The 56,420-nt window shown below is 68.7% G+C and carries 51 protein-coding genes (2 of these 51 running past the window's edge); 33 read left to right on the top strand and 18 right to left on the bottom strand.

Features of this window, described 5'->3' with window-relative positions; all coding sequences use genetic code 11:
- Positions 1 to 379 carry the start of a LytTR family DNA-binding domain-containing protein gene (locus SH203_RS10790; protein ID WP_087120935.1) on the bottom strand. Its footprint begins 386 nt before the window's first position, so 379 of the gene's 765 nt are visible here — the first part of the coding sequence; it begins with the start codon at positions 377 to 379; its stop codon lies beyond the left edge, outside the window.
- A gap of 154 nt (positions 380 to 533) precedes the next feature.
- Between SH203_RS10790 and SH203_RS10785 the strand changes: the two genes are divergently transcribed.
- Complete coding sequence (locus tag SH203_RS10785; protein ID WP_087120934.1) at positions 534 to 1,064, top strand: DUF2306 domain-containing protein; 531 nt, start codon at positions 534 to 536, stop codon at positions 1,062 to 1,064.
- Position 1,065: 1 nt separating this feature from the next.
- Here SH203_RS10785 and SH203_RS10780 read toward each other — a convergent pair whose 3' ends face one another.
- Positions 1,066 to 1,818: a TetR/AcrR family transcriptional regulator gene (locus tag SH203_RS10780; RefSeq protein WP_087120933.1), complete on the bottom strand. Its 753-nt coding sequence runs from the start codon at positions 1,816 to 1,818 to the stop codon at positions 1,066 to 1,068.
- A gap of 190 nt (positions 1,819 to 2,008) precedes the next feature.
- Here SH203_RS10780 and SH203_RS10775 point away from each other — a divergent pair, with 190 nt between their 5' ends.
- The 11 genes from SH203_RS10775 to SH203_RS10725 all read left to right on the top strand — a co-directional run bounded on the left by SH203_RS10775 (position 2,009) and on the right by SH203_RS10725 (position 15,933).
- A complete protein-coding gene (locus SH203_RS10775; RefSeq protein ID WP_087120932.1) occupies positions 2,009 to 4,237 on the top strand; it encodes a TonB-dependent receptor in 2,229 nt (742 codons plus the stop codon).
- Between the two features lie 119 nt (positions 4,238 to 4,356).
- Positions 4,357 to 5,883: an MFS transporter gene (locus tag SH203_RS10770; protein ID WP_087120931.1), complete on the top strand. Its 1,527-nt coding sequence runs from the start codon at positions 4,357 to 4,359 to the stop codon at positions 5,881 to 5,883.
- A gap of 87 nt (positions 5,884 to 5,970) precedes the next feature.
- Entirely contained in the window at positions 5,971 to 7,161 is a 1,191-nt protein-coding gene (sucC, locus tag SH203_RS10765) for an ADP-forming succinate--CoA ligase subunit beta (protein WP_087120930.1), read from the top strand.
- A gap of 117 nt (positions 7,162 to 7,278) precedes the next feature.
- Positions 7,279 to 8,163, top strand: a complete 885-nt coding sequence (locus SH203_RS10760; protein WP_087120929.1) for a hypothetical protein — start codon at positions 7,279 to 7,281, stop codon at positions 8,161 to 8,163.
- 70 nt (positions 8,164 to 8,233) lie between these two features.
- On the top strand, positions 8,234 to 8,488 hold the full coding sequence (locus SH203_RS10755) for a hypothetical protein (RefSeq protein ID WP_087120928.1): 255 nt from the start codon (positions 8,234 to 8,236) through the stop codon (positions 8,486 to 8,488).
- Positions 8,478 to 8,906, top strand: coding sequence for a PIN domain-containing protein (locus SH203_RS10750; RefSeq protein ID WP_087120927.1), 429 nt, complete (start codon positions 8,478 to 8,480; stop codon positions 8,904 to 8,906). The genes SH203_RS10755 and SH203_RS10750 overlap by 11 nt, the downstream gene beginning before the upstream one ends.
- A gap of 18 nt (positions 8,907 to 8,924) precedes the next feature.
- Positions 8,925 to 9,827, top strand: coding sequence for a succinate--CoA ligase subunit alpha (gene sucD, locus SH203_RS10745; protein ID WP_087120926.1), 903 nt, complete (start codon positions 8,925 to 8,927; stop codon positions 9,825 to 9,827).
- Positions 9,828 to 10,192: 365 nt separating this feature from the next.
- Positions 10,193 to 13,207 (top strand): 2-oxoglutarate dehydrogenase E1 component, encoded by a 3,015-nt coding sequence (locus tag SH203_RS10740; RefSeq protein WP_087120925.1) that lies wholly within the window; start codon positions 10,193 to 10,195, stop codon positions 13,205 to 13,207.
- Between the two features lie 42 nt (positions 13,208 to 13,249).
- Positions 13,250 to 14,758: a 2-oxoglutarate dehydrogenase complex dihydrolipoyllysine-residue succinyltransferase gene (odhB, locus tag SH203_RS10735; RefSeq protein WP_087120924.1), complete on the top strand. Its 1,509-nt coding sequence runs from the start codon at positions 13,250 to 13,252 to the stop codon at positions 14,756 to 14,758.
- Between the two features lie 58 nt (positions 14,759 to 14,816).
- Complete coding sequence (locus SH203_RS10730) at positions 14,817 to 15,440, top strand: glutathione S-transferase family protein (protein ID WP_087120923.1); 624 nt, start codon at positions 14,817 to 14,819, stop codon at positions 15,438 to 15,440.
- Positions 15,441 to 15,594: 154 nt separating this feature from the next.
- Positions 15,595 to 15,933 carry a hypothetical protein gene (locus SH203_RS10725; RefSeq protein WP_200808900.1) on the top strand — a complete coding sequence of 113 codons (339 nt, stop codon included), beginning with the start codon at positions 15,595 to 15,597 and terminating at the stop codon, positions 15,931 to 15,933.
- Positions 15,934 to 15,937: 4 nt separating this feature from the next.
- Here the strand turns inward: SH203_RS10725 and prfA are convergent, their stop codons facing one another.
- Positions 15,938 to 17,005, bottom strand: coding sequence for a peptide chain release factor 1 (gene prfA, locus SH203_RS10720; RefSeq protein WP_087120921.1), 1,068 nt, complete (start codon positions 17,003 to 17,005; stop codon positions 15,938 to 15,940).
- 211 nt (positions 17,006 to 17,216) lie between these two features.
- Here prfA and SH203_RS10715 point away from each other — a divergent pair, with 211 nt between their 5' ends.
- From SH203_RS10715 to SH203_RS10705, 3 genes are read left to right on the top strand one after another with little or no spacing between them, the layout of a single operon-like run.
- Positions 17,217 to 17,849, top strand: a complete 633-nt coding sequence (locus SH203_RS10715) for a response regulator (protein ID WP_087120920.1) — start codon at positions 17,217 to 17,219, stop codon at positions 17,847 to 17,849.
- A 48-nt stretch (positions 17,850 to 17,897) separates the two neighbouring features.
- A complete protein-coding gene (locus SH203_RS10710; protein WP_087120919.1) occupies positions 17,898 to 18,338 on the top strand; it encodes an Rrf2 family transcriptional regulator in 441 nt (146 codons plus the stop codon).
- A 32-nt stretch (positions 18,339 to 18,370) separates the two neighbouring features.
- On the top strand, positions 18,371 to 19,147 hold the full coding sequence (locus tag SH203_RS10705; protein WP_087120918.1) for a sulfite exporter TauE/SafE family protein: 777 nt from the start codon (positions 18,371 to 18,373) through the stop codon (positions 19,145 to 19,147).
- 58 nt (positions 19,148 to 19,205) lie between these two features.
- Here SH203_RS10705 and SH203_RS10700 read toward each other — a convergent pair whose 3' ends face one another.
- The 6 genes from SH203_RS10700 to SH203_RS10675 all read right to left on the bottom strand — a co-directional run bounded on the left by SH203_RS10700 (position 19,206) and on the right by SH203_RS10675 (position 26,349).
- Positions 19,206 to 19,736, bottom strand: coding sequence for a hypothetical protein (locus SH203_RS10700; protein ID WP_143275719.1), 531 nt, complete (start codon positions 19,734 to 19,736; stop codon positions 19,206 to 19,208).
- Positions 19,733 to 20,206: a PEGA domain-containing protein gene (locus tag SH203_RS10695; protein ID WP_087120916.1), complete on the bottom strand. Its 474-nt coding sequence runs from the start codon at positions 20,204 to 20,206 to the stop codon at positions 19,733 to 19,735. Before SH203_RS10695 ends, SH203_RS10700 begins: the two co-directional genes overlap by 4 nt.
- Before the next feature lie 129 nt (positions 20,207 to 20,335).
- Positions 20,336 to 21,484 carry a flavodoxin-dependent (E)-4-hydroxy-3-methylbut-2-enyl-diphosphate synthase gene (gene ispG, locus SH203_RS10690; RefSeq protein WP_087120915.1) on the bottom strand — a complete coding sequence of 383 codons (1,149 nt, stop codon included), beginning with the start codon at positions 21,482 to 21,484 and terminating at the stop codon, positions 20,336 to 20,338.
- Positions 21,485 to 21,532: 48 nt separating this feature from the next.
- Positions 21,533 to 22,648, bottom strand: a complete 1,116-nt coding sequence (locus SH203_RS10685) for a RodZ family helix-turn-helix domain-containing protein (RefSeq protein WP_087120914.1) — start codon at positions 22,646 to 22,648, stop codon at positions 21,533 to 21,535.
- Between the two features lie 100 nt (positions 22,649 to 22,748).
- Complete coding sequence (gene ptsP / locus SH203_RS10680; RefSeq protein WP_375600725.1) at positions 22,749 to 25,007, bottom strand: phosphoenolpyruvate--protein phosphotransferase; 2,259 nt, start codon at positions 25,005 to 25,007, stop codon at positions 22,749 to 22,751.
- A gap of 67 nt (positions 25,008 to 25,074) precedes the next feature.
- Positions 25,075 to 26,349, bottom strand: a complete 1,275-nt coding sequence (locus SH203_RS10675) for an aspartate kinase (protein WP_087120912.1) — start codon at positions 26,347 to 26,349, stop codon at positions 25,075 to 25,077.
- 56 nt (positions 26,350 to 26,405) lie between these two features.
- Here SH203_RS10675 and ubiG point away from each other — a divergent pair, with 56 nt between their 5' ends.
- Both ubiG and SH203_RS10665 read left to right on the top strand, forming a co-directional pair.
- Positions 26,406 to 27,224, top strand: a complete 819-nt coding sequence (ubiG, locus tag SH203_RS10670) for a bifunctional 2-polyprenyl-6-hydroxyphenol methylase/3-demethylubiquinol 3-O-methyltransferase UbiG (RefSeq protein ID WP_087120911.1) — start codon at positions 26,406 to 26,408, stop codon at positions 27,222 to 27,224.
- Positions 27,221 to 27,763, top strand: coding sequence for an AAA family ATPase (locus tag SH203_RS10665; protein WP_087120910.1), 543 nt, complete (start codon positions 27,221 to 27,223; stop codon positions 27,761 to 27,763). The genes ubiG and SH203_RS10665 overlap by 4 nt, the downstream gene beginning before the upstream one ends.
- Here SH203_RS10665 and SH203_RS10660 read toward each other — a convergent pair.
- Positions 27,760 to 29,811 (bottom strand): OPT family oligopeptide transporter, encoded by a 2,052-nt coding sequence (locus SH203_RS10660; RefSeq protein ID WP_087120909.1) that lies wholly within the window; start codon positions 29,809 to 29,811, stop codon positions 27,760 to 27,762. The genes SH203_RS10665 and SH203_RS10660 overlap by 4 nt on opposite strands.
- 89 nt (positions 29,812 to 29,900) lie before the next feature.
- Complete coding sequence (locus tag SH203_RS10655) at positions 29,901 to 30,695, bottom strand: phosphatase PAP2 family protein (protein ID WP_087120908.1); 795 nt, start codon at positions 30,693 to 30,695, stop codon at positions 29,901 to 29,903.
- 154 nt (positions 30,696 to 30,849) lie between these two features.
- Here SH203_RS10655 and mutM point away from each other — a divergent pair, with 154 nt between their 5' ends.
- Genes mutM through SH203_RS10635 form a run of 4 tightly spaced genes read left to right on the top strand, consistent with a single transcriptional unit; the run spans position 30,850 to position 33,959 of the window.
- A complete protein-coding gene (mutM, locus tag SH203_RS10650; protein ID WP_087120907.1) occupies positions 30,850 to 31,713 on the top strand; it encodes a bifunctional DNA-formamidopyrimidine glycosylase/DNA-(apurinic or apyrimidinic site) lyase in 864 nt (287 codons plus the stop codon).
- A gap of 5 nt (positions 31,714 to 31,718) precedes the next feature.
- Positions 31,719 to 32,162, top strand: coding sequence for a hypothetical protein (locus SH203_RS10645; RefSeq protein WP_087120906.1), 444 nt, complete (start codon positions 31,719 to 31,721; stop codon positions 32,160 to 32,162).
- Positions 32,163 to 32,222: 60 nt separating this feature from the next.
- The gene (locus SH203_RS10640; RefSeq protein ID WP_087120905.1) at positions 32,223 to 33,011 is read left to right on the top strand and encodes an enoyl-CoA hydratase-related protein; all 789 of its coding nucleotides are present in this window, start codon (positions 32,223 to 32,225) and stop codon (positions 33,009 to 33,011) included.
- Positions 33,012 to 33,053: 42 nt separating this feature from the next.
- A complete protein-coding gene (locus SH203_RS10635; protein WP_087120904.1) occupies positions 33,054 to 33,959 on the top strand; it encodes an alpha/beta fold hydrolase in 906 nt (301 codons plus the stop codon).
- Between the two features lie 3 nt (positions 33,960 to 33,962).
- Here the strand turns inward: SH203_RS10635 and SH203_RS10630 are convergent, their stop codons facing one another.
- The 3 genes from SH203_RS10630 to SH203_RS10620 form a co-directional block, all read right to left on the bottom strand.
- A complete protein-coding gene (locus tag SH203_RS10630) occupies positions 33,963 to 36,122 on the bottom strand; it encodes a protein-disulfide reductase DsbD (RefSeq protein WP_234989467.1) in 2,160 nt (719 codons plus the stop codon).
- Positions 36,123 to 36,205: 83 nt separating this feature from the next.
- Complete coding sequence (locus tag SH203_RS10625) at positions 36,206 to 36,667, bottom strand: OmpA family protein (RefSeq protein WP_087120903.1); 462 nt, start codon at positions 36,665 to 36,667, stop codon at positions 36,206 to 36,208.
- Between the two features lie 124 nt (positions 36,668 to 36,791).
- Positions 36,792 to 37,142 (bottom strand): YMGG-like glycine zipper-containing protein, encoded by a 351-nt coding sequence (locus SH203_RS10620; protein ID WP_087120902.1) that lies wholly within the window; start codon positions 37,140 to 37,142, stop codon positions 36,792 to 36,794.
- 131 nt (positions 37,143 to 37,273) lie between these two features.
- Between SH203_RS10620 and SH203_RS10615 the strand changes: the two genes are divergently transcribed.
- Positions 37,274 to 38,221, top strand: coding sequence for a diacylglycerol kinase family protein (locus SH203_RS10615; protein ID WP_087121012.1), 948 nt, complete (start codon positions 37,274 to 37,276; stop codon positions 38,219 to 38,221).
- On the top strand, positions 38,221 to 39,072 hold the full coding sequence (locus SH203_RS10610) for a metallophosphoesterase (RefSeq protein ID WP_087120901.1): 852 nt from the start codon (positions 38,221 to 38,223) through the stop codon (positions 39,070 to 39,072). Before SH203_RS10615 ends, SH203_RS10610 begins: the two co-directional genes overlap by 1 nt.
- A gap of 163 nt (positions 39,073 to 39,235) precedes the next feature.
- On the opposite strand, the gene SH203_RS10605 is transcribed toward SH203_RS10610, so the two are convergent.
- The gene (locus tag SH203_RS10605) at positions 39,236 to 40,681 is read right to left on the bottom strand and encodes an AMP nucleosidase (protein ID WP_087120900.1); all 1,446 of its coding nucleotides are present in this window, start codon (positions 40,679 to 40,681) and stop codon (positions 39,236 to 39,238) included.
- 128 nt (positions 40,682 to 40,809) lie between these two features.
- On the opposite strand from SH203_RS10605, the gene SH203_RS10600 reads away from it, so the two are divergent.
- The 4 genes from SH203_RS10600 to recQ all read left to right on the top strand — a co-directional run bounded on the left by SH203_RS10600 (position 40,810) and on the right by recQ (position 47,626).
- The gene (locus tag SH203_RS10600; RefSeq protein ID WP_087120899.1) at positions 40,810 to 42,060 is read left to right on the top strand and encodes a multidrug effflux MFS transporter; all 1,251 of its coding nucleotides are present in this window, start codon (positions 40,810 to 40,812) and stop codon (positions 42,058 to 42,060) included.
- A 62-nt stretch (positions 42,061 to 42,122) separates the two neighbouring features.
- A complete protein-coding gene (locus SH203_RS10595) occupies positions 42,123 to 44,075 on the top strand; it encodes a M1 family metallopeptidase (protein WP_087120898.1) in 1,953 nt (650 codons plus the stop codon).
- A gap of 608 nt (positions 44,076 to 44,683) precedes the next feature.
- The gene (locus tag SH203_RS10590; protein ID WP_087121011.1) at positions 44,684 to 45,661 is read left to right on the top strand and encodes a complex I NDUFA9 subunit family protein; all 978 of its coding nucleotides are present in this window, start codon (positions 44,684 to 44,686) and stop codon (positions 45,659 to 45,661) included.
- An 87-nt stretch (positions 45,662 to 45,748) separates the two neighbouring features.
- Positions 45,749 to 47,626: a DNA helicase RecQ gene (recQ, locus tag SH203_RS10585; protein ID WP_087120897.1), complete on the top strand. Its 1,878-nt coding sequence runs from the start codon at positions 45,749 to 45,751 to the stop codon at positions 47,624 to 47,626.
- Positions 47,627 to 47,632: 6 nt separating this feature from the next.
- On the opposite strand, the gene SH203_RS10580 is transcribed toward recQ, so the two are convergent.
- Positions 47,633 to 48,109 (bottom strand): hypothetical protein, encoded by a 477-nt coding sequence (locus SH203_RS10580; RefSeq protein WP_087120896.1) that lies wholly within the window; start codon positions 48,107 to 48,109, stop codon positions 47,633 to 47,635.
- 102 nt (positions 48,110 to 48,211) lie between these two features.
- Here SH203_RS10580 and pgi point away from each other — a divergent pair, with 102 nt between their 5' ends.
- Complete coding sequence (gene pgi, locus SH203_RS10575; protein ID WP_087121010.1) at positions 48,212 to 49,819, top strand: glucose-6-phosphate isomerase; 1,608 nt, start codon at positions 48,212 to 48,214, stop codon at positions 49,817 to 49,819.
- A 55-nt stretch (positions 49,820 to 49,874) separates the two neighbouring features.
- Here the strand turns inward: pgi and SH203_RS10570 are convergent, their stop codons facing one another.
- Positions 49,875 to 50,312, bottom strand: a complete 438-nt coding sequence (locus SH203_RS10570) for a hypothetical protein (RefSeq protein ID WP_087120895.1) — start codon at positions 50,310 to 50,312, stop codon at positions 49,875 to 49,877.
- 298 nt (positions 50,313 to 50,610) lie between these two features.
- Here SH203_RS10570 and groES point away from each other — a divergent pair, with 298 nt between their 5' ends.
- Positions 50,611 to 50,898 carry a co-chaperone GroES gene (gene groES / locus SH203_RS10565; RefSeq protein WP_087120894.1) on the top strand — a complete coding sequence of 96 codons (288 nt, stop codon included), beginning with the start codon at positions 50,611 to 50,613 and terminating at the stop codon, positions 50,896 to 50,898.
- Between the two features lie 137 nt (positions 50,899 to 51,035).
- Positions 51,036 to 52,682 (top strand): chaperonin GroEL, encoded by a 1,647-nt coding sequence (groL, locus tag SH203_RS10560; RefSeq protein WP_087120893.1) that lies wholly within the window; start codon positions 51,036 to 51,038, stop codon positions 52,680 to 52,682.
- A 136-nt stretch (positions 52,683 to 52,818) separates the two neighbouring features.
- Here groL and SH203_RS10555 read toward each other — a convergent pair whose 3' ends face one another.
- Complete coding sequence (locus tag SH203_RS10555) at positions 52,819 to 53,556, bottom strand: glycosyltransferase family 2 protein (RefSeq protein ID WP_087120892.1); 738 nt, start codon at positions 53,554 to 53,556, stop codon at positions 52,819 to 52,821.
- A 115-nt stretch (positions 53,557 to 53,671) separates the two neighbouring features.
- Here SH203_RS10555 and SH203_RS10550 point away from each other — a divergent pair, with 115 nt between their 5' ends.
- The 3 genes in view from SH203_RS10550 to SH203_RS10540 are tightly spaced (at most 39 nt apart) and all read left to right on the top strand, a layout consistent with a single transcriptional unit that may run on beyond the window.
- The gene (locus SH203_RS10550) at positions 53,672 to 54,121 is read left to right on the top strand and encodes a DUF2867 domain-containing protein (protein ID WP_087120891.1); all 450 of its coding nucleotides are present in this window, start codon (positions 53,672 to 53,674) and stop codon (positions 54,119 to 54,121) included.
- Between the two features lie 39 nt (positions 54,122 to 54,160).
- Complete coding sequence (locus SH203_RS10545; protein ID WP_087120890.1) at positions 54,161 to 55,852, top strand: glycosyltransferase family 39 protein; 1,692 nt, start codon at positions 54,161 to 54,163, stop codon at positions 55,850 to 55,852.
- A protein-coding gene (locus tag SH203_RS10540) for a hydroxymethylglutaryl-CoA lyase (RefSeq protein WP_087120889.1) crosses the window boundary here: on the top strand, positions 55,852 to 56,420 show its 5' portion. 346 nt of this gene lie beyond the right edge of the window; 569 of the gene's 915 nt are visible here — the first part of the coding sequence; it begins with the start codon at positions 55,852 to 55,854; its stop codon lies off the right edge, out of view. The genes SH203_RS10545 and SH203_RS10540 overlap by 1 nt, the downstream gene beginning before the upstream one ends.

Below are 56,420 nucleotides of genomic sequence, written 5' to 3'. Positions count from 1 at the left end.
TCGTCACCGCCGCCGTCACCACCGCGACCGGCGCGACCAGCTGCGGCAGGACCGCCAGCGGATAGAGCCTGTGCGCGAAGAACAGGCCCGTCGCCGCCCAGACCATGACGCACAGCGGCCCGGTGATGACCACCACCATCGCCGCTATGGTCAGCCAGGGCCGCTCGTCGCTGTCCAGATACCGGCCGACCAGGGCGCCGCAGGCATGACCCCACAGCCCGCCCAGCACCAGCACCATCACCCAATAGATCAGGCGGGGAACGAAGGGCGCGCCCGCCGTCCCGAACGCCCCGGTCACGGTCAGGAAGACGCCCGCCAGAACGGCGACGATCAGGCCGCGAAGGAATGTGCGGCGGCGTTCGGCGGCAAGGGGCGTCATGGCGGCTTTCGGCGGATGAAGGTCGGCCTTGAGACCACGATTTCCTTGTCCGCGAAAGACGGGTGGGCGTTGGCGCATCGGCGACGGTCGTTGGCGCAAACCGGAATGCGGCGCGGGGCAGGGCCCGTCAGGACCGTGGAAACGGAGATCGTCCATGCCCCGCCTGTCCCGCCTTGTTCCGTCCATCGTCGCTCTGACCCTGCTGATCGTCCCGCTGGCCGCCTATCTGGCGCTCGACGACGGGCGGCTGGCGCGGATGGGCTTCACGCCGCACGCCCCGCGCTGGGACCTGCTGCTGACCTCGCCCGTGATGATCCAGGTCCATGTGGCCTCGGCCGTGACGGCGCTCGTGATCGGCCTCGTCCTGCTGGCGGGCGTCAAGGGCGACCGCCTGCACCGCACCCTCGGCTGGGCCTGGGTGCTGGCGATGGGGACGACGGCGCTCAGCTCCTTCTTCATCCACCAGATCAATCCGAACGGCCCCGGCGGTTTCTCGCTGATCCATCTGTTGAGTGGCTGGACGGTGATCGCCCTGCCGATGGCGGTCCATGCCGCGCGGCGTCACCGCGTCGCCGACCACAGGCGGGCCATGACCGGGATGTTCGTCGGCGGCCTGATCGTCGCGGGCGCCTTCACCTTCCTGCCCGGCCGGCTGATGTGGGCGATCTTCTTCGGCCCAAACTGATCTAGCGCGGCGACATCCCGGCCACGGCGCGGAACCCCGCCGCCGCGAACCGCACCATATAGTCGCCCGCCGTCTCCAGATCGCCCGACCGCGCCCGCCCGTTCGACAGCCGGTCCAGCCGCCCCGTCTCGCCCAGCGTCAGGGTCAGGGCGCCCGACAGATTGTGATAGCCCCAGTACAGATCGACCTCGCTGGCGCCCGGCAGCACCCGCGCGATCAGTTCGATCAGCCGATGGATGGCCGGGTCGAAATAGCGCGCCATCGTCTCGCCGCCGAAACTGGGGTTGGCGTTGGTCTGGGCCACCAGGGCGGCATAGTGTTTCCACCCCGGCCCGCCCTTCAACGACCATTCGAACGGCGGCCTCAGAAAGGCCTCCAGCAATCCTTCCAGCGTCATGTCCTCGCCCGCGCGCTCGGCGTAGCGGTCGATGGCGGCGACCCGGTCGGTGTTCCACACCTCGGCCCGGCGCAGGAAGACCGCGTCGAACAGCTCGCGCTTGGCCCCGAAATAATAGTGGACGAGTGCGGTATCCACGCCCGCCTCGCGCGCCACCTCTCGGATGGTCACGCCATAGAAGCCGTGTTTGGAGAACAGGTCCTCGGCCGCGTCCAGGATCAGGTCTCGGGTCTCTCCAGCCGCCTGGGCCTTGGCCTTGGGCGGGCGACCGCGACGGGCCGGCGCCGCGCCCGCCGCCTTGCGACGCGCGGCGGCGACGGGGCGGGGGGCGGTCTTGTCAGCGTCCGTCTTGCTCATCCGTCAAGGCTAGGCGCGGCCCGATCCCGGCGCAACGGCGCCGGTGCAACGGCGCCACTATCCGCGCCCCAAGTGACGTTGCGTCAGCAGACCGTTTGACAGCCGGACGAAACCCAGTCAGTTTCCATGAAAATCATTGAACGCTGAATAAAAGCGTCCACGGGCTGGAAAACCACAAGGGGTTGAGACCATGAATCGTCATGTGAAATGCGCGCTGCTGGCCGGCGCGGCGTGGGGCGTGCTTGCCGGGGCCTCGGTCGCCCAGGACGCCGAAACGGCCGCCCAGGCGGCGAACGCCGGTCAGGACACGGCCACCGTCGACGACATCGTCGTCACCGCGCGTCGTCGCGACGAACAGCTGAAGGACGTGCCGATCGCGGTCTCGGCCCTCAGCGCCGAACGTCTGGAACAGACCGGCGCCGTCAACATCACCGCGCTTCAGCAACAGACGCCGAACGCCACGGTCCAGATCGCGCGCGGTTCGAACTCCACCCTGATCTCCTTCATTCGCGGCGTGGGCCAGCAGGACCCGCTGTGGGGCTTCGAGCCCGGCGTCGGCCTCTATGTCGACGACGTCTATGTGGCCCGCCCCCAAGGCGCCGTTCTCGACATCTTCGACATCTCGCGCATCGAGGTGCTGCGCGGGCCGCAGGGCACCTTGTACGGCCGCAACACCATCGGCGGCGCGATCAAATACGTCACCAAACGCCTGGGCCAGGACCCCAGTCTGACGGCGCGGGCCGAACTGGGCAGCTATAACGAGCATAACTTCCTGGTTTCCGGCTCGGTCCCCGTCGGTCAGACCTTCGCCGTCGGCGGCGCCGTCGCCACCTATCAGCACGACGGCTACGGCAAGAACCTGAACACGGGTCAGGATCAGTACGACAAGGACGTCACCGCCTATCGCGCTAGCGCGGAATGGACGCCGAACGACAATCTGTTCTTCCGTCTGGCCTGGGACCGCGTCGAGGATAACTCCAGCCCCCGTCACGGCCACCGCGAAGTCACCTCGACCGACGGCCTGTGGCGCGCGCCCGCCGGCAAATACGACACCTACGCCGGCATCACCGGCGATCAGAAGGTCGTCACCGAAGGCGTGGCCCTGACCGGCGAATACCGCGTCAACGACAGGCTGACCCTGAAGTCGATCTCGGCCTATCGGTCGGGCGACACCTCGACCATCATCGACTTCGACCAGACGCCGAACCCGACCCTGGACGTGCCGGCCATCTATGCCGACCATCAGTTCACCCAGGAGTTCCAGGCCCTGTTCACCGGCGAGCGCTGGTCCGGCGTCGCGGGCGTCTATTATCTGGACGGCGCCTCGTCGGGCGTGTTCGACACCATCGCCGGCAATCTGGGTCTGTCGATCGCGGCGGCCGGTTCGGTGGACACCAAGTCCTTCTCGATCTTCGGCGACTTCAGCTACGACCTGACGGATCGCCTGCACCTGTCGCTGGGCGGCCGCTACACCCGCGACGACAAGGACGCCTCGGTCCTGCGCCAGTTCTATCTGGGCGCCACGCGCAGTCCGCTGACCGGCGGCACGCCGCGCGCGGTCTTTGCGACCCGCACCAACTACACGGCCTCGGACACCTTCGAGAAGTTCACGCCGCGCGCCAGCCTCTCGTATGATTTCACCGATCAGATGACCGGCTACGCCTCGGTCAGCCAGGGCTTCAAGTCCGGCGGCTGGGACATGCGCGGCGACGCCGCCCTGGTGCCCCAGACGGTCAACGGCTACCAGCCCGAGACGGTCACGACCTATGAGATCGGCCTGAAGGGTTCGGCCTTCGACCGCCGCATGAACTTCGCCTCGGCGATCTTCTACTCGGACTACAAGGACCAGCAGATCACGACCCAGCAGGTGGCCACGCCGCCCGCCGTCGGCATCGCCTCGGTGGTCGACAACGCCGGCGCCTCGACCATCTACGGCTTCGAACTGGAAGGTTCGGCCTATCTGACCAGCGACATCACCGCCAACTTCTCGCTGGGCTATCTGAAGAACGAGTTCGACGAGTTCATCACCCGCATCACCGGCTCGCCTGTCGACATCTCCAACCTGCGCAAACCCCAGAATTCGCCGGAGTGGTCGGCCTATTACGGCATGATCTGGCGCGGCGACATCATGGGCGGCGAGATCCGCGTCACGCCGTCGCTGTCGTATCGTTCGGACTATCATCTGTTCGACACGCCCGATCCGATCCTGGACCAGAAGGGCTATGTCCTGGCCGACGCCAGCGTGATCTGGACCGCCCCCAGCAAGCGTTGGGAAGTGGGTCTGTTCGGCCGCAACCTGACCGACGTCCGCTACAAGGTCGGCGGCTACAGCTTCCCCGGCGCGACCTACAACAACTCGATCAGCGCCTTCTACGGCCCGCCGACCACCTATTCGGCGCGCCTGACCTATCGGTTCTGATCGCGATCTGAACGCCTGAACGAGGGGCGGCGGTCTCCGGGCCGCCGCCCCTTTGCTTTGCAGGGGGCGGGCTTGCGGCTAGGCTCGTTCCGACAACAAGACGCCGAGGGGAAACGCCGATGACGACGGAGACGCTGACAGTCCAGGATGAGGCGCGGCCCGAGCGGCCCGGCTATCGCTACTATGTGCTGGCGGTGCTGATCCTGATCTACATGCTGAACTTCCTGGATCGGCAGATCATCGGCATCCTGGCCGCGCCGCTGAAGGCCGAGTTCGGCATGTCCGACAGCCAGTTCGGCCTGTTGGGCGGCATCGCCTTCGCCTCGGTCTATTCGACCCTGGCCATTCCCCTGGCCTGGCTGGCGGATCGGTTCAGCCGGGTCTGGATCATGACCGGAGCGCTCGCCGTCTGGTCCGGCTTCACCGCCCTGTGCGGCATGGCCGGGTCGTTCGGTCAGCTGTTCCTGTGCCGGATGGGCGTGGGCGTGGGCGAGGCGGGCGGGGTGGCCCCGGCCTATTCGCTGATCGCCGACTATTTCCCGCCGCATCAGCGCGCGCGGGCCATGGCGGCCTTCGCCTTCGGCATCCCGCTGGGCATGGCGGCGGGCACACTGGTCGGCGGCCTGCTGGCCGCGACCTATGGCTGGCGCACGGCCTTCATCGTCGTCGGTCTGCTGGGCCTGCTGGTCGCGCCGCTGCTGCGTCTGACGGTGCGCGATCCCCGGCGCGGCGGCATGGATGTGGTCAAGGCCGAGGCCGCGACGGCGACGCCCATCGCCGCCCCCATTTCCGCAGGGACGGATCGCGTCGGCCGGATCGCCGCCCAGATCATGCTGGGGCTGGGCGCCGGCCTTCTGATCCTGGCCGGCGTCAGCTGGCTGATGGGGACGTCGCTGGGCAATCCGCTGGTGCTGGGCTTCGGCGGTCTGCTGGCGGTGGTGATCGGCGTGTCGCTGATGATCGCGCGACGCACGGCCTCGGTGGTGATCAGGAAACCCAGCTTCTGGCTGCTGGCCCTTGGCGCGGCTTCGTCGTCGGTATGCGGCTATGGCGTCGCCGGCTGGCTGCCGCTGTTCTTCATGCGCAGCTTCGACCTGACCCTGAAACAGACCAGCGTCTATTACGCCGGCATCGCCCTGATCGGCGGCCTCTTGGGCATCTGGCTGGGCGGCATGATCGCCGACAAGCTGTCGAAGAAGGGCAAGGGCGCCTATCCGCTGACGCCGGCCATCGCCTTCTTGATCTCGGCGCCGTGCTTCATCCTGGCGATGAATTCGCCGTGGCTGATCGGCCTGGTCCTGCCGGGCGGCGGCAGCCATGTTCAGCAGCTGACTCTGGCCTTCTTCATCTTCCTTCTGCCCACGGGTCTGAACCTGGCCTGGCTGGGTCCGATCACGGCGGCGGTGCAGCATCTGGTCCCCGCGGCCATGCGGTCGACCGCCTCGGCCCTGTTCCTGCTGGTCAACAATCTGCTCGGGATCGCGGTGGGCTTCTACTACTTCGGCTGGATGAGCGACCTGCTGGCGCCCCGGTTCGGCGAGGAGAGCCTGCGCTGGGCCATCTACACCGGCATGGGCTTCTATGTGCTGGCCGCCGTGCTGCTGATCGGGGCGTCTCGCACGCTGAAGCGGGACTGGATCGACTAAATTCCCGGTTCACATACTGTTGCACCCGCGAAGGAGCGGGGCCTATAAGCCCCGCAACTCTCCCCAGCGAAGATTGCGGCGGTTTCCATGAACATCCACGAATATCAGGCCAAGCAGGTTCTCAAGGGCTTCGGCGCCCCCGTCGCCGACGGCGTCGCGGTGACGTCGGTCGATCAGGTCGAGGCGGCCGCCAAGTCCCTTCCCGGCCCGCTCTATGTCGTGAAGTCGCAGATCCACGCCGGCGGACGCGGCAAGGGCAAGTTCAAGGAACTGCCGGCCGACGCCAAGGGCGGCGTGCGCCTGGCCTTCTCGGTCGAGGAAGCCGTGGCCCACGCCAAGGAAATGCTGGGCAACACCCTCGTCACCGCCCAGACGGGCGAGGCCGGCAAACAGGTCAACCGCCTCTATATCGAGGACGGCGCCGACATCGAGCGTGAGCTGTACTGCTCGCTGCTGGTCGACCGCGCCTATGGCCGCATCGCCTTCGTCGTCTCGACCGAGGGCGGCATGGACATCGAAACCGTCGCCCACGACACGCCCGAGAAGATCCAGAACATCGTCATCGACCCCAGCGCCGGCGTGACCGACGCCGACGTGGCCGCCATCGTCGCCGCCTACGGCCTGACGGGCGCCGCCGCCGAGGACGCCAAGTCCCTGTTCCCCGCCCTGTACAAGGCCTTCGTCGAGAAGGACATGGACATGCTGGAGGTGAACCCCCTGATCGTGATGAAGGACGGCCATCTGCGCGTCCTGGACGCCAAGGTCAGCTTCGACGGCAACGCCCTGTTCCGCCACGACGACATCAAGGCCCTGCGCGACGAAACCGAAGAGGACGCCAAGGAGATCGAGGCCTCCAAGTGGGACCTGGCCTATGTCTCGCTGGACGGCAACATCGGCTGCATGGTCAACGGCGCCGGCCTGGCCATGGCGACCATGGACATCATCAAACTGTACGGCAAGGAGCCGGCCAACTTCTGCGACGTCGGCGGCGGCGCCGGCAAGGAGAAGGTCGCGGCGGCCTTCAAGATCATCACCGCCGACCCGAACGTCCAGGGCATCCTGGTCAACATCTTCGGCGGCATCATGAAGTGTGACGTCATCGCCGAGGGCGTGGTCGCGGCCGTGAAGGAAGTGGGCCTGAAGGTGCCGCTGGTCGTGCGTCTGGAAGGCACCAACGCCGAACTGGGCAAGAAAATCCTGAACGAATCCGGCCTGACCATCCAGGCCGCCGACGACCTGGACGACGCCGCCCAGAAGATCGTCAAGGCGGTCGGCTAAGACCAAAAGGCCCTTGGTGGTCGCGTAACGGCGGCGCTGCTTGCAGCGTCGCCGTTTCTCGTTGCGGACGGCTTCGGCGGCCCGCCATAGTCGCCGCACAGGGACGGGGAGGGGATTTTGCCGGATTTCGAAGTGGTCGCGATGGCCCTGGCCCCCGCGCGTCATCTCGCGACCTTCGCCGACCATTATCGGCGTCGGCGGGCGGCGCGGATCAGGATCTATTTCGACGGCGACCGCGCGCCCGACCCGGCCGAGGTCGGGCTGGACCCCGACGAGCTGATCGTCTGCGACGCCGCCTTCTGGGCCGCGCGGGGCGGTCGGCCTGCGACGGTCGAGGATCGGCAGAGGGCCGTCTATGCCGACGCCTATTCCACCCTGGCCGCCGACTGGCTGCTGGTCGTCGACATCGACGAAATGATCCTGGGCGACGTCGATCTGTCGGCCGTGCTGGGCGCCGTGCCCGCCGGGCGCGAGGCGGTCATCTTCCCCTCGATCGAGGCGGTGTGGCGGGCGGGCGACGACCTGACACAGGAATACGGGGCGCGGCTGGCGCGCAAACCCTATCACGGGCCGTTCCCGGATCAGTTCGCCGACCTGTTCTATCCCGGTCGCGGCCGGTTCTTCGTGCGCGGTCTTCTGGCGCACCATATGGGCAAGCACGCGGTGCGGCGCGGTCTGGCGGACGTCATGGTCTGCATCCACGAATCCAAGCGCGACGACCGGCCGTTGAAGGCGGCGCGGGCGCGCGATCCCGGGAGCGGCCGCACGGCCTGGCTGCTGCATCATGACGCCATCGGCCTGGAGGTCTGGCGGGCCAAGTGGGACCGGCGCGCGGCGGCGGGCGACACCGCCGAAATGGGCCGCCGTCGCCGTCGCCAGCAGGCCGCCTATGTCGAGGCGCGACAGGCCGGCCGGGAAGCCGCGCTGTTCGGCGACCTCTACGCCCTCAGGCCCTGGCAGCAGGCGGTGTTGCGACGCCTGGGCCTCTTGCTGGACATCTGACCGCGCTTGCCCGGCCGGGTCACGCGGTCTATGTGCTCCACATAACCCGTGTAAGCCCCCGCTCGCCACCGTGACCCGCAACCTGACCCTCGCCATCGACGACGCCCTGCTCGACAAGGTGCGGGTTCTGGCGGCCATGAAGCGGACGACCGTCAATGAGGCGGTGCGCGGTTTCCTGACCCAATGGGTCCAGCAGGAAACCTCCAAGGACGAGGCGCGCGAGGCGCTGCTGAAGCTGATCGACGAGTCCAGGGGCCGTATGGGCGATTGGCGACCTGGAAAGCGCGACGAAATCTACAGCGGGGATCGTCGGTTTGATCGCTAGTTCCGAGGTCTTTCTCGACACCAACATCCTGCTCTACGCCGCCCTGGGTCAGGACCACGCCGGCGACCGTTGGGCGCGGGCGCGCGAGATCGCGCTGACCGAGGACTATTGCACCTCTGGCCAGGTGCTGGACGAATTCTACACTGTCTCGACCCGCAAGGGGGCGCCGCCGCTGACGCCGGACGAGGCGCGAGAGTGGATTCGGGTCATCGCCCTGAAGCCTTGCCAGCCCGTCACGCCCGACATCGTGCTGGCCGGCATCGACAATGCGCGTCGCTACCAGCTGTCCTACTGGGACGGCGCGATCATCGCCGCCGCCGAGAAGATCGGCGCCAAAGTCCTCTATTCCGAAGACCTCGATCACGGACGGACCTACGGGTCGGTTCGCGTCGAAAACCCTTTCCTTCCCAAAGCTTAACCAACGAAGCGAGACCTCATGTCCATCCTCGTCGACAAGAACACCAAGATCATCGTCCAGGGCCTGACCGGCAAGACCGGCGGCTTCCACACCGAACAGGCCCTGGCCTATCACGGCACCCAGATGGTCGCCGGCGTCCACCCGTCCAAGGGCGGCACGAACTGGACCGGCTCGCACGGCGAAACCCTGCCGATCTACGCCTCTGTCGCCGAAGCCAAGGACGCCACGGGCGCCGACGCCTCGGTCATCTATGTCCCGCCGTCGGGCGCGGCGGCCGCCATCATCGAGGCCATCGACGCCGAAATCCCCTTCATCACCTGCATCACCGAAGGCATTCCGGTGATGGACATGGTCAAGGTGAAGCGCCGTCTGGAAGGCTCCAAGTCGCGTCTGCTGGGTCCGAACTGCCCCGGCATCCTGACGCCGGACGAGTGCAAGATCGGCATCATGCCGGGCAACATCTTCAAGAAGGGCTCGGTCGGCATCGTGTCGCGTTCGGGCACCCTGACCTATGAGGCCGTGTTCCAGACCACCAACGAAGGCCTGGGCCAGACCACGGCCGTCGGCATCGGCGGCGACCCGGTCAAGGGCACCGAGTTCATCGACGTGCTGGAGCTGTTCCTGGCCGACGAGGAAACCACCTCGATCATCATGATCGGCGAAATCGGCGGCGGGGCGGAAGAAGACGCCGCCCAGTTCCTGATCGACGAAGCCAAAAAGGGCCGCAAGAAGCCGATGGCCGGCTTCATCGCCGGCCGCACCGCGCCCAAGGGCCGCACCATGGGCCACGCCGGCGCCGTCGTCTCGGGCGGCAAGGGCGATGCGGAATCCAAGATCGCGGCGATGGAAGCCGCCGGCATCCGCATGTCGGAATCGCCGGCCCGCCTGGGCAAGACCCTGGTGGACGTGCTGAAGGGCTGAGAAGCGCGCACGAGCCTCTCCCTCCCCGCTCCGGGGAGGGGCGTCGCGTGAGCGACGGGGTGGGGGCGGCCCGGCAGGGACGCACTTCTATGAAGGCGAGACAGATTGTGGGGCGCCACCTTGCCGTCCCCACCCGTCCTCGCTTCGCTCGGCCACCCTCCCCGGAGCGGGGAGGGAGAAGAAAATGCCGTTTCGCTCAAGGATGGACGCCCTCGGCTCAGGCCGGGGGCGTTTTTTCTGGGGCCTGCGACCAATTTCCTGCCGAATTGCCCAGTTTCGGTCATGACCCGTCAGGAAACGACGCCTATATGACGGGCGCGCCCCTCACGGAGATGTGTCCGACGGGGTCCAGGGATTGCGAAACGATGGCGGACGATGCCGGTCGGCTGAACCAGGTCTTTGCCGAGACCTCTTTCCTCTACGGGTCCAATGCGGCCTATATCGAGGAGCTTCACGAGAAATGGGCCAATGATCCCGGCTCGGTCTCGGCGGAGTGGAAGGCCTTCTTCGACCAGCTTCGCGACAACGCCGCCAGCGTGAAGGCCTCGGCCGAGGCCGGCGCCTGGGGTCGTGATACGGCGACGGAGCCCAGCGAGGCGACCGCCGTCTTCGACGGCCGTTGGCCGGCGCTCAAGCCCGATCCCAAGAAGCCCGGCGCGCCCGCGCCCGCCGCCGACAAGGCCGCCGCGCCCGCCGAGGTCTCGGCCGACGCCATCCGCGCCGCCGCCCACGATTCGATCCGCGCCCTGATGCTGATCCGCAGCTATCGCGTGCGCGGCCACCTGCAGGCCAAGCTGGACCCGCTGGGCATCGAACAGCCGGTCGAAAACCCGGAACTGACGCCCGAATTCTATGGCTTCAGCGGCGCCGACCTGGACCGGCCGATCTTCCTGGACGGCGTTCTGGGCCTTCAGACCGGCACCATCCGCGAAGTGCTGGAGATCCTGAAGCGCACCTATTGCGGCACGGTCGGCATCCAGTTCATGCACATCGCCGAGCCGGAAGAGAAATCCTGGCTGCAGCAGCGGTTCGAGGGCGCCGACAAGTTCGAGCAGAACGCCTTCTCCAAGGAAGGCAAGCTGGCCATCCTGTCCAAGCTGGTCGAGGCCGAAGGCTTCGAACGCTTCCTGCACAAGCGATTCCCTGGCACCAAGCGGTTCGGTCTGGACGGCGGCGAAGCCATGGTCCCGGCGCTGGAGCAGGTCATCAAGCGCGGCGGATCGCTGGGCGTCGACGAGGTCGTTCTGGGCATGGCCCACCGCGGCCGTCTGAACGTGCTCGCCGCCGTGATGGGCAAGCCCTACAAGGTCATCTTCCACGAGTTCCAGGGCGGCTCGGCCGTGCCCAGCGACATCGAGGGTTCGGGCGACGTCAAATACCACATGGGCGCCTCGTCGAACCGCGAGTTCGACGGCAACCACGTCCACCTGTCGCTGACCGCCAACCCGTCCCACCTCGAAATCGTCAATCCGGTCGTTCTGGGCAAGGCGCGCGCCAAACAGGCGTTCGACATCCGCGAGGCCAACGAGGGCGTGCCGGAAGGCCAGTGGGCGCTGGACCGTTCCAAGGTCGTGCCGCTGCTGATCCACGGCGACGCCGCCTTCGCCGGCCAGGGCGTGGTGGCCGAATGTTTCGCCCTGATGGGGCTGAAGGGCTACCGCACCGGCGGCACCCTGCATTTCGTCATCAACAACCAGATCGGCTTCACCACCAGCCCGCGCAACTCGCGCTCGTCGCCCTATCCGTCGGACGTGGCGCTGATGGTCCAGGCGCCGATCTTCCACGTCAACGGCGACGATCCCGAGGCGGTCGTCTTCGCCTCCAAGGTGGCCACCGAATACCGCCAGAAGTTCCACAAGGACGTGGTGGTGGACATGTTCTGCTACCGCCGGTTCGGCCACAACGAAGGCGACGACCCCACCTTCACCCAGCCGCTGATGTATTCGAAGATCCGCGCCCAGCCGTCGACGCGCGAACTGTATTCGCAGCGTCTGGTCGCCGAAGGCGTGATCACCCAGGAGCAGGTGGACGCCGAGGTCGAGCGGTTCGAGAAATTCCTCGACGAGCAGTTCGAGGCCGGCAAGACCTGGTCCGCCGAGAAGGCCGACTGGCTGGACGGCCAGTGGCAGGGCTTCCAGGCGCCCAAGGACGAGCTGCGCGGCGACACCGCCGTTCCTCTGGCCAAGCTGACCGATCTGGGCCACCGCCTGACCACCATTCCTAACAGCGTCGACATGCACAAGACGCTGAAGCGCGTCATCGACGCCCGGCGCGAGGCCATCGTCTCGGGCCAGGGGCTGGACTGGGCCACGGCCGAGAGCCTGGCCTTCGCCTCGCTGGTGGACGAAGGCTTCCCGATCCGTCTGTCGGGTCAGGATTCGGTGCGCGGCACCTTCTCGCAGCGCCACTCGGGCATCATCGATCAGACGACCGAAGAGCGTTACATCCCTCTGAACAACCTGCGCGAAGGCCAGGCCAATTTCGAGGTCATCGACTCGGCCCTGTCGGAAGAGGCGGTGCTGGGCTTCGAATACGGCTACTCGCTGGCCGACCCCAATACGCTGGTCATGTGGGAAGCCCAGTTCGGCGACTTCGTGAACGGCGCCCAGGTGGTGATCGACCAGTTCATCTCGTCCGGCGAACGCAAGTGGCTGCGGATGAGCGGCCTGACCATGCTGCTGCCGCATGGCTACGAAGGTCAGGGACCGGAACACTCCTCCGCCCGTCTGGAGCGGTTCCTGCAGGCCTGCGCCGAGGACAATATGCAGGTCGCCAACTGCACCACCCCGGCCAACTATTTCCACATCCTGCGCCGCCAGCTGCACCGCCCGTTCAGGAAGCCGCTGATCCTGATGACGCCCAAGTCGCTGCTGCGTCACAAGAAGGCGGTCTCGTCCATGGCGGACCTGGCGGAGGGTTCGGCCTTCCACCGCGTCCTGCACGACGACGCCCAGACGCGCCCCGACATCGCCGGCGTCACGATCAAGGCGGACAAGGACATTCGCCGCGTCATCCTGTGTTCGGGCAAGGTTTATTACGACCTGCTGGACGCGCGCGAGAAGAAGGCCAAGGACGGCCAGGCCGTGGACGACGTCTATATCCTGCGTCTGGAGCAGTTCTATCCGTGGCCGATGCAGTCGCTGCGCAAGGAGCTGGCCCGCTTCCCCAACGCCGAACTGGTCTGGTGCCAGGAGGAGCCCAAGAACATGGGCGGCTGGACCTTCGTCGATCCGTGGCTGGAGCTGACGCTGGACAAGCTGGACGTCAAGGCCAAGCGCGCCCGCTACGTCGGTCGTCCCGGCTCGGCCTCGACCGCCGCCGGTCTGATGAGCCGACACCTGAAGGAACTGGACGCCTTCACCACCGAAGCCTTCGCCTGATACACGTACAAAAGACCGAACTAGAGACGAGCTGGACCTGACATGGCCGACATCCTGACCCCCGCCCTCGGTGAATCCGTCACCGAAGCCACCATCGCCAAATGGACCAAGAAGGTCGGCGATGCGGTCAAGAAGGACGAACTGCTGGTCGAGCTGGAGACCGACAAGGTCTCGCTGGAAGTCGTGGCCCCGGCCGACGGCGTCCTGGGCGCCATCAACGCCGCCGAGGGTGACACCGTCGTCCCCGGCACGGTCCTGGGCGCCGTGACCGAAGGCGGCGCGGCCGCCGCTGCGCCTGCCAAGGCCGCCAAGGGCGAGGCCAAGTCGGCCCCCGCCGCCAAAACGGCTGAAGCCGCCGCCGTCGACATCACCGTGCCGGTGATGGGCGAAAGCGTCGCCGAGGGTTCGATGGGCAAATGGCTCAAGAAGAGCGGCGAAGCGGTCAAGAAGGACGAACTGCTGGTCGAGATCGAGACGGACAAGGTCGCCGTCGAGGTTTCCGCCCCTGCCGACGGCGTCCTGACCATCGCCGCCGACGAAGGCGCGACCGTCACTCCGGGCCAGAAGATCGGTTCGGTGTCGGGTTCGGGCGCCGCCGCCCCGGCCGCCGCTGCGGCTCCGGCCCCTGCCGCCGCCCCGGCCAACACCGGCTCGGCCCAGGTCGGCAAGACCGACGCCCTGTCGCCCGCCGTCCAGCGCGTGGTCGCCGAAAACAATCTGGACCCCAAGGCCATCGCCGCCACGGGCCCCAAGGGCAACATCACCAAGGGCGACGCCATCGCCGCCATCGGCCAGGCTTCCGCTCCGGCTGCGGCTCCCGCCGCCGCCCAGGCCGCCCCGCGCGCCGACCAGCCGCGCGAGGAGCGGGTCAAGATGACGCGCCTGCGTCAGACCATCGCCCGTCGTCTGAAGGAATCGCAAAACACGGCCGCCCAGCTGACCACCTTCAACGAGGTGGACATGACCAACGTCATGGCCCTGCGCGCCCAGTACAAGGACGTGTTCGAGAAGCGCCACGGCGTGAAGCTGGGCTTCATGTCCTTCTTCACCAAGGCGGTGGTCGCGGCCCTGCACGAAATCCCGGCCGTCAACGCCGAGATCGACGGCACGGACATCATCTACAAGAACCACTACGACATCGGCGTCGCCGTCGGCACCGACAAGGGGCTGGTGGTTCCGGTCCTGCGCGACGCCGACACCCTGTCGCTCGCGGGCATCGAAAAGGGCATCGGCGCCTTGGGCAAGGCCGCCCGTGACGGCGCCCTGACCATGGATCAGATGCAGGGCGGCACCTTCACCATCACCAACGGCGGCACCTATGGTTCGCTGATGTCGACGCCGATCCTGAACGCGCCGCAGTCGGGCATCCTGGGGATGCACAACATCGTCCAGCGCCCGATGGCCATCAACGGCGAGGTCAAGATCCGCCCGATGATGTATCTGGCCCTCAGCTACGATCACCGCATCGTGGACGGCAAGGAGGCGGTCACCTTCCTGGTTCGCATCAAGGAACTGCTGGAAGACCCGCAACGGGCCCTGCTGGACCTGTAAGTCACGAAGGGGCGGCCGATTGGGCCGCCCCTTTTTCGTTCGCGCAAAGGGCCCGCCGATGCTGATGCTGCACACCGCCCCCGGCTCCTGCAGCCGCGCCAGCCATATCGCGCTGGAAGAGGCGGGGTTGGACTATCAGGCTCGCTACGTCGACTTCGCCCGCGGCGATCAGCGCCGGCCCGACTTCCTGGCGATCAATCCCAAGGGCCGGGTGCCCGCCCTGGTCACGGATCGCGGCGTCCTGACCGAGGGACCGGCGATCCTGGCCCATGTCGCCGCCCTGGCGCCCCAGGCGCGGCTGGCGCCGACCGACCCGTTCGACTTCGCCCGGATGCAGGCCTTCAACCTCTATCTGGCCACGACCATCCATGTCGCCCACGCTCACGGCCGACGCGCCGCCCGCTGGAGCGACGACCCCGCCGCCCAGGCCAGCATGGCCGCCAAGGTCAGCGAGAACATGGGCGCGGGCTTCGACCTGATCGAGGCGGGGCTGGACGGCGAATGGGTGATGGGCGACGCCTATTCGGTCGCCGATCCCTATCTATTCGTCTTCTCGGGCTGGCTGGCCAGCGATGGCGTGGACATCGCCCGCTTCCCCAAGGTCGCCGATCATTTCCAGCGCATGTCCCGGCGCTCCGCCGTCCAGCGCGTCCTGGCCTGGGAGGCCGCGCGGGCGGGCTGAAAGACCAACGGTTGTGTCTTTCCGGCGTCGGTTCGCGCCGATCGTCGATTCCGCTCGATTTACCGGATTTCGGACCGCCCGATTTCGTGGCCATATTCTCGCCATGGAGTGGGCAGCGCGCGCGATCGGGGTGTTTTACGTCTTGGGCGGGCTGATGCTCCTGTATCAGGCCTGGCTCAACTGGCGGCTCCAGCAGGCCCTGTCGAACCTGGTCGCCACCTCCTTCAACGATCAGTTGGCGGACGGGGTGATCGCGCTGGGCGGGCTTCTGGTCCTGGCCTCGGGTCTGGCGCTGGCGGCGCTCAGCGCCTGGGCGGTCATCGCATTCTCGGCGGGCTGGGCGATCCAGGCGGCCTATCTGCTGTGGGCCAATCGGTCGAACCTGAACGATCCCCCCGCCGCCGGACGCCGCCGGGCGGTTCACGCCTTCGCCGGCTACACCGCCGCCACGGCCCTGGTCCTGCTGCTGCCGCTGACCGGCGTGCTGGCCTGACGCCTCAGCCGAACTCGGCTTCCAGATCGGCCAGCCGCGCCGCCTGATCCTCGGCGATCAGGGCGTTCAGAAGCGGGTCGATGTCGCCTTCCAGAATCTGCGGCAGGCTGTGCAGGGTCAGGCCGATCCGGTGGTCCGTGACCCGGCCCTGCGGGAAGTTGTAGGTGCGGATGCGTTCGGAGCGGTCGCCCGATCCCACCTGGGACTTGCGTGAATCCGCGCGCGCCAGATCCTTGGCCTGACGCTGCATGTCGTACAGTCGCACCCGCAGGTTCCGCATCGCCTTGTCGCGGTTCACGTGCTGGGACTTTTCCGAACTGGTCGCCACGATCCCGGTCGGCAGGTGGGTGATCCGCACGGCCGAATCCGTCTTGTTGACGTGCTGCCCGCCCGAGCCGGAGGCGCGGAAGGTGTCGATGCGGATGTCCTTGTCCAGAATCTCGATCTCGACGTCCTCGACCTCGGGCAGGACGGCGACCGTCGCGGCCGAGGTATGGATGCGCCCGCCCGCCTCGGTCGTCGGCACGCGCTGCACCCGGTGGACGCCGCTTTCGAACTTCAGCCGGCCGAACACGCCCTCGCCGGTGACGGTGGCGATGATTTCCTTATAGCCGCCCGCATCGCCCTCGGTCGCCGAATCCAGCTCGATCCGCCAGCCGCGCGTGGAGGCGTAGCGCGAATACATCCGAAACAGGTCGCCGGCGAACAGGGCCGCCTCGTCCCCGCCGGTGCCCGCCCGCACCTCCAGCACGGCCGAGGCGTTTTCGTCGGCGTCGCGCGGCGCCAGCAGCAGGGCGACCTCCCGCTCCAGCCCCGGCAGGGCGTCGCCCAGAACCTGCAGCTCGTCCTGCGCCATCGCCGCCATTTCGGGATCGGCGGTCATGGCCTCCAGATCGGCCATTTCGGCGCGGGCGCGGGCCAGGCCCTGAACCGCGTCGGCCACCGGCTTCAACTCGGCGTGCTCCTTGGACAGGCGCACGATCTCGGCCCCGTCGGTCGCGGCGCCCATGCGGGCCTCGACCTCGTGGAAACGGTCGAGCACCTGATCGAGACGGGCCTGGGGCAGACGCAAAAGACAGTATCCTGGAAGCGGGCGACAGGGGGCCTGTCCTTACCCGGCGGGGGCGGTCGTGTCGATTGCAAGCCGCCGTAGCCGCCCGCCGCGCCGCGATGAGACGTTCGTGATCGCCGATCACCTTGCGGTCACGATGGCGTCAGACGGGGTGTCGAAGGCGATTTCGGGCGTTTAGCTGGTCGCAAGACCAGGCTGTAAGGAGGCTCCTATGTTCGACCGCCCGCCCGTCACCGAACCCGATCACGCCCGCACCGATCCCGTCGCCGACAGCGTGGAACGGCTGTGCCGGCTCTATGACGCCCGCATCGCCCAGACCGACGGCGACCTGTCGCCCGAGGACGCGCGCGAGCTGAAGGCCATGGCCGCCATCTATGATCTGGACACCGACCGCCCGTCGGCCGAGGTCTGGCGCGACCTGCGGGCGGTGGTGACGCGACAGGCGCCGGACGTCGCGCCGGACGCCGCGCCGCCCACGAACGCCCAGGCCCTGACGCTTCTGGTGGTCGAGGACGACGCCGACGCGGCCGCCAGCCTGACCGAACTGCTGACCGAGGCCGGACACAGCGTGGTCGGCCCCTTCCACAGCGCCGCCGCCGCCGAGGCCGCAGCCGCCCTTCACGCCATCGACGCCGCCCTTCTGGACATCAATCTGTCGGGCGAGATGACCGGGGTTCAGCTGGCCGAGGTTCTGTCGGCGCGCTGGGACGTGCGGGTCATCTTCATCTCCGGCGACGTCGGCGCGGCGGCCCGCCATGCGGATCTGGCCGAGGCCCTGGTGCTGAAACCCTACAACGCCGCCCAGATTCTGGAGGCCGTGGCGCGTCTGGATCAGCCGGGGTGAGGTCCGCCGGCGACTTGCGCCCGTCGCGGCGGCGCGCGATCACAGGCCATGCTGTCGAACCGCTCCCGCTATGCCCTGCGCGCCATGATCCATCTGGCGCGTCTGCCGGGCGGCGGCCCGGCGACCATCGCCGAGATCGCCGAGGCTGCGGCCGCCCCGCGCAAGTTTCTGGAGGCCATTCTTCTGGACCTGCGGCGTCGGAACCTGCTGTCGTCCCGGCGCGGGCGATCCGGCGGCTACGCCCTGGCGGCGCCGGCCGAGGCCATCAGTTTCGCCGACGTGATCCGGGCGCTGGAGGGGCCGCTGGCCCTGGCGCCCTGCGCTTCGCGCACCGCCCACGGGCCTTGCGAGACCTGTCCCGACGTCGAGACCTGCCCGCTCCAGCCCGTGCTGCGCGACGGCCGCGACGCCCTGGCGGCGGTGTTCGAGGCGCGAACCCTGCTGCAAGCCGCCGCCAATTCTTCTCCTATTGACCCACTAGGGAAATAGACCGCACCGTCCGCGCGTCTTTTGGGGCCTTCATGCACGATTTCATCCTCTTCCTCGCCGTCGGATTCCTGGCCCAGATCGTCGATGGCGCCCTGGGCATGGCCTATGGGGTGATCTCCTCGACCGTGCTGCTGTCGTTCGGCGTGCCGCCCGCGACCGCCTCGGCCAGCGTTCACGCGGCCGAGGTCTTCACCACCGCCGCCTCGGCCGGGTCGCATACGGTCAACAAGAACGTGAACTGGAAGCTGTTCGCCCCTCTGGCCCTGGGCGGGGTCGTCGGCGGCGGCGCCGGGGCCTTTTTGCTGACCAGCATCGACGGCGACGCCATCCGTCCGTGGATCACCGCCTATCTGGCCGTCATGGGCCTGGTCATCATCTGGCGGGCCACCCGCCAGACGCGCGAGCGGCTGTTTCCGCGCAAGTTCGCCGGGCCGCTGGGCCTGGTCGGCGGCTTCTTCGACGCGGTCGGCGGCGGCGGTTGGGGCCCCACGGTCACAACCACCCTGGTCGGCTCGGGCCAGGACCCCCGCGTCTCGATCGGCACGACCAATACGGCCGAGTTCTTCGTCACCTCGGCCATTTCCGCCACCTTCCTGGCCGCCCTGCTGACCGGCCACTGGCAGGAGGCCGAGGCCATCTCCAGCCACGCCATGGCCGTCCTGGGTCTGGTCGTCGGCGGCCTGATCGCGGCGCCGCTCGCCGGCGTCATCGCCCGCATCGCGCCACGTCGCGTCCTGACCTACGGCGTCGGCGCGGTGGTGCTGCTGTCGGCGGGCTATCAGGCCCTGCGGCTGTTCAAGCTGATCTGAAACGCAGAACGGCGCCGGGTCGAAACCCGGCGCCGTCGTTTTCTGGTGGACGCTCGTTTCAGTGGGCGCGTGCGCGGAACCGCGTCAGGAACGCCTTGATGTTCTCGCGGATGGAGGCCTCGTTCGCCATCCGCAGCCGCTCGTTGGCCATCAGCGATTGCCCCATGCCGGCCGTGCCCGTCGCCGCCACGGTGTCGTCGAAGACCGTCTGGCCCTCGCGCGTGACCGTGTAGCGGACGCGGCTCGTCACCGTCAGGTCGAACCCGGCCAGCGGCTGCTTCAGGTCGATCAGCGAGGCCGAAACCCGCATCGGCCGACCCTCGGTCCCCATATAGCCGGCCGCCGTCAGCGAGGCTTCGAGCGCGGTCTTGAAGTCGGCGTTCGACACCTGCGAGGTCCACAGCGGATTGGTGCCCTGGCCGCCCGAGACCGCCACGCTGGTCACGGAGCGATAGCCCGGATCGCCGCGCGCCGCCGTCAGTCCGGCCGTGGTCGGCAGGGTCATGTTGGCGGGGTTGGACGGGGTGGCGCACGCCGCCACGCCCATCAGGGCCGCCGTAAGCGCGGCCGCCGCGAGACGGCGCATCATGGATTGCGTCCCGCGGACGCAGCCGGAGCGGCCGGAGCCGCCGCCTGGGCCGCCGCCTCTTCGGCCGGGGTGCGCAGGACCACCACCAGCGGATTGGGCTTCAGGTCGTTCAAGGCGCCCGAGGTCGCATCGACCGCGCCGCCGATCAGACCGCCGACCAGGACGTTGCCGGCCAGGGCCGCGCCGCCGGCGCCGGACATGCTGCTGGTGATCTCGTGGGTCTGGGAGACATAGCCTTCCTTGGATACGGTGATGTTGAAGGCGTCCTTGCGCGACATGCGGAAGGTGCAGGGCGTCGCGACGCATTCGAAGCCGTTGGAGGTGGTCGCCTGCGCGCCGGGCGGCGTGCTTTCGACGGTGAACTCCTGGGTCGTGCCGCGCGTCATGGTGGCGCACGCAGGCAGGGAAAGCGCCACGCCGGCCAGCGTGAACGCGCGCACGCCGAAGCGCGCGAAAGTCTTGGAAATCATTGAAGCCCCTTGGTGATACAGGGTCCGGCCTCCCCCGGCGGACCTATAGCCTAGGTTGCACCTTCACTGTTGAGCGTCAATCACCGAACGGTGACGTTTAACGCTCAGCCTGCGGCAGGACGCCGCACCCTATTCCGCCGCCTGAAGGTCGGCGGCGCGGGCGGCGTTCAGCTCGGCCGCCTTCTCCTCGACCAAGGCGACGATGTGGTCGATCATGCCGTCGTTGGCCTGTTTGTGGGCGATCTTGCCGTTCAGATAGATCATGCCCGCCCCCTTGCCGCCGCCGGTGAAGCCGACGTCGGTATAGAGGGCCTCGCCCGGGCCGTTCACGACGCAGCCGATCACCGACAGGCTCATCGGCGTCGAGATGTGGGCCAGCTTCTCTTCCAGCACCGCCACCGTCTCGATGACGTTGAATCCCTGACGGGCGCAGGACGGGCAGGCGATGATGTTGACGCCCCGGTGGCGCAGGCCCAGCGACTTCAGGATGTCGAAGCCGACCTTGATCTCCTCGACCGGATCGGCGGCCAGAGAGACGCGGATGGTGTCGCCGATCCCGGCCCATAGCATCGACCCCATGCCGATGGCCGACTTGATCGTGCCGGTGCGCAAGGGCCCCGCCTCGGTCACGCCAAGGTGCAGGGGGCAGTCGATGGCCTCGGCCAGCTGCTGATAGGCGGCGACGGTCAGGAAGGGGTCGGACGCCTTCACCGAAATCTTGAATTCGTGGAAATCGTTGTCCTGCAGGATGCGGGCGTGGTTCAGCGCGCTTTCGACCATGGCGTCGGGGCAGGGCTCGCCGTACTTCTCCAGCAGCTCCTTCTCCAGCGAGCCGGCGTTGACGCCAATCCGCATGGAGCAGCCGTTGTCGCGGGCGGCCTGGATGACGTCGCGCACCCGGTCGGGGCTGCCGATATTGCCGGGATTGATGCGCAGACAGGCGGCGCCCGCCTCGGCCGCCTCGATGCCGCGCTTGTAGTGGAAGTGGATGTCGGCAACCAGGGGAACCCTGGCCTCGCGCGCGATGGTCCTGAAGGCCTCGGTCGACTCCACGTCGGGGCAGGAGACGCGCACGATGTCGGCGCCCGCCTCTTCCAGCTGGCGGATCTGGTCGATGGTCGCGGCCGCGTCGGACGTCGGCGTATTGGTCATCGACTGGACGCTGATCGGGGCGTCGCCGCCGACCAGGACGGAGCCGACGCGGATCTGGCGGCTCTTGCGGCGCTCGATATGGCGCCAGGGGCGGACGTGGCCAAGATGGGAAGTGCTGTCGCTCATCGTATGCTCATATAGGCCGATGATGACGGCCAGACCACGGCGGACCGATCAGTTCGGCGTCGTCGGGGCGGGCGAGGGGACAGGCGCGGCGGGCGCCGTCACGGCGGGCGTCGCGGGGGCCTGGGTCCGCGCCTGCGCCGCCTGAGCTTGGGCCTGCGTCTGGGCCTGGGCGCGGGCTTGAACCGCCGCCAGCTGTCGGGCGGCCTGATCCGCGCGGCTGTTCAGCTGGGCCAGGGGCGTCAGCACCCCGGCCAGCGGCCCGCCGTATTCCCCGTTCAGATAGACGTCGAACGCCGCCGGGTCGGACACGTCCACCGTGGCGGCCACGCCGGTCGGCGCGCGCCAGGCCTCGCCCGGCGCCATCTGGCGCGCGAACAGGGCCTGTCCGTCGCCCAGCCGCACCACCAGGGCGCCGGCGGTGCGGGCCTGGATCACCACCATCGAGGCGTTGGCCGGCGCGCCATAGACGGCGCCGCGCGGATTGAACGCCTTCTGCACCGGCGCGGCGTTCGCGGCGGCGGCCAGGGCGGCGGCGTCGGCCGGGTCGACCCCGGTCAGTTCCGCCTCCAGCCCGCGGGTGATGTAGGGGGCGGGCGTGGTCTGGTCGGGCGGGGCGGCCATGGGCGCGCTGAGGGCGAACCGGGGATCGGTCCTGTCGCCGCCGGCCCAGCCCTGGGGCGCCACGGCGATGTCGGACGGGTGGGCGATCTGGCGCAGGCTGATGCGCTGGAACACGTTCCAGCCGATCACGGCCAGCGCCACGACGGCGATCCCGGCGACGATGCGGGGCGACTGGCGGCGCACGTCCTCGAAGGCGATGCCGATGGGCGCCTTCAGCGGGGCCGAGGTGTCGGGGCTTTCGCGCTTGAACCGCTCGACCGCCAGCTGCTCGTCCAGCCCCAGGGCCGAGGCGTAGGCCCGCACATAGCCCAGGGCGAAGACGCGCGAGGGCAGGGACGACCAGTCCCCCTGTTCCAGGGCGGTCAGGAAACGACGATGCACCTTGGTCTCGGCGGCCAGTTCGGCCATCGACTTGCCCGAGCGTTCGCGGACCCGGCGCAGACCCTCGCCGAAGTCGGCGGCGTCGGCGAAGGCGGCGGTCGGGTCCGCCCCGTCCGCGACGGTCTTCAACGCATCGGGGGCGATCCCCGCATTCGACGCCATCAGGCCAGAATCCCTGTCCGGGCAGGACCGCCTTCGAACGGTCGTGCAACAGCCGCCGAGATAGACGATTGCGGCATCGCCAGCAACGCCGCCGATCCGTTCAGACCGCGACGTTCAGCTTGCGCGCCAGGGATTCGATCTCGTTCCTGACCGAGCCGGTGGACAGGTTCAGCAGATTGGCCATGCCGCGCCGCGCCGCGCTCAGGTCCGCCGACAGGATCATGCGCTTGACCGGCCCCACCCCGCCCGCCGGCGCCGACAGGCGGGTGAAGCCCAGAGTGATCAGGGCGAAGGCCTCCAGCGGCCGCCCCGCCAGCTCGCCGCAGATCGAGACCGGCGTGCCGGTGTCGGCGCAGGCCTTCTGGATAGTCTGGAGCGCCCGCAGCGTCGGCGGCGACAGGGGGTCGTAACGATCCGACACCAGCGGATTGGTCCGGTCGGCGGCGTACATATACTGGAACAGGTCATTGGTGCCGATGGAGACGAAGTCCGTCAGCGGCAGCAGCGCGTCCAGATGCCACAGCAGCGACGGGCATTCGATCATGGCCCCCACGCGCAGCAAGGCGGGCAGGGGACGGCCCCGTCGCTTGGCCCAGGCGCATTCGATGTCGACCAGCTCGCGCGCGGCCCGGAACTCGTCCACCGTGGCGATCATCGGGAACATGACGCGCAGCTCGCGCCCGGCGCCCGCCGTCAGCAGGGCGCGCAGCTGCATCCGCAACAGCGACGGCCGGTCCAGGCCCAGGCGGATGGCGCGGCGGCCCAGGGCCGGGTTCTCCTCGCGCTCGGCCTCCAGATAGGGCAGCACCTTGTCGCCGCCGATGTCCAGGGTGCGGAAGGTGACGGGCTTGTCGCCCGCCGCGTCCAGCACCAGTTTGTAGAGCGCCGTCTGGGCGTCCAGACGCGGCAGTTCGTCGGACACCATGAACTGGAATTCGGTGCGGAACAGGCCGATCCCCTCGGCCCCCGTCTCGACCATATTCTCCAGATCGACGGCCAGACCCGCATTGGTCAGGACCGTGATCCGCTGTCCGTCCAGCGTCACCGCCGGAACGTCGCGCAGCTGGGCGAACTCGGCCTGGCGCTGCTCGCGCACGGCCATGCGCGACTGCACGGCCTCCAGCATGTCGGGGCGGGGCCGCAGATAGGCCTCGCCGGTCTCGCCGTCGGCGATGACCATGTCGCCTTCCGACAGCCGGTCGCGCAGGCCCATCAGGCGCCCGACGCAGGGGATTTGCAGCGCCCGGGCCACGATGGCGGCATGGCTGGCGGCCGAGCCTTCCTCCAGCAACAGGCCCTTCAGCTTGTCGCGCGGATATTCCAGCAGGTCGGCGGGGCCGAGGTTTCGGGCCACCAGAATGGCGTCGTCGGGCAGTTCGCGCTCGCCCGGCTTGTCGCCCGCCAGAACGCGCAGCAGCCGGTTGGCCAGATCCTCGAAATCGTGCAGCCGCTCGCGGATATAGGGGTCGCGCGCCTGGGCGAAGCGGGCGCGGTGTTCGTTGCGAACCCGGTCCACGGCCGCTTCCGCCGTCAGGCCGTTCCGCACCGCCTCCTCCAGCGACCGGTTCCAGCCCCGGTCGTCGGCGAACATCCGATAGGTTTCCAAGACCTCGAACGACGGCCCGGCCAGACCCTGGCCCTTGTCCAGCATGACGTCCAGGCCGGTCTTCAGCGTGGCGAGACCCAGCTTCAGCCGCGCCTCCTCCATCGCCGGGTCTTCGGCCAGCAGACGTTCAGGGGCCAGCGGCGCCTCGTGCAGCACCACATGACCGAAGGCCAGACCGTCGGCGAACTTCTGGCCCTTCAGCCGCTCGGGCCGGTGTGGCGCCAGTTCGACGTCGCGCAGTTCGTCCTGATCCAGCAGTTCGCCGGACGACACGGTTTCGGACAGGACCATGGCGATGGTCTGGATGTCCTCGACCTCTTCCTCGTCATAGCGCCGCTCTGTGCGGTTCTGGACGACCAGAACGCCGATAGCCCGCCCGCCGCGCAGCAAGGGGGCGCCCAGGAAGGCGTGATAGGGGTCTTCGCCCGTCTCCGGGCGATAGGAGAAGGCCGGGTGCGACGGCGCGTCCGACAGGCTGATCGGCTGGGCCATGCGCGCCACCTCGCCCACCAGACCTTCGCCGGGGCGTAGCCGGGTGTTGTGGACGGCGTCGGGGTTCAGACCCTCGGTGGCGAACAGCTCCAGCTCGCCCGAGGCGCGGCGCAGATAGATGGAGCAGACCTCGGCGACCATCGAACGGGCGATGATGCGGACGACCATGTTCAGCCGGTCCTGCGCCGGCGTCGCTCCCGCACCCGCCCCGCCCAGAGCCTCGCGGATCTGGCGCAGGAGGATTCGAGGTCCCCTGGTCATCGCGCCGCCTGCCGGCATCATGTCTCCCGCGCCCTTTCGTCTGATGTAGGCGCTTTCTTCAGATCACCTATAGCGCGTCCAGGCCGTAGGCCGAATGCAGGGCGCGAACGGCCAGTTCGGCGTAGGCGGCGTCGATCAGAACGCTGATCTTGATCTCCGAGGTCGAGATGGCCTGGAACTTGACCCCCTTGTCGGCCAGGGCCTTGAACATGGTCTGGGCCACGCCCGCATGGCTTCGCATGCCCACGCCGACGACCGACACCTTGGCCACGTCCTCGTCGACGCGGATTTCCTCGAAGCTCAGCTGATCCTGGGCGGCCTTCATCAATTCGGCGGCGCGCACGGCGTCGCGGCGGCCGGTGGTGAAGGTCAGGTTGACCGTGCCGGCGGTGCGGGCCTGGCTCTGGACGATCATGTCCACGTTTACATTGGCCTCGGCGAGGCGGGTGAAGACGTCGGCGGGGGCGTCGACCCGGTCCGACAGGCCCAACAGGGTGATGCGGGCCTCGTCGCGGCTCATGGTCACGCCGGACACGATGCGTTTTTCCACGATCTCCTCCTCGTCGCAGATCAGGGTGCCGGCCTCGTGGGGCAGGGCGCCGTTTTCGTCAGGTTCGATAAAGCTGGACAGCACGCGCACCGGCACCTGTTTGGCCATGGCGAGCTCGACCGAGCGGGTTTGAAGCACCTTGGCCCCCAGGGAAGCCATCTCCAGCATCTCCTCGAAGGAGACGCGGTTCAGCCGGCGTGCGCGGCTCTCGATGCGGGGGTCGGTCGTATAGACGCCGTCCACGTCGGTATAGATGTCGCACGGACAGTCCAGCGCCGCCGCCACCGCCACCGCCGAGGTGTCGGAGCCGCCGCGGCCCAGGGTGGTGATCTTGCCGTCCGGGGTCACGCCCTGGAAACCGGGAATGACGGCGATCTCGCCCGCGTCGAGGGCGAGGCCCAGCTTGTCGCCGGGGATGTCGATGATGCGGGCGCGGGCGTGGGCGTCGTCGGTGACGATCGGCACCTGCCACCCCATCCAGGACCGGGCGTTCAGCCCCATGTTCCTCAGGGTCATGGCCAAGAGGCCCGACGTCACCTGCTCGCCCGAGGCGACCACGACGTCATATTCGTCGTCCGACAGCGGCAGGCCCGCGCCGGCCGGGCCGGCCCCGTCGGTCCAGGCGACCAGTTCGTTGGTCTTGCCCGCCATGGCCGAGACGACGACGGCGACCTTCTTGCCGGTCGCGGCCTCTGCGGCGACGATGCGCGCCGCACGACGAATGCGTTCGAGGTCGCCCATGGAGGTGCCGCCGAACTTCATCACCAGTCGTGTCGTATCGGGCCGCGTCATCGTGGCGTTTCGCCCCCTGCTTGCGTGAAAGGCCGCAAAGGTTCATCCCTCGCGTCATGACCGCTTCTAACGGCGCCGCCTCGCCTCGCCTACCCCGTTCGGGGAAAGGTTTTTCGCAAAATTCGTCCGAAGGCGCGTTCGGCGCATCGATCGACCCCGCCGACGTCGCCCGTTTCTCGGCCCAGGCGGCGGAATGGTGGGATGCGAAAGGGCCGTTCGCGCCGCTGCATCGGTTCAATCCGGCGCGGCTGAAACTGATCCGCGAACAGCTGTGCGCCCGTCTGGGCCGCGATCCCAAGACGATCCGTCCGTTCGAGGGGCTGACCCTGCTGGACGTGGGCTGCGGCGGGGGGCTGATCGCCGAGCCGATGCGGCGGATGGGGTGTCAGGTTTCGGCCATCGACGCCTCCAGCGAGAACATCGGCACCGCCCGCGCCCACGCGGACATGGTCGGGCTGGACATCGCCTATCGCGCCGCCACCGTCGAACAGATCGAGGCCGAGGGCGCCGGCTCCTTCGACGTGGTCCTGACGATGGAGGTGATCGAACACGTCGCCGACCCGGAAGGCTTCGTACGCGCCTGTTCGCGCCTGGTCCGGCCCGGCGGCGTCATGATGGTCGCCACATTGAACCGCACGCTGAAGTCCCTGGTCCTGGGCAAGGTGGCGGCGGAATACGTCCTGCGCTGGGTTCCGGCCGGCACCCACGACTGGCGCCAGTTCCTGAAGCCCGAGGAGATCCGCGCCATGCTGTCGGCCGAGCCTGTGACGGTCGAGGGGCCCTACGGTCTGAACTACGACCCGCTGAACGACCGCTGGAGCCAGTCGGACGACGCGGGGATCAACTATATGATGGTCGCGACGCGAGACGCATGACCGGCGTGGTGCTGACGGGCGGGCCGGGGTCGGGCAAGACCACCTTGCTCGAAGCCCTGGCGCAGGCGGGGTATGCGGTCGAACCCGAGGCTGGACGGGCCGTCATCCGCGAGGAACAGAGGTCGGGCGGCGAGGCCCTGCCCTGGCGCGATCGCGCCCTGTTCGCGCAGAGGATGCTGGACCACGACATCGCCGCCCATGGTCGCAGTCAGGACAGCGGGCGGCTGACCTTTCATGATCGGGGCGTGCCCGACGTGATCGGCTATCTGACCCTTTGCGACCTGCCGATTCCGAGGGAGATGGATCGGGCCGCGCGCACCCTGCGCTATCATCGCAGGGTCTTCATCGCGCCGCCCTGGGCCGAAATCTTCGGTCAGGATGCGGAACGCCGGCAGGACTTCGACGAGGCCGAACGGACCTTCGACGCCATGGCCGCCGTCTATCCAGACTACGGATACGAGCTGGTGGAATTGCCGAAGGCGACCATCGTCGAGCGGGTCGCCTTCGTTCTGGATCGGCTTGGTCCAGGTCTGACCTAGACCTTCTGCGCCCGGCTCCGGGTCCAGGCGTACAGTCCGAACACCGCGATGGCGAAGCCGAAGATCCCCGCCAGCATGGCCGGCCAGGTTGAATCTGCGGGCAGCATGGCGAAGGGCGCGTCGTCCTTGGTGGCCACGATGACGCCGGCGGTGAAGACGCCGAACAGGCTCTCGCCCACGATCAGGCCGGACGCCAGCAGCACCCCCATGCGCCGCGCCACGTCGGCGTAGCGGGTGCTGGACACCGCCTTGTCGTAGATCCAGCCGCAGACCGCGCCGATCACCAGCATGGTGGTGACGGCGGCCGGCAGATAGAAGCCGATGCCGACGGCCAGCGGCGGCAGCTTGACCTTGCCCTTGGTGGCCTTGGACACCACGGCGTCCAGCACGATGATGATCGCGCCGATCACCGCGCCCAGGCCGATCAGGTCCCAGCGCAGGTCGCCGCCGATGACGCCGCGCGCCAGGGCCGAGATCAGGGTCGCCTGGGGCGCCGCCAGGGTGTGGGCGCCCTGGACGATGGCGGGCGGCCCGCCTTCGAAGCCGAAGGCCTGGTTCAGCAGGTTCAGGATGAAGGGGATCACCAGGGCGCCGGCGCCGACGCCGACGATCAGGGCCACCTGCTGGCGCCACGGCGTGGCCTCGACCAACTGGCCGGTCTTCAAGTCCTGAAGGTTGTCGTTGGCGATGACGGCGACGGCGAACACCACCGCCGTCACGATCAGGGCGAAGGCGATGATCGACGGATCGGCCGGCACGCCCGCGACGGCCATGACGCCCAGCATCAAGAGCGAGGCGATCACGACCGCCAGGATGCCGACGCCCGACACCGGGCTGTTGGACGAGCCGATCAGGCCGGCCATATAGCCGCAGATGGCCGCGACCGCGAAGCCGATCAGCACCACATAGACGAGGCCGCCGATCACCAGCAGCGGGGTCGAGGACGCCAGCGCCGGGGCGCTCTGTGCGAACCAGGCCAGCAGACCGGCGATGCCGACCAGACAGGCGACCGAGACGGCGCCGACCAGCTTGATCGGCAGGTCCTGCTCGGTCCGCTCCAGCACCTCGCCGTGCGAACGGCGGGCGTTGGCGGCCAGCGCCGAGGTCAGGCCGCCGATCAGCGGCCCGGCCAGTTTGATCAGGGTCCAGATCGCCGCCACGCCGATGACGCCCGCGCCCATGAACCGCACCTCGCGCGCCCAGACGGTCGAGGCCAGTTCCTCGGCCGGGGCGCCGACGGGCAGGGTGGAGGCGATGGAGGGGATGCCGTGCGTCGTCAGCCAGGCGACGGTGTCCGGGCTGGTCAGGATCGGCACGGCGATGAACCAGGCCAGCAGCAGGCCGAACAGCTGCGCCAGGCCCACGGTCAGGCCGATCAGATGGCCGGCGCCCAGAAGGGCGAACTGCATGCCGAAGCCCATGCCGGTCGCGCCGCCGCCCAGGGCGGCGGGCAGTTTGAAGAATTTGGCGGCTTCGCCCGCGAACACCCGGCCCGCCACCAGGAGGGCGTAACCGGCCGAAACCACGGCGCCCGCGACCACGACCCACAGGCCGGACTTGTTCTCGCGCACTGCGCTCTCGGTCTGTTCGGCCCCGCGCGAGCCGACCTTCAGCACCTCGGCGGCGGCGACGCCTTCGGGGTAGGGCAGGCCGCCGTTGACGACCAGCGCCCGGCGCAGCGGAATGGAGAAGGTGACGCCCAGCACGCCGCCCAGGATGCAGATGGCCACCGACTGCCAGAACGGAAACTCCAGCCACCAGCCGATCATCACCAGGCCCGGCAGGACGAAGATGATCGAACTCATGGCGCCGCCGACCGAGGCCACGGTCTGGACGGTCATATTCTCCCAGATGGTCGAGGTGCGGAAGGCCCGCAGCACGGCCATGGAGATCACCGCCGCCGGAATGGCCGAGGCGAAGGTCAGGCCGACCAGAAGGCCCAGATAGGTGTTGGCGGCGGTGAAGATCACCGCCAGCAGGCAGCCCAGCACCAGGGCGCGGAGCGTCAGTTCAAGCCGACCTTTCGGAGCGGCGGCGGCGTCTGTCATCGAAGGGTTCCCACGTTTGGCGGGACCGTAAGCGCATTATGTCGCAGGCGGCAACAGGGCGCGCGACGCCGGGTCTGCGAAACCCGCCGTCAGGCCGGCAGGGCCTGGGCGCTCCAGATCCGTCTGCGATCCAGACGTCGCGCGGCGAAGGTGATGCGGTAGAGCGCCAGCATCACCATGGCCGTCAGCCCCCAGGACAGAAGGATGTCGGACAGGAAATGGCCGCCGAAGACCAGACGGTTCATCGACAAGGCGACGGCGTAGGCGATCATGACGGGCACGGCGACGGGTCGCCAGCGCGCGGGCGTCAGGATCAGCGCCGCCCCGACCATCCAGGCCGCGCCGGCGCCCTCGCCCGAGACGAAGGAGCAGTTGGTGCGGCAGGCGTCGCTGAACGCCCAGACGGGGGTGAAGACGGCATGGCCGCCGAAGGCCTCGATCTGGATGGGCCGGGCGCGACCCCACAAATCCTTGAACACCAGATTGATCGTCAGGCCCGGCCCCAGCGCCAGGGCCGAGACGACGAACAGCGCGCGCCGCCCCGCATCGCCCCACGGCCGCCCCCGGCCCCAGGTCCACAGCATCCGCCCCACGGCGCCCAGCAGCATCAGGCCGATCACCAGGGTCGAACTTTTCCGCAGCGCCTTCAGCACCGGATCGCCGCTCATGAAGAAGCCGACGTGGGGCCGATAGAACAGATGGCTGATCGCGACGTCGACGCCGGGAAACAGCAGGAAGCCGACGGTCAGCGCCAGCACCGCCGTCGCGGCCAGAATGGCGCCCTCGTCGGGACCGAAACGCCAGCGGCGCGCGCCCCTTCGCACCAGTGGCGCACGGGCGCGCGGCGGCGCGAAGACGGGACGAGCAAAGGCGATTTCGGACATCGTTCCCCCGAACGCAATGTCCGCCGCTTGCGCCCGGGACGTGTCGGCGCGATGTGGAAACGATGGCGAGGAAACGGCGGTATGGTGAAGCTTTCTTGACAGCGATGACAGCGCCGCTTGGCCCCGGCCGACAGAGCGACTAGGACCACAGGCCATGCCCGAACTTCCCGAGGTCGAAACCGTCCGACGCGGCCTGACGCCGGTGCTGGAGGGCGCGCGTCTGTCGCGCGTGCGGATCAACCGGCCGGACCTGCGTTTTCCCTTTCCCGAGCGATTCGTCGAACGGCTGGACGGCGCGACCGTGCTGCGCATCGACCGGCGGGCCAAATATCTGCTGATGCCCCTGTCCACCGGCGAGACCTGGATCACCCATCTGGGCATGACGGGCCGTTTCACCCTGGACGGCGCGCTGCTGGGCGAGTTCGAGGAGGCGGCGCCCATCGCCGGCAAGCACGAACATTTCAGCGGTTGCGCCATCCGCGACGGTTCCGCCACCCGCATCGGCTACGCCGACGCCCGCCGGTTCGGCTTCATGGGGCTGATCGCGACCGATCAGGTCGAGGCTCATCCCTGGTTCGCGGGCCTGGGGCCGGAACCCCTGGGCAACGGCTTTTCCGGCGCCCATCTGGTCGAGGCGTTCGCGGGCAAGAAGCAGAACATCAAGGTCAGTCTGCTGGATCAGCGGATCGTCGCCGGACTGGGCAACATCTATGTGTGCGAGGCGCTGTATCGCGCCCGCATCTCGCCCCTCGTCGCGGCCGGATCGGTGTCGAAGGCGCGGCTGGAACGGCTGGCGGGCGAGGTCCGCAACGTCCTGAACGACGCCATCGCGGCGGGCGGCTCCACCTTGCGCGACTTCGCCAACGCCGAGGGTGGACAGGGTTATTTCCAGCACCGCTTCGACGTCTATGGCCGCGAGGGCGAGCCGTGTCGCGGCGAGAAATGCGCCGGCGTCGTCGCCCGCATCGTCCAGGGCGGCCGCTCCACCTTCTACTGCCCCTCCTGCCAGAAGGCGTAACCGCGATGCGCAAGATTCATCTCTGGATCAGTCTGGTGGTCGGCGTCCTGGTCTGGGGGGCCTATTTCGTCCACTTCGTCCAGGGCCTGCGCGACGGCGACCTGAGCGGTCTGGTCTGGTGGTTCGTGGCGGCCCTGGTCGTCGCGGCCGTGGCCGAGGCCGCCGCCACCGGCCTGATCGCGCGTCTGTTCCGACGCCGGGCGCGGGCGCTGGACGACGGGCCGACGCTGCAGGCGGCGCTGAAGGCGGGGCACGTCGCCCTGATGCTTCTGGTCGGTCTGGTCCTGACCTCGGCCCTGGTTCTGGCCCTGTCCTCGGTCTTCGGCTGGACGCTGGACCTGTCGGGCGCGCGGGGTCAGGTGATCGCCGCCAATCTGCTGCTGGCCATGGTCGTAACCGTCGAACTGGCCCGCGCCGCCTTGACCCTGGCCCTGATGCCCCGGCGTTAGGCCCGCGCGCTGGATCGGCCGACCGCGCCCCTGTATGACCGTCGTCAAAGGAGACCGACCATGGCCGACGCCTACGCCAACCTGCTGATCGAACGCCACGCCGACGGTTACGCCGTCGTCACCCTGAACCGGCCCGAGGCGCTGAACGCCCTGAACGCGGCCCTGTTCAAGGATTTGGCGGACTTCCTCGACAGCGTCGAACAGGATGACGGCGTGCGCTGCCTGATCCTGATCGGCGCGGGCGAAAAGGCTTTCGCCGCCGGCGCTGACATCAAGGAGATGGCGGACCAGACCTATGCCCAGATGTACACGGGCAACTATTTCGCCCTCGGCCACGACCGCATCACGCGCTTCAGGAAGCCGATCATCGCCGCCGTCAACGGCTTCGCTTTGGGCGGCGGTTGCGAGCTGGCCATGCTGTGCGACTTCATCGTGGCGTCGGAGAAGGCCAAGTTCGGCCAGCCCGAGATCAATCTCGGCGTCGCGCCCGGCATCGGCGGGTCGCAACGGCTGACCCGTCTGGTGGGCAAGTCCAAGGCCATGGATATGGTCCTGACCGCCCGGATGATGGACGCGACGGAGGCTGAACGCGCCGGTCTGGCCTCGCGCGTCTTCCCCCACGACACCCTGCTGGACGAGACGCGCAAGATCGCCGCCCGCATCGCCGCGCAAAGCCCGCTGGCCATCATGGCCAACAAGGAGATGGTCAACGCCGCGCTGGAGACGACCCTGACGCAGGGGGTCCAGTTCGAACGCCGCCTGTTCCACTCCCTGTTCGCCTTCGAGGACCAGAAGGAGGGGATGTCCGCCTTCGTCGAAAAGCGCAAACCCGACTTCAAGGGGCGATAGGCGCGTCAACCGATCGCCGTGATCGGGCGTTAGGCGAGAACCATGATCCGTCTGTTCGCCGCCTTCGCCGCCTGTCTGTTTCTGCTCGTCCCCGCCGGCGTTCAGGCGCGTCCGCAAACGCCTGCGCCCGCGTCGCCGCCCGTCTTCGTCTCCGACCGGATCATCGTGGAGACGCGCGGTTCGGGGCCGGACGTGGTCTTCATTCCGGGGCTGGGGTCGACCGGCGCGGCCTGGCGCTCGACGGCGGATCGGCTTCAGGACCGCTACCGCGTGCATCTGGTCACGCTGCGCGGCTTCGGCGGCACGGCGATCGAGGGCAACGCCAACGGCGGTCTGGCCGGCCCGGCGGCGGCCGAGATCGAACGCTATATCCGTCAGCAGGGTCTGGTGCGTCCGGCCCTGATCGGCCATTCGCTGGGCGGCCAGATCGCCCTGCGCGTCGCCGCCGGCATGGGCGACGCCGTGGGGCGGGTGATGGTGGTCGATTCCTCGCCCTTCTTCCCGTCGCTGGTCGATTCGCGCGCCACCGCGGCCCAGGTCGAGCCGCTGGCCCGACTGGGTTATCAGGCCCTGCTGCTGTTCGGCGATCAGGCCCTGAAGAGCCAGGCCGCGAACCTCGGCGTGGACATGGGGCTGGCGGGCGACATGGTGTTTCAGGGGCTGGGGCTTCAGGGCGGGGATCGCCGCGTCCTGGCCCAGGGGCTATACGAGGCCCTGACCGTCGATCTGCGTCCCCGCCTGCCCGAGATCACGGCCCCGGTGACGGTGGTCTATGGCTGGACCCGCGACCCTGAGAACCCCCGCAACCGGCTGGAGGGCCTGTATCGCTACGGCTTCCAGGGGCTTCGTCGCCCGCCCCGGTTCGAGCGGATCGAGGGCGCGGGCCATCAGGTCATGATCGAACAGCCGGGGCCGTTCCTGTCGGCGGTGCGACGCTTCCTGTCTTGATCCTCAGGGCTTGAGAGCGTCGATCACCACCCCCTCGGTCAGCAGCTGCGGCAGGACGTCCGGCGCGCTCCGTCCCGGCCGATAGACCAGATACAGTGGTACGCCTGACCGGCCGTGGGCCTGAAGCTCGCGGGTGATGGCGTCGTCGCGGCGCGTCCAGTCCCCGACCAGATAGACGGCGTCGGCCTTTTTCAATGCCTGGGCGACGCGCGGCGAGGACAGGGCGGCGCGTTCGTTGATCTTGCAGGTCACGCACCAGTCGGCGGTCAGATTGACCAGCACCGGCCGTCCGGCCGCCGTCGCCTGGGCCACCGCCGCCGCCGACCACGGCCGGGCGTCCAGAGCGCCGCTCTCGCTGCGGGGCGCCGCATCCGCCGTTCGCGCCGCGCCGGCTGCGACCCCGGCCAGTCCTACGGCTGCGACCCCGGCGACGATGGCGCAGAGGCCCGCCAGCACCGGCCGCCGCCCCTGCTGACGCGCCGTCTGGGCCAGCCCCGCCAGCCAGGCGGCGAAGGCCAGCGACAGCGCCGCCGTCAGCAACAGGCTCAGGGCGTCCGCGCCGCCCTGTTTGGTGAACACCCAGACCAGCCACAGGGCCGCCCCGTACATCGGAAAGGCCAGCACGCCCTTCAGCTGCGCCATCCAGACGCCGGGGCGGGGCAGGCGCGACAGCAGGCCGGGCGACAGGCTGATCGCCAGATAGGGCAGGGCCAGCCCCAGCCCCAGCATCAGGAACACCGCCAGCGCCATCGGCCAGGCCAGCACCAGGGCCGCGCCCAGGGCCGCCGCCATGAAGGGGGCGGTGCAGGGCGCCGCCACGACGACCGCCAGAACCCCGGTGAAGAAGGCGCCGGCCGCGCCGGGCAGGCGGGACAGCGGCCCTGCCCCCGCATTCTGAAGCCCCGCCCCGACATGGAAGACCCCGGACAGGTTCAGCCCGACCAGAAGCATGATCAGGGCCAGGGCCGCGACCACGCCCGGCGACTGAAGCTGGAAGCCCCAACCGACGGCCTGACCCGCCGCCCGCAGCGCCAGAAGCCCGCCGGCCAGAACCAGGAAGCTGACCAGCACCCCGACGGTGAAGGCCAGACCGTCCTGCCGCGCCCGTCGCGGATCGTGCGCCGCCGCCGACAGCGAGGCCGCCTTCATCGCCAGCACCGGGAAGACGCAGGGCATCAGGTTCAGCACCAGCCCGCCCAGCAGGGCCAGTCCCAGGGCCTGAACGAAGGTCCAGACGCCGCCTCCCGCCGGTTTATCGCCCGTCTCCGCCAGCGGGGACAGGTCGCCGCGCCCCTTGGCGCCGGGCAGGACCGGGCCGGGCGTCGCCTCGATCTCCCAGGCGCCCCTGTCGGTGGCCAGAACGCCCGCCAGCGGCCCGTCCACGCCGCGCTTTCCAGGCGTCAGGATCAGGCTCAGCCCGTCGGGGCCGACCTGTCCGGTCTGGGCCGCCGCATGGTCGATGCGGTCGCCGTCATAGGGGAAGAAATAGGCCTGACCCACATCGCCGCCCGCCAGCGGCCCGCCGGTCGCGGTCAGGGTCAGCCGCCCGCCCTCGGCCGTCAGCCGGGCCTCGATCCCCGCCGGGCGTGGGGCGGTCTCGACCAGCCGTTCGATTTTTGCGCCCCACGGCCTGGCCAGGGGCGCGGCCCCATCGCGCACCGGCAGGGCCAGCGACAGGGTCATCGGCTGGGGCACGCACATCTGGTCGCTGCACACCAGAAACAGCGCATCCGTCGTCAGGGTCAGGATCTCGCCGGGCCGGGCCGAGGCGGGTGCATGGATCGCCACCGGCAGCAGCACCTCGCCCGAATAGCCGTAGTTCATCAGGCTCATCAGCCGTTGCCGGCCGGGCAGGGGCCACAGGATGGGATCGGCGGTCACGCCCTGGGGCAGGGTCCAGGTCAGGCTGGTCGCCCCACCGCTGTCGCCCGGATTGCGCCAATAGGTGTGCCAGCCGGGCGCGATCGTCTGGCGCACGGCGACCACCGTGGTCGATCCCGGCGCCACCCATTGCGACATCGGGACCAGTTCGGCCTCGATCCGCTCGGTCCGTTGCGGCCCGAAGGCGATCTGGCCCGAGGGCGGTCCCGCGACCGGCTGGGCCTGGACCGCACACGCCGTCAGAAGCAGCAGAAGGCCGAGGAGAAGGGCGAAGGGGCGCACGCGCGGTTTCCGACAGGGAAGAAGGCGCGCAACCTAACGTCTTGCGCGCCGCTCGGCCATGCCCGGCCCGCCCCCCGCGTCGATCAGCGCGGATAGGCCTCGTAGATGACCTCGGCGCGACGGCGCAGCGGCTCGTCCTTGCCCGAGGCGGTCACAGCGCCCGCGTCGCCCGCCGCGTTCAGCTCGAACAGCGGCGCCGGCATCCCCGCCTCGGTCAGGGCCGTCACCACCGCGCGCGCCCGTCTCTGCGACAGGGTCAGATTGGCTTCCGGCGCGCCCGTGGCGTCGGCCAGGCCCATCACCCGCACGCGGCGCACGTCGCAGCCCTTGGCCTTCTCCGCCGCCGCCTTGAGGACCATCGCCGCCGGCTCGGTCAGGCGCGCCTGGTTCTCGACGAAATAGATGTCGAACCGGCCCGGCGCGCACAGCGATTCACCCACCACCAGGGCGGTGCGTTTCGGCGTCGGCGCGCAGGCCGCGACGAGGCCCGTCGTCAGGATGGCCGCCGCCGCCAGTCCTTTTGCCAATCCGATAGATCGCGTCATCTCAGCCCTCCCGCCGGCGAACCGGCCCCAGTATCGCAAAAGAGGCGGCCCGTCCGTGGACAAGCCGCCTCTTCAACCTAACGCCGGTCCGCGCCTTGCGCGACCGGCAAGTTGTTGGAACCGATCAATAACGACGCTGACCGTTGTCCCAGTAGCACTCGTCCTGACGGTTGTCGTAGCAGTAGTAGTAGCGACCTTGGCTGTCGCGATAACGCTGCTGGTTGTTGCGATCCTGGTTGGAGCCGCGGATCGCGCCCGCCGCGCCGCCCAGGGCGCCGCCGATCAGGGCGCCGGTGGCCGCGTTGCCGCCGCCGACGTTGTTGCCGATGATGGCGCCGGCGACGGCGCCGAGGCCCGCGCCCACCGCGCCCTGACGGACGGTCTGGTTCGGGCCGCTGTTGTAGCCATACGGGTCGCTGGCGCAGGCCGAAGCCAGCAGACCGGCGCCTGCAATCGCGATGATCGCCTTGTTCATGGTGAAATCCTCTGTGCCTGGGTATCGCCCCTAGGCGTCGAAACGTGATGTGACGGCATAGGTTCCGTCGTCGACGCGAAATATGGCCACGCTTGTTCGGAACGGGCGCGACCGCCGAGCGTTCGGGCGGCATGACCCCTGATACGACAGTCGTTTCCCCCGCGCCGCCCGAGGCCGCCGAAGCGCCGAAGCTGACGCCGCACGCGCCGCTGAGCCACGCCGTGGTGCTGGTCAATCCCCTGTCCGGCAGCGTGGGGCCGCGCGCCGCCGCCGAGGTCGAGGCGATCATGGCCGACTATGATCTGAAGGCCGAGGTCGTGACGCTTGAGGGCGGCGGCTTCGACAAGGCCATCGCCGACGCCTTCGCGGCCAGGCCGGACGTGATCTTCGTCCTGGCCGGGGACGGCACGGCGCGCTCGGTCGCCTCCAAGGCCCGGCCCGACGGCCCGATGATCGCCCCGCTGCCGGGCGGCACCATGAACATGCTGCCCAAGGCGCTTTACGGCACGGCCGACTGGAAGCTGGCCCTGAAGCGCGCCCTGGAGGAGGGCGAGGCCCAGCCCGTCTCGGGCGGGGAGGTGCAGGGGGAGTATTTCTACTGCGCGGCCATCCTGGGGTCGCCCGCCCTGTGGGCGCCGGCGCGCGAGGCGATGCGGACGGGCAAGATCAAACTGGCCTGGCAATATGCGCGCCGGGCCTTCAAACGCGCCTTCTCCGGCCGGCTGCGGTTCACCCTGGACGGGGGCGAGAAGCGGCGCACCGAGGCGCTGGTGCTGATCAGCCCGATGATCTCCAAGGCGATGGAGGACCCCGTGGGGCTGGAGGCGGCGGCCATGGACCCCTCGGACGCGACCCAGGCCTTTCGCCTGGCCGCCAACGCCCTGTTCAGCGACTGGCGCCACGACCCGGCCGTTTCCACCCGCCCGGCCAAACGGATCGAGGTTCGGGCGCGCTCCAGGATTCCGGCGGTCATCGACGGCGAGCCGCTTCTGCTCAAGCCCGACGCCGTGATCCGTTTCGCGCCCAAGGCCTTCAAGGCCCTGGCGCCCCGGCCGCCCTCGGCCGAGGACAGCCTGTAATGGGGCGGGTTCTTCAGTTCTCCGACGTCCATTTCGGCTGCGAACACAAGAAGGCCTGCGCCGCCGCCCTGGACTACGCCCACGCCACGCCCAACGATCTGGTGCTGATCACCGGCGACATCACCCAGAAGGGCTATCCCGACGAGTTCAAGGCCGCCGGCGCCTGGATGCGCGCCATGCCCGAACCGCGCTTCGTCATCGTCGGCAATCACGACGTGCCCTATTGGGACGCGGTGGCGCGGGTGTTTCATCCGTGGCGGGCCTTCGAGACGGAGACGGGCTTTCCCGCCCACGACGGCCAGTTCCGCAGCGATGCGGTCATGGTGCGCGGAGTGGTCACCGCGCGCGGCTGGCAGGCCCGGCCCAACTGGTCCAAGGGCGTCATCGACCTGGACCAGACGCGCCGAGCGGCCGAGGCCCTGCGTCAGGCGCCGATCGGGGCGTTGCGGATTCTGGCCTGCCACCATCCGCTGATCGAAATGGTCGGCACGCCGATGACCGGCGACGTCAAGCGCGGCGACGAGGCGGCCCTGATCTTCGCCGAGGCAGGCGTCGACCTGATCATGACGGGCCACGTCCACGTGCCCTTCGCCATGCCGATCCCGCTGGCGGACCACTGCTCCTATGCGGTGGGATGCGGAACCCTGTCGCACCGCGAGCGCGGCGCACCCCCCGGCTTCAACCAGATCGACTGGGACGCCAGGACCATCACCGTCACGGCCCTGGCCTGGGACGGCGCGAACTATCGGTCCCATCAGGTCTGGCGACTGCCGCGCCGCCAGGACACCCGCAAGGCCGCCACCGCCCCCAGCCCGGTCGAACCGGGGGAACTGGAAAAGGCGGCGGTCTAAAGACCTCAGGTTCGTCTCCTCCCTGCGAAGCGGGGAGGTGGCTCGAAGCGTAGCGGAGAGACGGAGGGGTTCTTTGCTGGCTGCAGGCGCCGGTGGGATTTCAACAACCCCTCCACCGCTCCGCGGTCCCCCTCCCCACGAGTGGGGAGGAGACTTTCTCGCCTTAGCGGAACGGCGGCTCGTCGAAGGCGCGGAGTTTGCGCGAGTGCAGGCGCGAGCCTTCGCTGCGCATCAGGTCGACCGCCTGGATGCCGATCTGCAGGTGTTCCGAGATCGAGCCTTCGTAGAAGCGGTTGGCCTGGCCCGGCAGTTTGATCTCCCCGTGCAGCGGCTTGTCCGACACGCACAGCAACGTCCCGTAGGGCACGCGGAAGCGATAGCCCTGGGCGGCGATGGTGGCGCTTTCCATGTCGATGGCGACGGCCCGGCTCTGGTTGAAGCGCAGGGCCGACTTGGAATAGCGCAGCTCCCAGTTCCGGTCGTCGGTGGTGACGACGGTGCCGGTGCGCAGCCTCAGCTTGACCTCGTCGCCCGGCATGCCGCTGACCGACTTGGTGGCGTCGTACAGGGCGCGCTGGACCTCGGCGATCGACGGGATCGGGATGTCGGGCGGCAGGACCGCGTCCAGCACATGGTCGTCGCGCAGATAGGCGTGGGCCAGCACATAGTCGCCGATGGTCTGGCTGGCGCGCAGGCCGCCGCAGTGACCGATCATCAGCCAGACGTGCGGGCGGGTGACGGCCAGGTGATCCGTGATCGTCTTGGCGTTGGACGGGCCGACGCCGATGTTGACCAGGGTCACGCCCTTATGACCCGGCGCGGTCAGGTGATAGGCCGGCATCTGGTGCTTCTTCCAGGCCGTGTCGCTGATCGCCGCCTCGGGGTTGGGCGTGTCGCGCGTGATGACGACCCCGCCGGCGCACGACAGCGTCTCATAGGGCGTGCCCGGCGTCTGGAGCTGTTCGATGGCCCAGCGCACGAACTCGTCGACATAGCGATTGTAGTTGGTGAACAGGACATAGGACTGAACGTCGTCCACCGGCGCGCCGGTATAGTGTTTCAGCCGCGCCAGCGAGAAGTCGGTGCGAAGGCCGTCGAAGTGCGACAGGGGGAAGTCGCCCCCCATCTCGAACAGGCCGTCGGCGATCTCATCGCCGATATGGGCCAGGTCCGGGGTCGGGAACCAGCGCGCCAAGGCGGCCGTCATCGACCGGTCCAGCGCGACCTCCAGCCCGTCGGTCACATAGGGGAAGGGGATTTCCTGACGCGACACTCCGACCTCGAAGGTCGCATTGTATTCCTGTTCCAACAGGCCCAGCTGTTCGGTCAGATAGGGGCGGAACAGGTCCGGCCGCGTGACGGTGGTGGCGTAGCTGCCCTGTTTCGACAGCCGGGCGTAGGCGCGCGGCTCCAGGTCCTGGGGGCGATCCCCGTCCCAGCGGATGCGAAGTTCGGGATAGGCGAACACCCCTTCGGCGCGTTTCAGCGGATCGGGCCGCGCGCCGGTCTCGACGAAATCCCGCACGGCGTCGCGCAGGTTGGTCACGGATTGGGTGTAGAGGGTTTCGAGGCGGTCCAGCGCCGCCTGTGCTGTCATCTGTTCTGTCATGACTTCCTCTAGCGAAGCTTCTTGGCTTTGGCGAGGCGCCGGCCGGTCAATCTCGATTTCGCTGCATTGCAGCAATTTATGACAGGCGCACGGTTGCGGATCGGGGCAGGGGGGCGCATCTGGCTCGGATGTCGTCTTCCCTCGCGTCAGCCCCCGCCAAGAAGGAACCCGGTTTCGTCGAGTTCGTCTGTCTGATCGCCCTGATGATGGCGCTGAACGCCCTGGCCATCGACTCCATGCTGCCGGCCCTGCCGCACATCGGCGCCGATCTGGGGGTGGCGAACGCCAACAGCCGCCAGTGGGTGGTCACGGCCTATCTGCTGGGCTTCGGCGGGGCGCAGCTGATCTATGGGCCGCTGGCGGATCGGTTCGGGCGAAAGCCGGTGCTGATGGTCGGGGTGGGCCTCTATGTGGTGTTCAGCCTTCTGGCGACCCTGGCGCCGACCTTCGACATGCTGATCCTGGCGCGGATCGGCCAGGGTCTGGGCAGCGCCTGCACCCGCGTTCTGGCCGTCTCCATCGTGCGCGACCGCTACGAGGGGCGCACCATGGCGCGAGTCATGTCGTTCAGCTTCCTGGTCTTCCTGGGCGTGCCGATCCTGGCGCCGTCCATCGGCCAGATGATCATGCTGGTCGGGCCGTGGCGCTGGATCTTCGCGGGACTGGGCCTGATCGGCGTGGGCCTGATGGTCTGGGCGTCCCTTCGCCTGCCCGAGACGCTGAAGCCGCAGGACCGACTGCCGATCCAGGTCAGGCGCCTGGCCTCGGCCTATCGGGTCGCGCTGACGGATCGCACCGCCGTCGGCTATACGCTGGCCATGACGGCGATCACCGGGGCGCTGTTCGGCTTCATCAACTCGTCCCAGCAGATCTTCGCCGACGTCTTCCACGCCGAGGCGGCCTTTCCGGCCATCTTCGCCCTGATCGCGGGCGGCATCGCGGCGGCGTCGCTGGTCAACGCCCGCATGGTGGTCAAGCTGGGGTCGCGCAAGATTTCGCACGCGGCCCTGATCGGCTTCACCGCCATTTCCGCCCTCCATGCGGCGGTGGCGATCAGCGGCCATGAATCGATCTGGACCTTCGCGGTGCTGCAGACCCTGACCATGTTCTGCTTCGGCCTGATCGCCGGCAATTTCGGCGCCATGGCCATGGAGACGATGGGCCATATCGCCGGCACCGCCGCCTCGATCCAAGGCTTCGTCTCGACCATCGCCGGCTCGCTCTTGGGCTTTGCGGTGGGCCAGCAGTTCAACGGCACCACGGTTCCGATGGCGGCGGGCTTCACCCTGTTCGGCGCGGTCGCCCTGGCTTTCGTGCTGTTCGCCGAGCGGGGACGGCTGTTCCGCGCCCATCATGCGCCGGTTCGCGCCGAGGCTTGATCTTTTTCGCGTTTCCGCGCGTTCTCCGGGCCAATCGCAAAGATCAGCCCAGGACAATCCCGATGAAGCGCCAAGCGCTCGGTCTCGTTTCCGCCCTCGCCATCGCCGCCGCCCTGGGGGTCAGCGCCTGCTCCACCACCCCTGGCGGCGCATCCATGACCCCGCCCGCCATCGCCCCCGCGCCGGGCCCGGAGGCGGTCGACAGCCACACCTACGCCCGGCCCGAGATCGCCCGCGTGGTCGACGTGGCCCTGGACCTGACCGCTGACTTCGACGCCAAGATCCTGTCGGGCACGGCGACCCTGGACATCCTGGCGGTTCCGGGCGCCAACGAGGTGATCCTGGACATCCGCAACCTGGACATCCAGGACGTGCGCGACGCCGCCGGACAGCCGCTGCGCTTCGTGGTCGGGGACAATGACGCCGTCAAGGGCCAGCCCCTGACCGTCTATTTCCCGGCCTTCGCCGCCAACGAGCGCCGCAAGATCACCATCCGCTATTCGACCCGGCCCGACGCGGCGGCGCTGCAATGGCTGAACCCCAGCCAGACGGCGGGCGGTCAAAAACCCTATCTGTTCAGCCAGGGCCAGGCGATCCTGACCCGCACCTGGGTTCCGACCCAGGACAGCCCCGGCATCCGACAGACCTATTCCGCCCGCATCACCGCGCCCGAAGACCTGACCGTGGTGATGAGCGCCGACCATCTGACGCCGAACGGCGAGCCGGCCGGAAACGGGATGAAGACCTGGCGTTTCAGGATGAACAATCCGATCCCGCCCTATCTGATCGCGCTGGGCGTCGGCGACATCGCCTTCGCCCCGTTCGACGGCCGCACCGGGGTCTGGACCGAGCCCAGCCGCCTGCGCGCCGCCCAGTGGGAGCTGGAGCCGACCGCCCAGATGGTGACGGCGGCCGAGCGGCTGTACGGCCCCTATCGCTGGGGCCGCTACGACCTTCTGGTCCTGCCGCCCTCCTTCCCGTTCGGTGGGATGGAGAACCCGAAGCTGACCTTCGCCACCCCGACCATCATCGCCGGCGACCGCTCGCTGGTGTCGCTGGTCGCGCACGAACTGGCCCACTCCTGGTCGGGCAATCTGGTGACGAACGCCACCTGGAACGACTTCTGGCTGAACGAGGGCTTCACCGTCTATTTCGAGAACCGGATCATGGAGTCGGTCTATGGCCGCGACCGGGCCATGCAGGAGCAGGTGCTGGGCTGGGACAGCCTTCAGGACACGCTGAAGTCCCTGCCGGCCGCCGACACCCGGCTGCATCTGGACCTGAAGGGCCGCGACCCCGACGACGGCATGAACGACATCGCCTATGAGAAGGGCGCCCTGTTCCTGCGGACCATCGAACGCACCGTCGGGCGGGATCGGTTCGACGCCTGGCTGCGCGGCTATTTCGACCGCAACGCCTATCGGCCGATGACCACGGCCATGTTCCTGGACGACATCCGCGCCAATCTGGTGAAGGGCGACGCAGCCCTGGAATCCCAGTTGCAGCTGGACGCCTGGGTCTATCAGCCGGGCCTGCCGTCCAACGCCGTCGCCCCCGTCTCCCACGCTTTCGAGCCGGTGGATGCTGCGGCCGTCGCCTTCTTCAAGGACAAGGGACCGGCCTCGGCCATCCCATGGGCGGGCTGGAACACCCAGCAGCGCCAGCGTTTCCTGGGCTGGCGTCCCGACGGCCTGCGCGCGGGCGCCGACTGGCTGACCAATGCGCAGCTGGCCGATCTGGAGCGCACCCTGAACCTGGCGAACGAGGGCAACAGCGAACTGACCTTCGCCTGGCTGCAGATCGCCCTGGCGCATCGCTACCAGCCGGCGGTCGACACGGCCGAGAAATTCCTGACCAGCCAGGGCCGCCGCAAGTTCGTCCTGCCCCTGTTCCAGACCCTGTGGAACGAGGGCGACTGGGGCCGCGCCAACGCCCGCCGCATCTACGCCGAGGCCCGCCCGCTCTATCATCCCGTGACCACCGGCTCGGTCGACCAACTGGTCGGCCGGCCGTAGAGCCCACCATCGTCACCTCCCCATGTCATGGGGAGGGGGCCGCGCGAAGCGTGGGGGAGGGGCTCTTGAAGCCCCCCAGCCATCACGATGCGGCTGGTCCATTCCCAGCGAATCCAGCCGCTTGGCGAATTGTGCGCCCCATCTGCCATCCCCCCTCCGAAACGCGCGTATTCTAAACCCGTCTCGTCGCATGGAGGGCTCGCCTGGCCTGCGACCTTGCGGCGGCGAGAGCGGAGGGAACGGGAGCGGTGGTGAAACTCCATCGCGCCGGCGGCGACTCATGGAGCGCCGTCGGAGGGGCGAGGGGGATACTCGGCCGCACTCGGGACGGTCCTCGCAGGGACCACCGACCCGTCGCAGGCTTATGGGGTTAGGCGATAAGACCGCCACCGCTCGACGCCCCGAGCTTGCAGGCCAACCAGCCGCGCGGAGCGTCAAACCCTTCGTCGAAACGGTAACTCTAAAACCAAACTCCGGGCGAAGGCCCGGCGCTCCGCCCAGCCCTCCAACTTCGCTGCGAAAGCGCGAAGACGAAGATGCTTGCCCGCGTTGCGGTGCGGCGCCCTATCGTCTATCCCGCGACACGGATTTTCGACTGGAGTTTTCCCATGGCTGACCTCGCCCCCGGCGTCGTGACCCTCTTCGGAGGATCGGGCTTCATCGGGTCGCAGGCGGTGCGCGCCCTGGCGCGTCGCGGCTGGCGCATCCGCATCGCCGTGCGCAATCCGGTCCTGGCCATCGAAATCCAGCCGCTGGGCGATCCGGGCCAGATCCAGTTCATGCGCTGCGACGTCACCGACGCGGCCGATGTCGCCGCCGCCGTGCGCGGCGCGGACGCCGTGGTCAATCTGGTTGGCGTCCTGCATGACGCGGGCGGCAAGCGCGGCTTCGACGCCGTTCACGCCCAGGCGGCCAAAACCATCGCCGAGGCGGCCCAGGCGGCCGGCGTGAAACGTCTGGTCCAGATGTCGGCCATCGGCGCTGACTCCGCCAGCCCGTCCGCCTATGGCCGCACCAAGGCCCAGGCCGAGGCGGCGGTGCGGGCCGTCTATCCCGACGCGGTGATCCTGCGTCCGTCGCTGGTGTTCGGCGCCGGCGACGGCTTCCTGAACCGCTTCGCCTCCATGGCGACGCTGTCGCCCTTCCTGCCGCTGATCGGCGGCGGCGAGACCCTGTTCCAGCCGGTCTATGTCGGCGACGTCGCCGAGGCCATTGCGCGCGCCGTGATCCGCGCCGATGCAGCCGGCCGCACCTTCGAACTGGGCGGGCCCGGCGTCTTCTCCTTCCGCGAGGTGCTGGAGTTGGTGCGTCGCGAAACCGGCCGCGACCGGATGCTGGTCGCCGTGCCCTTCGCCGTGGCCAAACCTTTGGGTTCGCTGCTGCAACTGGGCCGTTTCGTCGGCCTGACCCCGCCTCTGACGCGCGATCAGGTTCTGATGCTGGAGCGGGACAATGTCGTGGCGCCCGAGGCCCTGGGTCTGGCGGCGCTGGGCGTGGATCAGGCCACCGGCATGGCCGCCATCGCCCCCTCCTATCTGTGGCGCTACCGCGTCGGCGGCCAGTTCGCCGAAGCGCCCGCGCACTGAGATCAATCCCCAGCCGATAGTCCCGCAGGCTGCCGTTCGCGGCCTGCGGGACTTCGTTTACGGGAACAAAGAGCGCACAGATCAAGGATGCCCGCCACGCAGCCTCAATTTTCCCCGACCGACACGCCTGACCTGAACGATGCGCGGGCCCTGCTGTCGCGCGTCTGGGGCCATGCCGATTTCCGGGGGCTGCAGGGGCAGGTGGTCGAACAGATCCTGTCCGGCGGCGACGTGCTGGCCGTCCTGCCGACCGGCGGCGGCAAGAGCGTCTGCTATCAGATCCCCGCCATCCTGCGCCCCGGCCTGGGGCTGGTGGTCTCGCCCCTGATCGCCCTGATGACCGATCAGGTCGAGGCGTTGAAACAGCAGGGCGTGGCGGCGGCGCGGCTGGATTCCGGCGTCTCGCTGGACGAGCGGTCGGCCATCTGGGCGGCGGCGCGATCCGGTGAACTGGACCTGCTCTATGTCTCGCCCGAAGGTCTGGCGGCGGGGGCGATGCTCGATCGGCTGGCCGAACTGCCGCTGAGCCTGATCGCCATCGACGAAGCGCACTGTGTGTCCCAGTGGGGCCACGACTTCCGCCCCGACTATCGCAATCTGGGCCTCCTGGCCGAGCGGTTTCCGAACACGCCCCGCATCGCCGTCACCGCCACCGCCGACGCCCGCACCCGCGACGACATCCTGCGTTCGCTGCGGCTGGAGGAGGCCCGGGTCTTCGTCGACAGTTTCGCCCGTCCGAACCTGCAGCTGTCGGCCGAGCGCAAGGAGAGCGCCTCGCGCGCCAGGACCGACGCGCGGGTCATCGAACTGGTGCGCGAACGGCGGGGCAAGTCGGGCGTGGTCTATTGCGGCAGCCGCGACGGCTGCGACCGCGTGGCCCAGGCGCTGCGCGACGCCGGGACCAACGCCATCGCCTATCACGCCGGCATGGACACGCGCGAACGCGACCGGCGGCTGGAACGGTTTCTCGCCGAGGAGGGCGCCGTCATGGTCGCCACCATCGCCTTCGGCATGGGGGTGGACAAGGCCGACGTCCGCTTCGTCATCCACGCCGATCCGCCCGGTTCGCTGGAAGCCTATTGGCAGGAGATCGGCCGGGGCGGGCGCGACGGCGAACCGGCCGAGGGCATCACCCTGTACGGCCCCTCGGACATCGCCTGGTCCCTGCGCCGGCTGGACAGCCGCCCGATGGCCGAGGAGGTCAAACAGGTTCAGGTGCGAAAGACCCGCCAGCTGTTCGCCATGCTGGACGGCGCCGTCTGTCGCGCCCAGGCCGTGCGGCGATACTTCGGCGAACATGACGCCCAGCCCTGCGGCGTCTGCGACATCTGCGGCGACCCGCCCCAGCTCTATGACGCCACCGTCCCGGCCCAGAAGGCGCTGGCGGCGGTGCAGCGGCTGGGCGGCCGGTTCGGGCGCAACCGCGTCGTGGATCACCTGACGGCCCGCACCAAGGATGTTCAGCCGTGGGAACAGTCGCTGTCCACTTGGGGCGTCGGGCGCGACATCTCCCTGACCTCGTGGCGCGAGATCGTGGATCACCTGCTGTTCGAGGGTCTGCTGGTCGAAGATCCCAACGACGGCAAGCCGCTGGTGGGCCTGGGCGATCCCGAGGCCGTGCGCGCCGTCTATAAGGCCGAACGCCAGATCGAGGTGCGTCGCGCGCCCTTGCGGGCCGACGCCGCCCCGCGCCGCCGCGACCGTTCGGGCGAGGGGCGCAATGCGGCGCTGGAGACGATGGACGCCGACGTGCGCGCCCGGTTCGAGGCTCTACGGGCCTGGCGCCGCGACCGCGCCTCGGAACAGCACGTCCCGCCCTATGTCATCTTCCAGGACAAGACCCTGCTGGAGATCGCCCATGCCGAGCCGGGCGACATGGCCGGGCTGGGCGCCATCTCCGGCGTCGGCCAGTCCAAGCTGGATCGCTACGGCAAGGGCGTGCTGGAGACGCTGGCCGCGCTATAGGCCGGATCAGACTTCCGGCTTGGGCGGGGCGGTGATGACTTCGACGTTGTCGTTCAGCAGATAGGACAGTTCCGACAGGGCCGTGGCGCGGTCGGCCGGATTGGCGGCGGCCTGAACGGCCTGGACCTTCTTGGGCATGTCCTCGGAAATGCCGCGCAGGATGCATTTCAGATCGCCGTCGGTGCCGCGTTCCTTCAGGATCAGGTGGCCCTGCATATCCAGCGCGGCCAGCTGTTCCGCCTGGGCCTTGAAGCCCGTGAAGGCCTGGCTGGTGAAGAAGGCGGCGTCGTCGGCGGCCTTGGCGGCGGCCCAGCCGTCCACCATGGCCTTCAGGCTGTGGGACCGCGAGACGATGTCGGCGAACAGCGGCTCGCCGGCGACCGAGATCGGCGCGCCGGGAACCGCCGCCGGCTGTTCGGCGGCCAGGGCCACGGAGGGATTGGACATCGCCAGGGCGATCGTGAGAGCAAGGCCGCAGGACATTGAGGTGACTTCCTGTTTCAGCGTCCGCTGGGACGTTGAACCTGAATACGCCCCAGCCGTAAACGAGTGTTTACCCTGCCAATCCCCGCGATGGAGACGACGATGACCCGCGACGCCGCCTGGACCGCCTTCGACCAAGCCGCAGCCGAGGCCGCCTCTGCGCGGATCGTGGATCAGTTCGCCGCCGATCCCGACCGGCTGTCGCGGATGTCGGTCGAGGCGGCGGGCCTCTATCTGGACCTGTCGAAACAGAGCTGGACCCGCGCGGCCTTCGACGCCTGTCTGGACCTGGCCCGCGCCAGCGACGTCGAGGGGCGCCGCGCGGCCTTGTTCGCCGGAGAGGCGGTCAATCTGACCGAGGGGCGGGCGGTGCTGCACCCGGCCCTGCGCGCCGCGCCGGGCGCCGGCTTCGAGGCGCTGGGCGAGCCGGTCTCGGCCGAGGTGGACGCCGTGCGGGCGGACATGAAGGCCTATGCCGACGCCGTGCGTTCGGGCGCCGAGGCGGGGGCGACGGGCAAGCGGTTCGAGGCCATCGTCCACGTCGGCATCGGCGGGTCGGATCTGGGGCCGCGCGTGGTCTGGGACGCGCTGCGCCCGCTGGACCCGGCCATCGACCTGCGCTTCGTCGCCAACATCGACCCGCGCGACATGGCAGAGGCCCTGACCGGCCTCGATCCCGAAACGACCCTGGTCGTGGTCGTGTCCAAGACCTTCACGACGCAGGAGACTCTGGCCAACGCCGAGGCGGCCAAGGCCTGGCTGGCTGCGGCCCTGCCGGCCGAGGGGATGACGAAGCATTTCATCGGGGTGACGGCGGCGCCGGATCGGGCGGCGGCCTTCGGCTGCGGCCGCACCTTCGCGTTCAGGGACTGGGTCGGGGGGCGCTATTCCCTGTGGTCGGCGGTCAGCCTGTCGTGCGCCATCGCCCTGGGCTGGGACGTGTTCGAACAGATGCTGGCCGGCGCCGCCGCCATGGACGACCATTTCGTTCAGGCGCCGCTGGAGCGGAACGCGCCGATCCTGATGGCCCTGGCCCAGCTGTTCAATGTCGATGGACTGAACCGTCCGGCGCGGACGGTCGCCCCCTACGCCCACGCCCTGCGTCGTCTGCCGTCCTTCCTGCAGCAGCTGGAGATGGAATCGAACGGCAAGCGGGTGCATCGCGACGGAACGCCCGTCACACGCCAGACCTGCCCGGTCGTCTTCGGCGAGCCCGGCACCAACGGCCAGCACGCCTTCTTCCAGCAGATTCACCAGGGGCCGGAGGTGGTTCCGGCCGAGTTCGTGATCGTGGCCAGGACCCACGCCGACGCGCCCGAAGCCCCGCTGTGGTCCAACGCCCTGGCCCAGGCCCAGGCCCTGATGGTCGGCAAGACGACCGAGGCGGCCAAGGCCGAGGGTCTGGCGCAGGGACTGTCGGAAGAGGAGGCCGCGCGTCTGGCGCCCCATCGCACCTTCACCGGAAACCGCCCCTCGACAGCCGTCGTGATGGAGCGGCTGACGCCCCGGACGCTGGGCGCCCTGCTGGCCCTCTATGAACACAAGACCTTCGTGGAAGGCGTGATCTGGGACATCAACAGCTTCGACCAGTGGGGCGTCGAACTGGGCAAGGTGCTGGCCAAGGCCATTCTGAAGGATGTCGATGCGGGCGGCCCGTCCGCCGATCTGGACCCTTCGACATCGGCGCTGATGACCCGACTGATGGCCTGACGCAGAAAAGGCCCGACCGTGCGGCCGGGCCTTTCCGTCTGGATGCAACGATCGCTTACCAGCGGCGGTCGTAACGATAGTCGCGGTCGTAGCGATCACGGTAATCGCGATCATAGCGACGATCGTAACGCGAGTCGTAGCGGCGGCCGTCGTAGCGGTAGTCATAGCCGTAGCGGCTGCTGTCGATGCCGTGCTCGCGTTCCCAGTGACCCTGGTTCCGGTAGCACTGGCCGCCGCGATAATAGCCGCAGCTGGAGCCGCGATTGCTGGCGACCGCGCCCACCGCCGCGCCGGCCAGGGCGCCGCCCGCGATATAGTTGCCGTCGCCGTTGCCATAGATGGCGCCGGCCAGACCGCCCACCGCCGCGCCGATCAGGGCGTTGCGGCCGGTGTTGTCGCGGTCGCGCGACTGAGCCGAGGCGGGGGCCGCCATCAGCGTCATGGCGACGACCGGGGCGGTGGCGACGGCGGTGATCTTCAGCAGCTTGGACATATCCGTCTCCTTTGTTGCTTGCCGACCTGCGCTTCCAGAAGGGGAAGGCATCCAGCGTTGAAGCGGTTTTATCGTCGCCAGTTTGAACGCCCCCGGAGGTCGACGTTCATTTTCAGTTCATGCGTCACAGAGAATTCGCGCATCGATAAAGGGCCGACGCTTGACGGTGGCGGCGCCTCTGCCTAACTCCCGCTCGCGTTAGCACTCTCGCCGGTCGGCTGCCAAAACGGCGATCGCGGGGGCTACGCACACCGTTTCAAAAACGCCCCGATCCGGGGGTTTTACAGGGAGAAGTCCGATGGCGTTCCGTCCGCTCGGCGACCGCGTGCTGGTCAAGCGCGTTGAAGAAGAATCCAAGACCAAGGGTGGGATCATCATCCCCGACACCGCCAAGGAAAAGCCGCAGGAAGGCGAAGTCGTCTCCGTCGGCCCCGGCGTCCGTGACGACCAGGGCAAGGTCAACGCCCTGGAACTGAAGGCCGGCGACCGCATCCTGTTCGGCAAATGGTCGGGCACGGAAGTGAAGATCGACGGCGAAGACCTGATCATCATGAAAGAGTCGGACGTGCTTGGAGTGCTGAGCTAAGGCTCAGCCCTAGGTGGCGAGTGATTAGTGGCGAGTGGCGAGCAGGTTTCCGAGCGAACCGCCGCCGTCGCCCCAGTTTCAGATCCCTCGCCACTCGCCACTAACCACTCGCCACACATTCAAAAGGAGCAGCCCGCATGGCCGCTAAAATCGTACAGTTCAACACCGACGCGCGCGACAAGATGCTGCGCGGCGTCAACGTCCTCGCCAACGCCGTCAAGGTGACGCTGGGTCCCAAGGGCCGCAACGTCGTGATCCAGAAGTCCTTCGGCGCCCCGCGCTCGACCAAGGACGGCGTGTCGGTCGCCAAGGAAATCGAGCTGGAAGACGCCTTCGAGAACATGGGCGCCCAGATGATCCGCGAAGTCGCTTCGAAGACGAACGACAAGGCGGGCGACGGCACCACCACCGCGACCGTTCTGGCCCAGGCCATCGTGCAAGAGGGCCTGAAGGCCGTCGCCGCCGGCATGAACCCGATGGATCTGAAGCGCGGCATCGACAAGGCCGTCGGCCTGGTCATCGAAGAGATCAAGACCAACTCCAAGCCCGTCTCCAACAACTCGGAAATCGCCCAGGTCGGCACCATCTCGGCCAACGGCGATAGCGAAATCGGCGAGCTGATCGCCCAGGCGATGGCCAAGGTCGGCAACGAAGGCGTGATCACCGTCGAGGAAGCCAAGACCGCCGACACCACCGTCGACGTCGTCGAAGGCATGCAGTTCGACCGCGGCTACCTGTCGCCCTACTTCATCACCAACGCCGACAAGATGGAGGCCGTCCTCGAAGAGCCGCTCATCCTGCTGTTCGAGAAGAAGCTGACCAGCCTGCAAGCCATGCTGCCGATCCTGGAAGCCGTCGTGCAGTCGGGCCGTCCGCTGCTGATCATCGCCGAGGACATCGAGGGCGAAGCCCTGGCGACCCTGGTCGTCAACAAGCTGCGCGGCGGCCTGCGCGTCGCCGCCGTCAAGGCTCCGGGCTTCGGCGACCGCCGCAAGGCCATGCTGGAAGACATCGCCATCCTGACGGGCGGCCAGGTCATCTCGGAAGACCTGGGCATCAAGCTTGAGTCGGTCACGCTCGACATGCTCGGCAAGGCCAAGAAGGTCTCGATCACCAAGGACGACACCACCATCGTCGAAGGCGTCGGCGGCAAGGACGAGATCGAAGCCCGCGTGGCCCAGATCAAGCGCCAGATCGAAGACACGACCTCGGACTACGACAAGGAAAAGCTGCAGGAACGTCTGGCCAAGCTGGCCGGCGGCGTCGCGGTCCTTCGCGTCGGCGGTTCGACCGAAGTCGAAGTGAAGGAAAAGAAGGATCGCGTCGACGACGCCCTGAACGCCACGCGCGCCGCGGCTGACGAAGGCATCGTTCCCGGCGGCGGCATCGCGCTGCTGAAGGCTTCGAAAATCCTGGCTGACGTCAAGGGCGACAACGCCGACCAGAACGCCGGCATCGCCATCATCCGTCGCGCCCTGCAGGCTCCGATCCGTCAGATCTCGGAAAACGCGGGCGTCGAAGGCTCGATCGTCGTCGGCAAGGTGCTGGAAAACGACCAGTCCTCGTTCGGCTTCAACGCCCAGACCGAAGAATACGGCGATCTGGTGCAGATGGGCGTCATCGACCCGGCCAAGGTCGTCCGCACGGCTCTGCAAGACGCCGCTTCGGTCGCCGGCATCCTGATCACGACGGAAGCCGCCGTCGCCGACGCCCCCAAGAAGTCGAGCGGCGCCGCTGCTCCCGACATGGGCGGCATGGGCGGAATGGGCGGCATGGACTTCTAAGCGCGAGGGCGGCCTTCGGGCCGCCCGGACGCCCCGGCGAAGGTCGGGGTCCAGGCCAGTTCAGGCTGAGTGCAGAAGGGCGGGGTCGCAAGACCCCGCCCTTTTTGTTGCTCGTCTCCGGGGAAGAGACGGCGCTTCAGAATTCCGAGATCGCGCCCGGCTGGCGCGAGCGGGTCTTCAGCCACATGACGCCCATCAGGTCCGAGACCGACGCGCGCAGGCGGCCCCAGTTGGTGTATTTCGACCGGCCCGTCTCGCGGTGGCGGTGATCCACGTCCAGATACTGGTTCCTGAACCCCTCGCGGATCATCAGGGCCGGCAGATAGCGGTGGATGTGATCGAAGTAGGGCAGGCGCAGGAAGACCTCGCGGCGGAAGGCCTTAAGCCCGCAGCCGGTGTCGTCGGCGTCGTCGCCCAGCAGTTTGCGGCGGATGCGGTTGGCCCAGATCGAGGCCTGGCGCTTGGCCTGAGTGTCCTGGCGTTTGGCGCGGCGGCCGCCGACCAGGCCGACGTCGGCCGGGGCCGCCATCAGGGCGTCGACCAGGCGCGGCGCGTCGGCGGGCGGGTTCTGGCCGTCGCCGTCCATCGTCACCACCACGGCGCCGCGCGCCGCCAGGACGCCGGTGCGCACCGCGCGGCTCTGACCCGCATTGGCCCCGTGCGACAGGACGCGCAGGGCGGGCAGTTCGGCCATGGCGGCCTTCAGCTCGGCCAGGGTCGCATCGCGCGAGGCGTCGTCCACGAAGATCATCTCATAGGACCGGCCCGCGAAGGCGGCGGCGATCTCGCGCGCCAGGGGCACGGCGGCCCCCGCCTCGTCATGGACGGGGACGACGACGGAGATGTCGGGGGCGGAGGCGGCGCGGTCGTTCATTCGTGGCTCCTTAGCGCATCCGCAGGCGCGAGTGAAACGGACGCTGCGACCTTGCGTCTCATGGCTCGGGCGCGCGGGCGTGAGGACACCACCGCTGTCTTTCCAAGGATACGTCATGGCCGCCGCCGTCGAACTGCCCATCGCCCTGCCCCATCCGGTGCTGCCCGGCGCCGACTGGGGCGATCGTTACGGCGTCGAGGGCGTCGCCGGCCCGATCAATGCGCGTCAGGCCTTCGAAAACATGGTCGCCAACGCGCCCCGATGGATCGGACAGCTGATGGGCCTGAGGAACGCCGTTGTCAGACTGGTGGGGTTGACGAGCGCCGAGATCGGCGACTTTCCTGTCCTGTCCGAACGCGCGGACGAGATGGTCATCGGCTTTGACGACCGCCATCTGGATTTTCGCCTGATGCTGCGCGTCGATCCGCAGGCGTCGGGGCTGAACCGCGTCAGCATCGCAACCCTGATCGAGCGCCACAATCTGCTGGGCCGGGCCTATCTGGCCGCGATCACGCCCTTCCACAAACGCATCGTGGCGCGGATGCTGGGCGGTCTTGCGAGGTGACGCTTCCGGCGAGCGTCGTCCGCGTGATACGACGCTCTGATGAACCGCCCGAACCTGGATCACCTTATCGCCGGTTGGAGGGGGCCGCTGTTCGCCGCCCTGCTGACGCTGATCGCCGGCCTGCCGGGCCTCTTGCTGATGCCGCCGCTGGACCGTGACGAAAGCCGGTTCGCCCAGGCCACGTCGCAGATGGTCGAGAGCGGCGACTATGTCGACATCCGCTATCAGGACGAGCCGCGCTGGAAGAAGCCGGTGGGCATCTACTGGCTGCAGGCGGCGGCCGTGGCCCTGACCTCGGACGTCGAGGATCGCCAGATCGCGCCCTATCGGATTCCGTCCCTGCTGGGCGCCATGCTGGCCGCCTGGGCCGTGGCCTGGGCCGGGTCGGCCATGCTGGGAAACCGCGTCGGCTTCTTCGGCGGGGCGATCATGGGGGCGACCTTCCTCTTGTCCACCGAGGCGGGCATCGCCAAGACCGACGCCATGCTGTGCGGGGCGACCACCTTGGCCATGGCGGCCCTGGCGCGCATCTATATGGCGACGCGGGCGGACGAACGGCCCGAACGGCTGCATAAATTCCTGTTCTGGGCAGGGCTGGGCCTGGCGATCCTGATCAAGGGGCCGATCGGGTTTCTGGTCGTCGCCCTGGCCGCCGTCGCCGTGTCGATCTGGGACCGGAACGTCAAATGGCTGTATCGACTGGGCTGGGGCTGGGGCCTGCCGCTGGTCGCCCTGATGGTCGGGCCGTGGGCCATCGCCATCACCATCGCCACCGACGGCGGCTTCTGGCGCGAGGCTATCGGCGGCGACCTGGCGCCCAAGATCGCCGGGGCGCATGAGAGCCATTCGGGCTTCCCTGGCATGTATCTGCTGCTGGCGCCGCTGCTGTTCTTCCCCTCGACGCTTCTGCTGCCTGCCGCCGTCTCGACGGGATGGAGCCGACGGGCCGAGCCGGCGATCCGGTTTCTGGTCTGCTGGGTGCTGCCGGGCTGGCTGATGTTCGAACTGGCCCCGACCAAGCTGTGGCACTACACCCTGCCGACCTTCGGCGGGCTGGCGCTTCTGGCCGCCGCCGCCCTGGCCAGGCCCATCGGCAAGGTGTCGCGCGTCACGGGCGCGGTTCTGGCGGTGATCGCCGCCCTTCTGATCATCGGCGTCACCGTCTATGGGCTGACGGTCTATGGCACCTCGACGGCCCAGACCTGGGCGGCGCTGACGGTGGTTACGGCCCTGGCGGCGGGGGCCATGGGGGCCTTCCTGCTGGTGAACCGGGCGACGGTCGCGGCCCTGGTCGCGTCTCTGGCGTTCGGCGTCGTCGCCCACGCCGCCCTGGCCGGCACGATCCGCCAGCTGCGCCCCCTGGCCGTCGCGCCCCAGCTGGAGCGGACGCTGGAGGCCGCCGACCTGCATCCACGCCAGGGCCGCACGCCGGGGCCGGTGGCCATCACCGGCTTCCATGAACCCAGCTTCGTCTTCCTGACCGGGCGCGACACCGATCTGACGGACGCGCAAGGGGCGGCCGAAGCCCTGGCCGAGGGCCGGCCCGCCATCGTGGAGGCGCGCGACGCCGACGCCTTCCGCGCCGCCGCCGCCCGACTGGGCGTGTCGGGCCGCGCCGTGGGGGTCGTCACCGGCTACAACTATTCCGCCGGGGACGAGGTCAGCCTGACGGTCTATGCGCCGCCGCCCCGGACCAGCGCAGGATCGGACGATGCGGAGGGCGCGTCCTGATGGGCCGCTTCATCCAGATCGTCGAGGTCGGGCCGCGCGACGGTCTGCAGAACGAAAAAACCGTGCTGGAACCCGCCGTCCGCGCCGATCTGGTGCGGCGGCTGGAGGACGCAGGCGCGAAACGGATCGAGGCCGTCTCCTTCGTCCATCCCAAATATGTGCCGCAGATGGCCGGCGCCGAGGACGTTATGGCCGCCCTGCCGCCTCAGGCGGGGCGCAGCCGGATCGGTCTGGTCCTGAACGGCAAGGGCTACGACCGGGCGCTGACGACCGGGGTGGACGAGGTCAATGTCTCGGTCGCCGCCACCGACGGCTTCGGCCTGAAGAACCAGGGTCTGGCGGTGAAGGATCAGCTGGTCATGCTGGGCGACATCGTGGCCCGGCGGCACAATGCGGAAGCGAACCAAGGCGCGCCGTCGCTGTCGGCCGTCATCTCCTGCGTCTGGGGCTGCCCCTTCGACGGCGAAGTCTCGGCGGGTCAGGTCGCGGACATGGTCGGCGCCATCGCCGAAATGGGGATCAGGGAGATCGGCCTGGCCGACACCATCGGCGCGGGCGATCCCTGGGC

The sequence above is a fragment of the Brevundimonas sp. SH203 genome (assembly GCF_002157625.1).
Lineage (GTDB): Bacteria > Pseudomonadota > Alphaproteobacteria > Caulobacterales > Caulobacteraceae > Brevundimonas.
This window is presented reverse-complemented; position numbering and strand designations above follow the sequence as displayed.

Bases quoted from the DNA above. Each gene is read 5' to 3' on its own strand.
- SH203_RS10785 (WP_087120934.1), top strand. From the start codon at position 534: ATGCCCCGCCTGTCCCGCCTTGTTCCGTCCATCGTCGCTCTGACCCTG.
- SH203_RS10780 (WP_087120933.1), bottom strand. From the start codon at position 1,818: ATGAGCAAGACGGACGCTGACAAGACCGCCCCCCGCCCCGTCGCCGCC.
- SH203_RS10775 (WP_087120932.1), top strand. From the start codon at position 2,009: ATGAATCGTCATGTGAAATGCGCGCTGCTGGCCGGCGCGGCGTGGGGC.
- SH203_RS10770 (WP_087120931.1), top strand. From the start codon at position 4,357: ATGACGACGGAGACGCTGACAGTCCAGGATGAGGCGCGGCCCGAGCGG.
- sucC (WP_087120930.1), top strand. From the start codon at position 5,971: ATGAACATCCACGAATATCAGGCCAAGCAGGTTCTCAAGGGCTTCGGC.
- sucD (WP_087120926.1), top strand. From the start codon at position 8,925: ATGTCCATCCTCGTCGACAAGAACACCAAGATCATCGTCCAGGGCCTG.
- SH203_RS10740 (WP_087120925.1), top strand. From the start codon at position 10,193: ATGGCGGACGATGCCGGTCGGCTGAACCAGGTCTTTGCCGAGACCTCT.
- odhB (WP_087120924.1), top strand. From the start codon at position 13,250: ATGGCCGACATCCTGACCCCCGCCCTCGGTGAATCCGTCACCGAAGCC.
- SH203_RS10730 (WP_087120923.1), top strand. From the start codon at position 14,817: ATGCTGATGCTGCACACCGCCCCCGGCTCCTGCAGCCGCGCCAGCCAT.
- SH203_RS10725 (WP_200808900.1), top strand. From the start codon at position 15,595: ATGCTCCTGTATCAGGCCTGGCTCAACTGGCGGCTCCAGCAGGCCCTG.
- SH203_RS10715 (WP_087120920.1), top strand. From the start codon at position 17,217: ATGTTCGACCGCCCGCCCGTCACCGAACCCGATCACGCCCGCACCGAT.
- SH203_RS10710 (WP_087120919.1), top strand. From the start codon at position 17,898: ATGCTGTCGAACCGCTCCCGCTATGCCCTGCGCGCCATGATCCATCTG.
- SH203_RS10705 (WP_087120918.1), top strand. From the start codon at position 18,371: ATGCACGATTTCATCCTCTTCCTCGCCGTCGGATTCCTGGCCCAGATC.
- SH203_RS10700 (WP_143275719.1), bottom strand. From the start codon at position 19,736: ATGATGCGCCGTCTCGCGGCGGCCGCGCTTACGGCGGCCCTGATGGGC.
- SH203_RS10695 (WP_087120916.1), bottom strand. From the start codon at position 20,206: ATGATTTCCAAGACTTTCGCGCGCTTCGGCGTGCGCGCGTTCACGCTG.
- ispG (WP_087120915.1), bottom strand. From the start codon at position 21,484: ATGAGCGACAGCACTTCCCATCTTGGCCACGTCCGCCCCTGGCGCCAT.
- SH203_RS10685 (WP_087120914.1), bottom strand. From the start codon at position 22,648: ATGGCGTCGAATGCGGGGATCGCCCCCGATGCGTTGAAGACCGTCGCG.
- ptsP (WP_375600725.1), bottom strand. From the start codon at position 25,007: ATGACCAGGGGACCTCGAATCCTCCTGCGCCAGATCCGCGAGGCTCTG.
- SH203_RS10675 (WP_087120912.1), bottom strand. From the start codon at position 26,349: ATGACGCGGCCCGATACGACACGACTGGTGATGAAGTTCGGCGGCACC.
- ubiG (WP_087120911.1), top strand. From the start codon at position 26,406: ATGACCGCTTCTAACGGCGCCGCCTCGCCTCGCCTACCCCGTTCGGGG.
- SH203_RS10665 (WP_087120910.1), top strand. From the start codon at position 27,221: ATGACCGGCGTGGTGCTGACGGGCGGGCCGGGGTCGGGCAAGACCACC.
- SH203_RS10660 (WP_087120909.1), bottom strand. From the start codon at position 29,811: ATGACAGACGCCGCCGCCGCTCCGAAAGGTCGGCTTGAACTGACGCTC.
- SH203_RS10655 (WP_087120908.1), bottom strand. From the start codon at position 30,695: ATGTCCGAAATCGCCTTTGCTCGTCCCGTCTTCGCGCCGCCGCGCGCC.
- mutM (WP_087120907.1), top strand. From the start codon at position 30,850: ATGCCCGAACTTCCCGAGGTCGAAACCGTCCGACGCGGCCTGACGCCG.
- SH203_RS10645 (WP_087120906.1), top strand. From the start codon at position 31,719: ATGCGCAAGATTCATCTCTGGATCAGTCTGGTGGTCGGCGTCCTGGTC.
- SH203_RS10640 (WP_087120905.1), top strand. From the start codon at position 32,223: ATGGCCGACGCCTACGCCAACCTGCTGATCGAACGCCACGCCGACGGT.
- SH203_RS10635 (WP_087120904.1), top strand. From the start codon at position 33,054: ATGATCCGTCTGTTCGCCGCCTTCGCCGCCTGTCTGTTTCTGCTCGTC.
- SH203_RS10625 (WP_087120903.1), bottom strand. From the start codon at position 36,667: ATGACGCGATCTATCGGATTGGCAAAAGGACTGGCGGCGGCGGCCATC.
- SH203_RS10620 (WP_087120902.1), bottom strand. From the start codon at position 37,142: ATGAACAAGGCGATCATCGCGATTGCAGGCGCCGGTCTGCTGGCTTCG.
- SH203_RS10615 (WP_087121012.1), top strand. From the start codon at position 37,274: ATGACCCCTGATACGACAGTCGTTTCCCCCGCGCCGCCCGAGGCCGCC.
- SH203_RS10610 (WP_087120901.1), top strand. From the start codon at position 38,221: ATGGGGCGGGTTCTTCAGTTCTCCGACGTCCATTTCGGCTGCGAACAC.
- SH203_RS10605 (WP_087120900.1), bottom strand. From the start codon at position 40,681: ATGACAGAACAGATGACAGCACAGGCGGCGCTGGACCGCCTCGAAACC.
- SH203_RS10600 (WP_087120899.1), top strand. From the start codon at position 40,810: ATGTCGTCTTCCCTCGCGTCAGCCCCCGCCAAGAAGGAACCCGGTTTC.
- SH203_RS10595 (WP_087120898.1), top strand. From the start codon at position 42,123: ATGAAGCGCCAAGCGCTCGGTCTCGTTTCCGCCCTCGCCATCGCCGCC.
- SH203_RS10590 (WP_087121011.1), top strand. From the start codon at position 44,684: ATGGCTGACCTCGCCCCCGGCGTCGTGACCCTCTTCGGAGGATCGGGC.
- recQ (WP_087120897.1), top strand. From the start codon at position 45,749: ATGCCCGCCACGCAGCCTCAATTTTCCCCGACCGACACGCCTGACCTG.
- SH203_RS10580 (WP_087120896.1), bottom strand. From the start codon at position 48,109: ATGTCCTGCGGCCTTGCTCTCACGATCGCCCTGGCGATGTCCAATCCC.
- pgi (WP_087121010.1), top strand. From the start codon at position 48,212: ATGACCCGCGACGCCGCCTGGACCGCCTTCGACCAAGCCGCAGCCGAG.
- SH203_RS10570 (WP_087120895.1), bottom strand. From the start codon at position 50,312: ATGTCCAAGCTGCTGAAGATCACCGCCGTCGCCACCGCCCCGGTCGTC.
- groES (WP_087120894.1), top strand. From the start codon at position 50,611: ATGGCGTTCCGTCCGCTCGGCGACCGCGTGCTGGTCAAGCGCGTTGAA.
- groL (WP_087120893.1), top strand. From the start codon at position 51,036: ATGGCCGCTAAAATCGTACAGTTCAACACCGACGCGCGCGACAAGATG.
- SH203_RS10555 (WP_087120892.1), bottom strand. From the start codon at position 53,556: ATGAACGACCGCGCCGCCTCCGCCCCCGACATCTCCGTCGTCGTCCCC.
- SH203_RS10550 (WP_087120891.1), top strand. From the start codon at position 53,672: ATGGCCGCCGCCGTCGAACTGCCCATCGCCCTGCCCCATCCGGTGCTG.
- SH203_RS10545 (WP_087120890.1), top strand. From the start codon at position 54,161: ATGAACCGCCCGAACCTGGATCACCTTATCGCCGGTTGGAGGGGGCCG.